This is a genomic window from Plastoroseomonas hellenica (assembly GCF_018129085.1).
In the GTDB taxonomy this organism is placed as follows: Bacteria; Pseudomonadota; Alphaproteobacteria; order Acetobacterales; family Acetobacteraceae; genus Plastoroseomonas; species Plastoroseomonas hellenica.
In genome coordinates this window covers 112,741-162,518 of sequence record NZ_JAAGBB010000012.1, presented here as the reverse complement: position 1 = coordinate 162,518, position 49,778 = coordinate 112,741, and the positions used below count along the sequence as shown (strand labels likewise).

Annotated in this window: 52 protein-coding genes (1 of these 52 running past the window's edge); 19 read left to right on the top strand and 33 right to left on the bottom strand. The window is 70.5% G+C overall.

Annotated features, from left to right (window positions below; all coding sequences use genetic code 11):
• Positions 1-273: 273 nt before the first annotated feature.
• The 4 genes from GXW71_RS12205 to rph all read right to left on the bottom strand — a co-directional run bounded on the left by GXW71_RS12205 (position 274) and on the right by rph (position 3,570).
• Positions 274-1,239 carry a tripartite tricarboxylate transporter substrate binding protein gene (locus GXW71_RS12205; protein WP_211852776.1) on the bottom strand — a complete coding sequence of 322 codons (966 nt, stop codon included), beginning with the start codon at positions 1,237-1,239 and terminating at the stop codon, positions 274-276.
• A gap of 200 nt (positions 1,240-1,439) precedes the next feature.
• Positions 1,440-2,147: an alpha/beta fold hydrolase gene (locus tag GXW71_RS12200; RefSeq protein WP_211852775.1), complete on the bottom strand. Its 708-nt coding sequence runs from the start codon at positions 2,145-2,147 to the stop codon at positions 1,440-1,442.
• 77 nt (positions 2,148-2,224) lie between these two features.
• On the bottom strand, positions 2,225-2,857 hold the full coding sequence (locus GXW71_RS12195) for a non-canonical purine NTP pyrophosphatase (protein WP_211852774.1): 633 nt from the start codon (positions 2,855-2,857) through the stop codon (positions 2,225-2,227).
• Positions 2,854-3,570, bottom strand: a complete 717-nt coding sequence (rph, locus tag GXW71_RS12190) for a ribonuclease PH (RefSeq protein ID WP_211852791.1) — start codon at positions 3,568-3,570, stop codon at positions 2,854-2,856. The genes GXW71_RS12195 and rph overlap by 4 nt, the downstream gene beginning before the upstream one ends.
• Before the next feature lie 68 nt (positions 3,571-3,638).
• Between rph and GXW71_RS12185 the strand changes: the two genes are divergently transcribed.
• The 5 genes from GXW71_RS12185 to GXW71_RS12165 all read left to right on the top strand — a co-directional run bounded on the left by GXW71_RS12185 (position 3,639) and on the right by GXW71_RS12165 (position 8,632).
• Positions 3,639-4,622: a tripartite tricarboxylate transporter substrate-binding protein gene (locus GXW71_RS12185; protein WP_211852773.1), complete on the top strand. Its 984-nt coding sequence runs from the start codon at positions 3,639-3,641 to the stop codon at positions 4,620-4,622.
• 47 nt (positions 4,623-4,669) lie between these two features.
• Complete coding sequence (gene hrcA / locus GXW71_RS12180; protein WP_211852772.1) at positions 4,670-5,761, top strand: heat-inducible transcriptional repressor HrcA; 1,092 nt, start codon at positions 4,670-4,672, stop codon at positions 5,759-5,761.
• Between the two features lie 85 nt (positions 5,762-5,846).
• Positions 5,847-6,881, top strand: coding sequence for a 5-methyltetrahydropteroyltriglutamate--homocysteine methyltransferase (locus tag GXW71_RS12175; protein WP_211852771.1), 1,035 nt, complete (start codon positions 5,847-5,849; stop codon positions 6,879-6,881).
• Between the two features lie 3 nt (positions 6,882-6,884).
• The gene (locus tag GXW71_RS12170; RefSeq protein ID WP_211852770.1) at positions 6,885-7,427 is read left to right on the top strand and encodes an NADPH-dependent FMN reductase; all 543 of its coding nucleotides are present in this window, start codon (positions 6,885-6,887) and stop codon (positions 7,425-7,427) included.
• A 134-nt stretch (positions 7,428-7,561) separates the two neighbouring features.
• A complete protein-coding gene (locus tag GXW71_RS12165) occupies positions 7,562-8,632 on the top strand; it encodes an alginate lyase family protein (RefSeq protein WP_211852769.1) in 1,071 nt (356 codons plus the stop codon).
• A 190-nt stretch (positions 8,633-8,822) separates the two neighbouring features.
• On the opposite strand, the gene GXW71_RS12160 is transcribed toward GXW71_RS12165, so the two are convergent.
• Positions 8,823-11,624 (bottom strand): [protein-PII] uridylyltransferase, encoded by a 2,802-nt coding sequence (locus GXW71_RS12160; protein ID WP_211852768.1) that lies wholly within the window; start codon positions 11,622-11,624, stop codon positions 8,823-8,825.
• 20 nt (positions 11,625-11,644) lie between these two features.
• Positions 11,645-14,260, bottom strand: a complete 2,616-nt coding sequence (gene mutS / locus GXW71_RS12155; protein ID WP_246526512.1) for a DNA mismatch repair protein MutS — start codon at positions 14,258-14,260, stop codon at positions 11,645-11,647.
• A gap of 191 nt (positions 14,261-14,451) precedes the next feature.
• Here mutS and GXW71_RS12150 point away from each other — a divergent pair, with 191 nt between their 5' ends.
• On the top strand, positions 14,452-16,752 hold the full coding sequence (locus GXW71_RS12150) for an NADP-dependent malic enzyme (RefSeq protein WP_211852767.1): 2,301 nt from the start codon (positions 14,452-14,454) through the stop codon (positions 16,750-16,752).
• Positions 16,753-16,759: 7 nt separating this feature from the next.
• Complete coding sequence (locus GXW71_RS12145; RefSeq protein WP_211852766.1) at positions 16,760-17,206, top strand: DUF488 domain-containing protein; 447 nt, start codon at positions 16,760-16,762, stop codon at positions 17,204-17,206.
• 14 nt (positions 17,207-17,220) lie between these two features.
• Here the strand turns inward: GXW71_RS12145 and GXW71_RS12140 are convergent, their stop codons facing one another.
• The 6 genes from GXW71_RS12140 to GXW71_RS12115 all read right to left on the bottom strand — a co-directional run bounded on the left by GXW71_RS12140 (position 17,221) and on the right by GXW71_RS12115 (position 21,477).
• A complete protein-coding gene (locus GXW71_RS12140; protein WP_211852765.1) occupies positions 17,221-17,511 on the bottom strand; it encodes a hypothetical protein in 291 nt (96 codons plus the stop codon).
• Positions 17,512-17,570: 59 nt separating this feature from the next.
• Positions 17,571-18,536: a Bug family tripartite tricarboxylate transporter substrate binding protein gene (locus tag GXW71_RS12135; RefSeq protein ID WP_211852764.1), complete on the bottom strand. Its 966-nt coding sequence runs from the start codon at positions 18,534-18,536 to the stop codon at positions 17,571-17,573.
• 2 nt (positions 18,537-18,538) lie between these two features.
• Positions 18,539-19,462 (bottom strand): AEC family transporter, encoded by a 924-nt coding sequence (locus GXW71_RS12130; RefSeq protein WP_211852763.1) that lies wholly within the window; start codon positions 19,460-19,462, stop codon positions 18,539-18,541.
• Positions 19,463-19,483: 21 nt separating this feature from the next.
• A complete protein-coding gene (locus tag GXW71_RS12125) occupies positions 19,484-19,939 on the bottom strand; it encodes a hypothetical protein (protein ID WP_211852762.1) in 456 nt (151 codons plus the stop codon).
• 51 nt (positions 19,940-19,990) lie between these two features.
• On the bottom strand, positions 19,991-20,623 hold the full coding sequence (locus GXW71_RS12120; protein WP_211852761.1) for a bactofilin family protein: 633 nt from the start codon (positions 20,621-20,623) through the stop codon (positions 19,991-19,993).
• Between the two features lie 167 nt (positions 20,624-20,790).
• Positions 20,791-21,477 (bottom strand): EI24 domain-containing protein, encoded by a 687-nt coding sequence (locus GXW71_RS12115; RefSeq protein WP_211852760.1) that lies wholly within the window; start codon positions 21,475-21,477, stop codon positions 20,791-20,793.
• An 81-nt stretch (positions 21,478-21,558) separates the two neighbouring features.
• Between GXW71_RS12115 and GXW71_RS12110 the strand changes: the two genes are divergently transcribed.
• The 3 genes from GXW71_RS12110 to GXW71_RS12100 all read left to right on the top strand — a co-directional run bounded on the left by GXW71_RS12110 (position 21,559) and on the right by GXW71_RS12100 (position 23,188).
• Positions 21,559-22,542, top strand: a complete 984-nt coding sequence (locus GXW71_RS12110; RefSeq protein WP_211852759.1) for an adenosine kinase — start codon at positions 21,559-21,561, stop codon at positions 22,540-22,542.
• A gap of 93 nt (positions 22,543-22,635) precedes the next feature.
• Positions 22,636-22,881: a type II toxin-antitoxin system ParD family antitoxin gene (locus GXW71_RS12105; protein ID WP_211852758.1), complete on the top strand. Its 246-nt coding sequence runs from the start codon at positions 22,636-22,638 to the stop codon at positions 22,879-22,881.
• The gene (locus GXW71_RS12100) at positions 22,868-23,188 is read left to right on the top strand and encodes a type II toxin-antitoxin system RelE/ParE family toxin (protein ID WP_211852757.1); all 321 of its coding nucleotides are present in this window, start codon (positions 22,868-22,870) and stop codon (positions 23,186-23,188) included. Before GXW71_RS12105 ends, GXW71_RS12100 begins: the two co-directional genes overlap by 14 nt.
• Positions 23,189-23,213: 25 nt before the next feature.
• Here the strand turns inward: GXW71_RS12100 and GXW71_RS12095 are convergent, their stop codons facing one another.
• A complete protein-coding gene (locus GXW71_RS12095) occupies positions 23,214-23,561 on the bottom strand; it encodes a DMT family protein (protein WP_211852756.1) in 348 nt (115 codons plus the stop codon).
• On the bottom strand, positions 23,558-24,829 hold the full coding sequence (locus GXW71_RS12090; RefSeq protein WP_211852755.1) for an AmpG family muropeptide MFS transporter: 1,272 nt from the start codon (positions 24,827-24,829) through the stop codon (positions 23,558-23,560). The genes GXW71_RS12095 and GXW71_RS12090 overlap by 4 nt, the downstream gene beginning before the upstream one ends.
• 36 nt (positions 24,830-24,865) lie before the next feature.
• Between GXW71_RS12090 and GXW71_RS12085 the strand changes: the two genes are divergently transcribed.
• Positions 24,866-25,588 (top strand): Yip1 family protein, encoded by a 723-nt coding sequence (locus GXW71_RS12085; RefSeq protein ID WP_211852754.1) that lies wholly within the window; start codon positions 24,866-24,868, stop codon positions 25,586-25,588.
• 169 nt (positions 25,589-25,757) lie between these two features.
• On the opposite strand, the gene typA is transcribed toward GXW71_RS12085, so the two are convergent.
• From typA to hisB, 14 genes are all read right to left on the bottom strand, one after another.
• Complete coding sequence (gene typA / locus GXW71_RS12080) at positions 25,758-27,587, bottom strand: translational GTPase TypA (RefSeq protein ID WP_211852753.1); 1,830 nt, start codon at positions 27,585-27,587, stop codon at positions 25,758-25,760.
• A gap of 283 nt (positions 27,588-27,870) precedes the next feature.
• Positions 27,871-28,815 (bottom strand): glutathione synthase, encoded by a 945-nt coding sequence (gene gshB, locus GXW71_RS12075; RefSeq protein ID WP_211852752.1) that lies wholly within the window; start codon positions 28,813-28,815, stop codon positions 27,871-27,873.
• A gap of 308 nt (positions 28,816-29,123) precedes the next feature.
• The gene (locus GXW71_RS12070; protein ID WP_211852751.1) at positions 29,124-29,966 is read right to left on the bottom strand and encodes a SirB1 family protein; all 843 of its coding nucleotides are present in this window, start codon (positions 29,964-29,966) and stop codon (positions 29,124-29,126) included.
• Positions 29,967-30,141: 175 nt separating this feature from the next.
• Complete coding sequence (locus GXW71_RS12065) at positions 30,142-30,531, bottom strand: histidine triad nucleotide-binding protein (RefSeq protein ID WP_211852750.1); 390 nt, start codon at positions 30,529-30,531, stop codon at positions 30,142-30,144.
• Positions 30,532-30,618: 87 nt separating this feature from the next.
• On the bottom strand, positions 30,619-31,335 hold the full coding sequence (locus GXW71_RS12060) for a lysophospholipid acyltransferase family protein (protein WP_246526494.1): 717 nt from the start codon (positions 31,333-31,335) through the stop codon (positions 30,619-30,621).
• Positions 31,332-32,330 carry a phosphatidate cytidylyltransferase gene (locus GXW71_RS12055; RefSeq protein WP_246526493.1) on the bottom strand — a complete coding sequence of 333 codons (999 nt, stop codon included), beginning with the start codon at positions 32,328-32,330 and terminating at the stop codon, positions 31,332-31,334. Before GXW71_RS12055 ends, GXW71_RS12060 begins: the two co-directional genes overlap by 4 nt.
• Positions 32,330-32,965 (bottom strand): CDP-alcohol phosphatidyltransferase family protein, encoded by a 636-nt coding sequence (locus tag GXW71_RS12050; protein ID WP_211852749.1) that lies wholly within the window; start codon positions 32,963-32,965, stop codon positions 32,330-32,332. The genes GXW71_RS12055 and GXW71_RS12050 overlap by 1 nt, the downstream gene beginning before the upstream one ends.
• Before the next feature lie 76 nt (positions 32,966-33,041).
• Entirely contained in the window at positions 33,042-33,608 is a 567-nt protein-coding gene (locus GXW71_RS12045) for a phosphoribosyl-ATP diphosphatase (RefSeq protein ID WP_211852748.1), read from the bottom strand.
• A 1-nt stretch (position 33,609) separates the two neighbouring features.
• A complete protein-coding gene (hisF, locus tag GXW71_RS12040; RefSeq protein ID WP_211852747.1) occupies positions 33,610-34,389 on the bottom strand; it encodes an imidazole glycerol phosphate synthase subunit HisF in 780 nt (259 codons plus the stop codon).
• A gap of 161 nt (positions 34,390-34,550) precedes the next feature.
• Positions 34,551-35,279 carry a 1-(5-phosphoribosyl)-5-[(5-phosphoribosylamino)methylideneamino]imidazole-4-carboxamide isomerase gene (gene hisA / locus GXW71_RS12035; RefSeq protein ID WP_211852746.1) on the bottom strand — a complete coding sequence of 243 codons (729 nt, stop codon included), beginning with the start codon at positions 35,277-35,279 and terminating at the stop codon, positions 34,551-34,553.
• 12 nt (positions 35,280-35,291) lie between these two features.
• On the bottom strand, positions 35,292-35,870 hold the full coding sequence (locus tag GXW71_RS12030) for a GNAT family N-acetyltransferase (RefSeq protein WP_211852745.1): 579 nt from the start codon (positions 35,868-35,870) through the stop codon (positions 35,292-35,294).
• Positions 35,870-36,526, bottom strand: coding sequence for an imidazole glycerol phosphate synthase subunit HisH (gene hisH / locus GXW71_RS12025; RefSeq protein WP_367615840.1), 657 nt, complete (start codon positions 36,524-36,526; stop codon positions 35,870-35,872). Before hisH ends, GXW71_RS12030 begins: the two co-directional genes overlap by 1 nt.
• Positions 36,523-36,906: a DUF2628 domain-containing protein gene (locus GXW71_RS12020; RefSeq protein ID WP_211852744.1), complete on the bottom strand. Its 384-nt coding sequence runs from the start codon at positions 36,904-36,906 to the stop codon at positions 36,523-36,525. The genes hisH and GXW71_RS12020 overlap by 4 nt, the downstream gene beginning before the upstream one ends.
• Positions 36,906-37,517 carry an imidazoleglycerol-phosphate dehydratase HisB gene (gene hisB / locus GXW71_RS12015; protein WP_211852743.1) on the bottom strand — a complete coding sequence of 204 codons (612 nt, stop codon included), beginning with the start codon at positions 37,515-37,517 and terminating at the stop codon, positions 36,906-36,908. Before hisB ends, GXW71_RS12020 begins: the two co-directional genes overlap by 1 nt.
• A 158-nt stretch (positions 37,518-37,675) precedes the next feature.
• Between hisB and hslV the strand changes: the two genes are divergently transcribed.
• Entirely contained in the window at positions 37,676-38,227 is a 552-nt protein-coding gene (gene hslV / locus GXW71_RS12010; RefSeq protein ID WP_211852742.1) for an ATP-dependent protease subunit HslV, read from the top strand.
• Between the two features lie 217 nt (positions 38,228-38,444).
• On the opposite strand, the gene GXW71_RS12005 is transcribed toward hslV, so the two are convergent.
• Positions 38,445-39,062 carry a TetR/AcrR family transcriptional regulator gene (locus GXW71_RS12005; protein WP_211852741.1) on the bottom strand — a complete coding sequence of 206 codons (618 nt, stop codon included), beginning with the start codon at positions 39,060-39,062 and terminating at the stop codon, positions 38,445-38,447.
• Positions 39,063-39,166: 104 nt separating this feature from the next.
• Between GXW71_RS12005 and GXW71_RS12000 the strand changes: the two genes are divergently transcribed.
• The 6 genes from GXW71_RS12000 to GXW71_RS11975 all read left to right on the top strand — a co-directional run bounded on the left by GXW71_RS12000 (position 39,167) and on the right by GXW71_RS11975 (position 45,474).
• On the top strand, positions 39,167-39,625 hold the full coding sequence (locus GXW71_RS12000) for a hypothetical protein (RefSeq protein ID WP_211852740.1): 459 nt from the start codon (positions 39,167-39,169) through the stop codon (positions 39,623-39,625).
• Positions 39,626-39,769: 144 nt separating this feature from the next.
• Entirely contained in the window at positions 39,770-41,089 is a 1,320-nt protein-coding gene (gene hslU, locus GXW71_RS11995; protein WP_211852739.1) for an ATP-dependent protease ATPase subunit HslU, read from the top strand.
• A 121-nt stretch (positions 41,090-41,210) separates the two neighbouring features.
• Positions 41,211-42,020, top strand: coding sequence for an EcsC family protein (locus GXW71_RS11990; protein WP_211852738.1), 810 nt, complete (start codon positions 41,211-41,213; stop codon positions 42,018-42,020).
• A 66-nt stretch (positions 42,021-42,086) separates the two neighbouring features.
• The gene (locus GXW71_RS11985; protein ID WP_211852737.1) at positions 42,087-42,629 is read left to right on the top strand and encodes a carboxymuconolactone decarboxylase family protein; all 543 of its coding nucleotides are present in this window, start codon (positions 42,087-42,089) and stop codon (positions 42,627-42,629) included.
• On the top strand, positions 42,629-44,371 hold the full coding sequence (locus GXW71_RS11980) for an ABC transporter transmembrane domain-containing protein (RefSeq protein ID WP_211852736.1): 1,743 nt from the start codon (positions 42,629-42,631) through the stop codon (positions 44,369-44,371). The genes GXW71_RS11985 and GXW71_RS11980 overlap by 1 nt, the downstream gene beginning before the upstream one ends.
• A 122-nt stretch (positions 44,372-44,493) precedes the next feature.
• Entirely contained in the window at positions 44,494-45,474 is a 981-nt protein-coding gene (locus tag GXW71_RS11975) for a Bug family tripartite tricarboxylate transporter substrate binding protein (protein ID WP_211852735.1), read from the top strand.
• On the opposite strand, the gene GXW71_RS11970 is transcribed toward GXW71_RS11975, so the two are convergent.
• The 4 genes from GXW71_RS11970 to GXW71_RS11955 form a co-directional block, all read right to left on the bottom strand.
• The gene (locus GXW71_RS11970; RefSeq protein ID WP_211852734.1) at positions 45,458-46,258 is read right to left on the bottom strand and encodes an ABC transporter permease; all 801 of its coding nucleotides are present in this window, start codon (positions 46,256-46,258) and stop codon (positions 45,458-45,460) included. The genes GXW71_RS11975 and GXW71_RS11970 overlap by 17 nt on opposite strands.
• Positions 46,255-47,043 (bottom strand): ABC transporter ATP-binding protein, encoded by a 789-nt coding sequence (locus tag GXW71_RS11965; RefSeq protein WP_367617290.1) that lies wholly within the window; start codon positions 47,041-47,043, stop codon positions 46,255-46,257. Before GXW71_RS11965 ends, GXW71_RS11970 begins: the two co-directional genes overlap by 4 nt.
• Positions 47,033-48,100, bottom strand: a complete 1,068-nt coding sequence (locus GXW71_RS11960; protein ID WP_211852733.1) for an ABC transporter substrate-binding protein — start codon at positions 48,098-48,100, stop codon at positions 47,033-47,035. Before GXW71_RS11960 ends, GXW71_RS11965 begins: the two co-directional genes overlap by 11 nt.
• A 90-nt stretch (positions 48,101-48,190) precedes the next feature.
• A complete protein-coding gene (locus tag GXW71_RS11955) occupies positions 48,191-49,255 on the bottom strand; it encodes an LLM class flavin-dependent oxidoreductase (protein ID WP_211852732.1) in 1,065 nt (354 codons plus the stop codon).
• 100 nt (positions 49,256-49,355) lie between these two features.
• On the opposite strand from GXW71_RS11955, the gene GXW71_RS11950 reads away from it, so the two are divergent.
• On the top strand, positions 49,356-49,778 hold the beginning of the coding sequence (locus tag GXW71_RS11950; protein ID WP_211852731.1) for a LysR family transcriptional regulator. It continues 519 nt past the right edge of the window; 423 of the gene's 942 nt are visible here — the first part of the coding sequence; its start codon is at positions 49,356-49,358; the stop codon falls past the right edge of the window.

Genomic DNA, 49,778 nt, shown 5'->3' with positions numbered 1-49,778 from the left:
TTTGCGGCGGCCCGACCGGGCCGCCGCAAACGGCAGGAACAAAACAAGGAGACTGTCAGCCATGTCTCCGGTCCAAACTGTCAGTGATGTCCCCGGCTAGACAGGGGCTTTGCCCCTCCCGGACCCACCCCAGCAGGAGCCTACAGGCCCCTGCACCCCGTTTACTTTGACGCCCCTTCGCAATCAGGGCACCAAGTGAAGCAGGTCCAGGAGGCTCTAGCCTCCTGGCGGGTGAGGTCTGGAGAGGGCGGAGCCCTCTCCAGGACGCCGCCTTCACCGCGCGTTCTGCAGCTCCACCCCGGCGGCGCGGGCGGCTTCGCCCCATTTGGTGAGTTCGGCCTGGACAAAGCTGCGGAGGCTATCGGGGTCGGAGGTGACGATGTCGGCGCCGAGGGTGCGGTGGCGTTCGACCACCGTCGGGTTGCGCATCGCCGCGACGCAGTCCGCGTGCAGCTTGGAGAGGACCGGGCCAGGCAGCCCGGCGGGCGCGATCACCATGCCCCAGGTCGAGGCTTCGAAGCCCGGCAGGAGGGATTCCGCCACGGTCGGCACGTCGGGAAGCTGGGCGGAGCGGCGGGCGCCGGTCGTGGCGATCGCCTTCAGCGCGCCGGATTGGATATGCGCCAGCGCCGCCGGCACGGTGTCGAACATGATGTTGACCCGTCCGGCGATCAGGTCCGGGTGGGCCTGGCTGCTGCCGCGGTAGGGCACGTATTCCAGCCGGATGCCGGTGCGCTGGGCGAAGAGGACGGGCGCCAGGCGCACCACGCCGCCGGTGCCGGCGAAGGTGACGCCGGGGTTGCGCTTGGCGTGATCGACCAGCTCCGCCGGGGTGTTCGGTGCGAAGCTGCGTGGCGCGCAGAGCACCAGCGGCGTCGCGGTGGTCTGGGTGACGAAGCTGAAGTCGCGCATGGTGTCGAAGGGCAGGCGGTAGAAGGCGGCGTTCACCGGATGCGCGACGGAGACGAGGCCGAGGGTATGGCCATCCGGCGCTGCCTTCGCGACCACGTCGGTGCCGATCACGCCGTCGGCGCCAGCGCGGTTCTCGACCGGCACGGCCTGTCCCCAGGCGGCGGCGAGGGGCTCGGCCATCAGGCGGGCGGTGATGTCGGAGACCCCGCCCGGCGTATAGGGCACGACCATCCGCACCGGGCGCTGCGGGAAGGCGCCCTGGGCGCCCGCGCGGGCGGCAAGCAGGATGGCGGGCGCAGCCAGCGCGGCGCGGCGTGAGATGGACATGCTTTCCCTCCTTTGCGGTCCCCATTGTCCGTCACGTGGTTCGGGCTTGTCGGCTGAAAGCCTCGAGCCAGCACGCTCCGTGCGGGATCGCTTGCCGCCACTCTGCGGTGCGCAGGGCAGGAAGGTAAAGAGGGGCGGCCTCCTTAGTTCCCGCGCGCAGATTCACGCCTCCGGGCGATTCCGCCCTCCGGCGATCTGCTCTATCCGGGGCAGCGCGCGGCGATGCCGGTGGCGAAAGCCGCCATGCAATCGCCGAAGCGGGCGTCGAAGCCGGGGTCTCCCTGCCCGGCATGGCCCAGCGGGGCGTCCGGCCGGTCGATGATCAGGCGCGGCAGACCGAGCCGGACCGCGGCTTCCCGGAACAGCGCGGCGCGGGCATCCGGATCGGGGTCCCAGGCATCGCCCCGGAACAGCACGAGGCCGAGGCGGCGCGCCGCTTCGGGCCGCGCGGCACGGAGCGCGGCAGCGAAGGCGGCGAGCGCCTGGGGCCTCTGCTCCGGCGCCGTGCCGTGTGCGGCCGGTGCCACCAGCAGCACCGCCTCGGCACCGAGGGGCTGGCGCAGCGCCGTCAGCGCGATGAAGGCGCCGCGGGATTCACCGAGCACGATGACCCGTGCATAGCCGCGTTCGCGGAGCGCGGTCACGCCGGCGACCAGCATCTCGGCGCCGGCATCGAGCGGATCGGCCGGGCCGCCGCGGTCCAGCCGCCACAGATCCCAACCGGCCCCGGTCAGCCGGTGGGACCAGGGCGGCGGATCGGGCGGGGCGCCGTCGCGATCGCTCGGGTGCAGCCAGATCAGCGCGCCCCGGGCGGCGCCGGGCCCGGCCGGCGCGACATGCGGGTCCGGACGCAAGGGGCCGGCGGCTTCCGGCGCCGCTGTCTGGGCCGCCAGCAGCAGGAATGCCATCGAGAGGGCCGCAGCGGATCGCCGGAGGGTGGCATGGCCCGGAAGCGTGAATCCGCTGCGGAGCCGATCCAGGCACGTCATGGCAGGCAGGCCGCCTGGAGCAGCGCGAAGGCGCGCGCCCGATGGCTGATGGCGTGCTTCACCTCCGGCGCCATCTCGCCGAAGGTCTCGGCATGGCCGTCGGGGATGAACATCGGATCGTAGCCGAAGCCCTGGCCGCCGCGCGGTGGGAAGACCCAGCGTCCATGCACCTCGCCCAGGAAGTCCTCGGTGTGGCCATCGGGCCAGGCGAACACCAGGGCACAACTGAACCAGGCGCGCCGGTCCGGGTGGTCGCCGCAGCGCTCGGCGACCAGCGCCATCGCCTTCGCATAGTCGCGGCTGCCGTCCGGCTGCATCGCCCAGTCGGCGGTCAGGACGCCCGGCGCGCCATCGAGTGCCGCGGCCGAGAAGCCGCTGTCATCGGCCAGCGCCGGCAGGCCGGTGGCGCGTGCCGCCGCCAACGCCTTGATGCGGGCATTGCCGATGAAGCTCGTCTCGGTCTCGGTCGGTTCCGGCAGGCCGCGCGCGCCGGCGCTCTCCACCGTCAGCCCGAAAGGCGCCAGCAGCGCCGCGACTTCCCGGAGCTTGCCGGCATTGTGGGTGGCGAGGATCAGCGTCTCCCCGCGCAGGAGGCGCCGCCGGCCGCCGCTTCCGGCCGACGGGCTCATCCGCCGATCGCCTTGCGCTGCGCGGCGAAGAGCTCGCCGGTGCCCTTCTTCGCGAGCTGCATCAGAGCGGTCAGGTCCGCCTCGGTGAAGGGCGCGCCTTCGGCGGTGCCCTGCACCTCCACGATGCCGCCCTGGCCGGTCAGCACGAAGTTGGTATCGGCATCCGCCTTGCTGTCCTCGGCATAGTCGAGGTCGAGCACCGGCGCGCCTTCCCAGATGCCGCAGGAAATCGCGGCGACCTGGTCGCGCAGCGGGTTGGCGGTCATGATGTTGCTGGCGCGGCAATGCTCGAAGGCGAGATGCAGCGCCACCCAGGCGCCGGTGATCGATGCGCAGCGGGTGCCGCCATCGGCGGTCAGCACGTCGCAATCGAGGGTGATGGTCATCTCCCCCATCGCTTTCAGGTCGGTCACGGCGCGGAGCGACCGGCCGATCAGGCGCTGGATCTCCTGGGTGCGGCCGCTCTGCTTGCCGCGCGCGGCTTCGCGGTCGCTGCGGGTATGGGTCGCGCGCGGCAGCATGCCGTATTCGGCAGTCACCCAGCCCTGGCCGGAATTGCGCAGGAAGGGCGGCACCCGCCCCTCCACACTCGCGGTGCAGAGCACCTCGGTCAGCCCCATCCGGATCAGGCAGGATCCTTCGGCATGGCGCGCGACGCCGGGTTCGAGCGAAACGGTGCGGAGCGCGTCGGGGGCGCGGCCGGAAGGGCGCATGGTCAGGATCCTTGGCAGGGTGCGGGCCATGTGGCTCACTCCGGGCAACCAGGCAAGATGAGGAAACCATGCTGAACCGCCGGACCCTGTTCGGGGGCGCCGCCGCCCTCGCCACAACGCGGCTTGCCGCGCCCGCCCTCGCGCAGCAGGGCTTCCCGAGCCGACCGGTCTCGATCGTCGTTCCCTTCGCGGCCGGCGGCCCCACCGATGTCATCAATCGCCTGGTCGCCGAGGGCATGACCAAGGATCTCGGCCAGCCGGTGGTGGTCGAGAACGTGACCGGTGCCGGCGGCACCATCGCGGCGCAGCGCATCGCCCAGTCGCGGCCGGACGGTTACACGCTCCTCGCCCACCATATCGGCCACGCCAGCACCGCGACGCTCTATCGCCGCCTGCCCTACAGCGTGACGGAGAGCTTCGCACCGCTCGGCCTCGTCTCCGACGCCGCGATGACGATCGTGACGCGCCCGGATTTCCCGGCCACGGATCTTGCCTCCCTGATGGCGAAGATCCGCGCCGAGGGCGACAAGCTGAATCTCGCGAATTCCGGCCTCGGCGCTGCCAACCACCTCTGCGGCATGCTGCTGCAGCATGCCGCCGGCACCGCCATGACGCCGGTGGTGTTCCGCGGCAGCGCGCCGGCGATCACGGAGGTGATGGCGAGCCGCATCGACGTGTTCTGCGACCAGGCGACCAACACCTTCGCCTTCCTGCGCGACGGCCGCATCAAGGGCTATGCGGTGACGACCGAGGGCCGGGTGCCGGGGCTCGACCTGCCGACCACCCGGGAAGCCGGCCTGCCCAGCATCGACATGAGCACCTGGCATGGGCTCTACGCGCCCGCCGCCACGCCGGTCGAGGTGCAGGAGCGGCTTTCCGCGGCGATCCGCGCCGCGCTGAAGGAGGCGCGGCTGAAGGAACGCTTCGCCGAAATGGTCACCGAGCCCGCCACCGACGCCAAGGCGACGCGCGACTTCCATGCCCGCTTCCTGGCAGCCGAGGTGGTCCGCTGGCGCCCGATCATCCAGGCGGCAAATGTCTACGCGGATTGATCAACGTGATGGTTGACCTTGCCATGGGCGCTCCCTAGCCTTTCAGGATGGCGGATCAGCGCTTCGGTCGGGGTCTCGGCCCCGATGTCCAGCCCATCCTCGGCGCCATACTGCCGGGGCTCGACACGCGCAGCGCGGCGGTGCTGCGGGAGCTGGTGGAGACTTATGTCGAAACTGGGGAGCCGGTCGGGTCCCGCACCCTCTCCCGCCGGCTGCCGCTGAACCTGTCCCCTGCCACCATCCGCAACGTCATGGCGGATCTGGAGGAGGCGGGGCTGCTCTTCGCCCCCCACACCTCCGCCGGCCGGCTGCCGACCGAGCGCGGCTTGCGGCTCTTTGTCGATGGGTTGCTCGAATTCGGCGACCTCAGCGATGCCGAGCGGGAGGCGATCTCGGTGCGCTGCGCCGCCTCCGGCCGCTCCCTGCAGGAGACGCTGGGCGAAGCGGGGCAGATGCTCTCCGGCCTCGCCGGCGCCGCCGGCATGGTGGTGGCGCCGAAGTCCGAGTCCGCGGTGCGGCACATTGAGTTCGTGGCCTTGGGCCCGGGCCGCGCCCTGGTGGTGCTGGTGCAGGAAGGCGGCCAGGTCGAGAACCGGGTCATCGAGGTGCCGCCTGGCCTGCCGCTCTCGGCGCTCACCCAGGCCAGCAACTACCTGAATTCCCGCCTCGGCGGCCGCACGCTGGAAGAAGCCCGCGGCGTCGTCACGCAGGAGATCGCGGCCAACCGCACCGCGCTCGACGACCTGACGCAGCAGGTGATCGAAGCGGGCCTCGGCACCTGGTCGGGCGGCGGTGGCGGCTCCCTGATCCTGCGCGGCCAGTCGCGGCTGCTGGAGCATCTGGATCAGGCCGCGCATGTCGCCGAGATCAAGCGGCTGTTTGAACGGCTGGAAGCGCAGGAGACGATGCTGCGCCTGCTGGAGCTGGCCCAGCGCGGCCAGGGCGTGCAGATCTTCATCGGCGCGGAAAGCGGGCTGTTCGACAGCACCGGTCTCTCGATGGTGGTGGCGCCGTTCCGCAACGGCCAGGAAAAGATCGTCGGCGCCATCGGCGTGATCGGACCCACCCGCATCAACTACGGGCGCGTGATCCCGGTGGTGGACTACACGGCCCGGGTCATCGGGCGGCTGCTGGGGTAGCGCCTCGGGGAACTGCGCCACCCTCCGCGGTGGACACCGCCAATCTCGGTCCTATGCTCCGCCGGTCTTGTCCCGGGGGAACGCCATGAACCGCCTGCTGCCCACCTCGCTCGTCGGCTCCTATCCGCAGCCGGAATGGCTGATCGACCGGCAGCGGCTGGCCGGCCGCTTTCCGCCGCGCGTGCGCGCGAAGGAGCTGTGGCGCGTAGCGCCGGAGCATCTGGAGCAGGCGCAGCAAGATGCGACGCTGATCGCGATTCGGGATCAGGAACGCGCCGGGCTCGACATCATCACCGATGGCGAGGTGCGGCGCGAAAGCTACTCCAACCGCTTCGCGACAGCGCTGGACGGCGTCGATCTCGACAACCACGGCACCGCGCTCGACCGCAGCGGGCATCCGAACCCGGTGCCGCGCGTCTTCGGGCGCATCAGCCGGCGCCATGCAGTGGAGGCGGAGGATGTGCGCTTCCTGCGCGCCAACACCGACCGGCGGATCAAGATCACGGTGCCCGGGCCCTTCACCATGGCCCAGCAGGCGCAGAATGATTTCTACAAGGACGAGGCGGAGATGGTGATGGACTACGCCGCCGCCGTGAACGCCGAGATCAAGGACCTCTTCGCCGCCGGCGCCGACATCGTGCAGGTGGACGAGCCCTATATGCAGGCGCGGCCGGAAAAGGCGCGGAAATACGGGCTGGCCGCGCTGGATGCGGCGCTGGAGGGCGTCGAGGGCAAGACCGCCGTCCATATCTGCTTCGGCTATGCCGCGATCATCCACGAGCGGCCGGAGGGCTATTCCTTCCTGCCGGAATTCTGCAACTGCCGCGTTAACCAGATCTCGATCGAAACCGCGCAGTCGAAGCTCGACACCAAGGTGCTGGGGACGCTGCGCGGCAAGGAGATCATCCTCGGCGTCATCGACCTGTCGGATATGACTGTCGAAACGCCGGAGACGGTGGCGGCGCGCATCCGCCGCGCGCTGCCCTACGTGGATGCGGAGAAGGTGATCGTGGCACCGGATTGCGGCATGAAGTACCTGCCGCGGGATGTCGCCTTCGGGAAGATGCGGGCGATGGTGGAGGGTGCGGCGATCGTCCGCCGCGAGATCGAAGGGGGCTGAACCGTGCCGAAGCTTCTCGTCGTCTGCGGCAGCCTGCGCCGTGCCTCCTACAACCGCGTCATCGCGCATGCGCTGCCGGCACTGGCGCCGGCGGGCGTCGCGATCGAGATCTTCGAAGGGCTGGGCGATTTCCCGCTCTATGACGGTGACGTCGAAGCGGCGGGGATGCCGGCGCCGGCCACGGCGCTCGCCGCCCGCATCGCGGCGGCGGATGGCGTGATCATCGTGACGCCGGAATACAACTACTCGATGCCGGGCGTGCTGAAGAACGGCATCGACTGGCTCTCACGACTCAAGCCGCAGCCGCTCGCCGGCAAGCCGGTGGCGATCCAGACCGCATCGATGGGCGCCATGGGCGGCGTGCGCTGCCAGCATCACCTGCGGCAGACGCTGGTGGCGCTGGAGGCGCGGGTGCTGAACAAGCCCGAGATCATGGTCGGCCAGGCACAGAACAAGCTCTCGGCGGACGCCATCACCGATGAGCCGACGCGCGGCCTGATCGCGAAGCAGCTCGCCGTCTTCGCGGAATTCGTGCGGAAGGGTTAGCACTACTTGCAGAAGGAGTGGATGGGGATTGAATTTGGATTCTCGGCTCAAATGTGCTGGCGGGCGATCCGCGAGCGAGTTCCCGTTGTCGCCGAGAGGTTCCTCATGCAGCCTGAGCGCGCGCTGCAGATGCCATGAATCGACTTTCCGAGTATGTCACCGCGGGCATGCTGATGCTGTCGATCGGCACCAGCTCGGCCGCGATGGCGGAACCCCTGCGATCGCCGTTCGCGCCGCTGCCATCCCCTACGAGACCGGCCTCCCGCTGCCCGGAAGCGCCGGAACCGATGCTCAATATCGAGGGCGTGGCTTACTACACCGATCCTGCATATAGCCGCGTCGACCCCGCTCGGCTGGAAGCCGATCGCGCCGTGCAAGCAAGGCTGGACGCCCTGGCGAATGTCGTCCAAGCCGCTGTCGAGAGGGCGCGCTCGGGCGAGCAAGGAGCGGCAGCGTGCGCGGTCAGGCTCCTGGATGCGTGGGCGCAGGCGCGGGCGATGCTCGGCGCGGTGAATCTCCAAGGGAGCTATCATCGGGTCTGGGCGTTGGCTGGCGCCGCGCTCGCCTTCCTCCAGGTCCGCGAGGTTCCTGGGCACGATCCCGTGGCGGCTGGACGGGTTGCGACATGGATGCGGGACCTGGCACGGGCGATCCGGCCGTACTACGACCGGGCCAGCCAGGCGGCCATCAGCGACCTTCGAAACAACCATGCCGCCTGGGCTGGTCTCGCAGTCGCGGCCGCGGGAATCGCGAGTGACGACCGATCGCATTTCTATTGGGGCGTCGGGAAGCTGCGCGCGCAGTTGTCGCAGGTCACCCCAGCCGGTGCTCTGCCGCAAGAGCTCGCGCGTGGCGGTCTGGCATTGCGGTACCACCTGTTCGCGCTGGAACCCATCGCGGCCCTCGAGCGGCTCGCGCGCGTCAACGACGTGGCGTTGCCGGGTGCCGAACAGGCTGCGCTTCAGCGACTGACGCGTTTCGCGTTCTCGGCGGCGCGGGACCCGTCAGCCATTGCCAGCCTCGCGGGGACACCGCAGGACGATTCATGGCTCCAAGGTCGCCCGCTGCTCTCGACGGCGGTCGGTCTCGAGATCCGTGCGCAGGCAGAGCCGCAGCCGGACCTGAACGCGGCGCTCCAGGCATCTCGTCCGTACCGGAGCCGTTGGCTCGGAGGTCTGGTGACCGGCAATTGGTCGACGCGCTAGATGCTTGGTCCGTGAACGCGAGCGATCTAGGCGGTATCGACATTCAGCACCGGAAGGCGCCTGGCGAGGGATTTTTCGAGCTGGCCAGGCGCGCGGCGCTGCCGATGCTGGTTGCATCGGCAAGCCGCGCAACGCCGCCAGCGCGGAAAAGACCCGCCGGGCGACCCCGAAGGCTGAATGGCGATCCGCCCTAGGCCCGTGCCGGGACCGGCGCCGGCTGGCTCTCCGGCGTCATCAGGCTTTCAGCCAATGCCTCACGCAGTTGCGCCAGCTTGCGCTCGTTCTCGATCTTCAGGCCGAAGACGTCCTTCACGTAGAAGACGTCGACCGCGCGCACGCCATAGGTGGTGATGTGCGCGGACGCGATCTGCATGCCCTGGGCGCTGATCGCCGCCGTCATGTCGTGCAGCAGCCCGGGGCGGTCGCGGCCGTTCACCTCGATGACGGTGTGGGTGTTGCTCGCATGGTTGTCGATGACGACGCGTGGCGGCACCGTCACCGCGCGGAGCCGCGCCGGCTCCCGCCGCACCTTGCGGATCTCCTCGGCGAGCTTGAGCCGGCCGGAGAGCGACTGCTCGATCAGGACGGAAAGGCGGGCCAGGCGGTGCGGCTGGTCGAAGGCGGCGCCGGAGGCATCCTGGACCCAGAAGGTGTCGAGCGCGGTGCCGTCGGTCATCGTATGGATGCGCGCATCGACGATGGAGGCGCCGGCGACGGCGAGCGCGCCGGCGATCTTGCTGAACAGGCCCGGGTGGTCGGTACAGTAGACCGTCACCTCGGTGACGCTGCGCGCTTCCAGCACCCGGGTGCGGATGGTCAGCGGCGTGCCGCTGGTATCCGCCTCCCGCACCATCATCGCATGGCGCGCATGGGTCTGCGGGTCGAAGCTCAGCCAGTAGCCGGGGTAGCCGAGGGAGAGGAAACGCTCCAGCTCCGGCTTCGGCCGGCCCTTGAGCAGGGATGCTGCCGCTTCCTTGGCGCGGGCCACGCGCACATCCCGCTCCGGCACCGAAAGCCCGCCGGCCAGCACTTCCGCGACGCGCCAGTAGAGCTCCCGCAGCAGCGTCGCCTTCCAGCCATTCCAGACCTTGGGCCCGACCGCGCGCATGTCGGCGACGGTCAGCACGAGCAGCAGGCGCAGCCGCTCCGGCGATTGCACCACCTCGGCGATGTCGAGGATGGTCTTCGGATCCTCGATATCGCGCTTGAAGGCGGTCTGGCTGATCAGCAGGTGGTGCAGCACCAGCCAGGAGACGGTCTCGGTCTCCTCCGGCGTCAGGCCGAGCCGCGGGCAGACCTCCTGCGCCACCTGGGCGCCGAGCTCCGAATGGTCGCCGCCGCGGCCCTTGGCGATATCGTGCAGCAAGGTCGCGACATAGAGCGCGCGGCGCGACTGCAACTGGCCGAGCAGCTCGCTCGCGACCGGCGCGATCTCCGACAGCTCGTTGCGGTCGAGCTGGCCGAGCACGCCGATCGCCTCGACGGTGTGCTCGTCGACGGTGAAGACATGATAGGTGTCGAACTGCATCAGCCCGACGATGCGCGCCCAGTCCGGCAGGAAGCGTGAGAGGAAACCCGCTTCGTTGAGCTGCCGCAGCCAGGCGGCACCGTCGCGACCCGAGAGCAGGTCGAGGAAGATCGCATTCGCCTCCGGATCGCCGCGCAGCTTCACCGCGTGGCGCGACTGCCGGATCAGCGCCCGGAAGGCGAGGGGATGGATCTCGAGCCCACGGTCGCGCGCCAGCTTGACGAGGCGCAGCATCAGCACCGGCTTCTCGCGGAAGTCGAAGCCGGGGGCAGCGATCAGCTTGCCATCGGCCAGCGCGAAGCCGGCATCGGAGAGCGCCCGGTCGGACGCCGGCAGCACCGCTGGCAGCCCGAGCGCCGCGCGCTCGATCCCCGGCTCCAGCATGCGGGTCAGCCGCGCCACGTCACGCACCGTCAGGAAGAGGTGCTTCATAAAGCGCTCTACCCCGTCCTGCTTGCCATGGCGCGTGTAGCCCATGCGGGCGCCGACGACGGGCTGGAAGTCGAAGGTCAGCCGCTCCTCGGCGCGGCCGGCGACCAGGTGCAGGTGGAAGCGGACGGTCCAGAGGAAGTCCCAGGCGCGGCGGATCGCCTTCGCCTCCTCCTCCGTGATCAGGCCGCCGCCAGGGGCGTCGGCGCCCACCAGCTCCGGCATGCGCTGCACGCCGAAGGCGTAGCGCGACAGCCAATAGAGGGTCTGCAGGTCGCGCAGCCCGCCGCGGCCTTCCTTGACATGCGGCTCCACCAGGAAGGGGCTCTCGCCGTAACGGGCATGGCGCGCGGCGCGCTCGGCGCGCTTGGCGGAGAGGAAATGCCCGAAGCCCCAATCCGCCCGCGCCTTGGCGAAAGCCGCGGCGAAGAGGTTGAAGACGGCGCCATCGCCGGCGAGCGGCCGGGCGTCGAGCAGCGCGGTCAGGATCGTGGCGTCGCCCTTCGCATCCTCCAGGCAATCCGTGACGCTGCGGGTCGCGTGCCCGACCTTCAGGCCGAGATCCCACAGCAGATAGAGCATGAACTCGACGTGGCGCTGGCCGCGGGGGCTCATCGGCGCGTCGGTCAGGAACAGCAGGTCTATGTCGGAGAAGGGGGCCAGCACGCCCCGCCCATAGCCCCCGGTCGCCACCAGGCAGAACGGCACCTCCCGCGTCCTGGTGGCCGGCAGGGTCGCATCGGCATAGCTGTGGATCGCAACGATCAGGGTATCGGTCAGCGCCGCCATCCAGCGCGCGGCGGAAAGGCCGGAGAGCTCCCGCGCCTCGAAGGCCTGCTGCACGCGGCTGTGGATGCGCCCCAGATGCCGCCGCAGCACCGCCAGCGCCGCATCCCGCGCAATCGGATGCCCATCCGGCACCAGATGGGCGATCAGGTCGGGCAGGACATCCGGCGGATCGGCAAGCGGCGTAATGGCGCGCGCTCCGCCGCTCGGCGTGATCGCCTGCAATGCGGCGGTCTGACTGGCTTTCATCCCCTTGACACTATCGTGTCCTATGCGGCGGGGCCAAGGGGCCCTTCGCGCTGCAACAATGTTTTCAGGCGATAGAGTGCTTCCTGTGCCTCACGGGGCGACAGCGCGTCGGGGTCGATTGCGGCCAGGGCCTCCAGCACCGGCGGCGGCGCGGCGTCAGGCTGCCGGACAGGGGCGGGGCGGGCGAAGAGCGGCAGCTCGTCCGATAGCGGATCCAGCCCGCGCGCCCGCTCTTCCAAGGCTTTCAGCACGGCCTCGGCCCGCGTCACCACGCCGCGCGGGACACCTGCAAGGCGGGCGACATGCAGCCCCCAGCTCTTCTCCGCCGCCCCCGGCGCGACGCTGTGCTGGAACACCACGGACCCGCGCCATTCGCGCACCTGCATCGTCGCAGGCGCAAGCTCCGGCAGCTTCCCGGCCAGCGCCGTCAGCTCGTGGAAGTGGGTCGCGAAGATCGCGCGGCAGCGGATGCGATCATGCAGCGCCTCCAGCACCGCCCAGGCGATCGCCAGCCCGTCCCAGGTGGCGGTGCCGCGCCCGACCTCGTCCAGCACGACCAGGGAGCGGTCGGTCGCCTGGTTCAGGATCGCCGCCGTCTCCGCCATCTCGACCATGAAGGTCGAGCGACCGCCGGCGAGGTCGTCCGAGGCGCCGACGCGGGAGAAGAGCCGGTCGACGATGCCGAGCACGGCATGCTCGGCCGGTATGAAGAGCCCGGCCTGGGCCAGGATCACCAGCAGCGCGTTTTGCCGCAGATAGGTCGATTTGCCGGCCATGTTCGGCCCGGTCAGCAGGCAGAGCCGCCGCCCGGCCGAGAGGTCGCAGTCATTGGGCACGAAGGCGGGGCCGCGCGCCCGGGCCAGCGCCGCCTCCACCACCGGGTGCCGGGCCGCGGTCACCGCGAATTCGGCGCGGGCGCCGAGCTCCGGCCGGCACCAGGCGCCGGCCGCGGCGATCTCGGCGGCGCCGGCATGCACGTCGCACTCCGCCAGCGCCTGGGCCGAGGCGGCGACCGGCCCCGCCGCGTCCAGGCAGAGCTTCCGCAGATGCTGCGCGATGCGGCGCTCCCGCTGCCGTGCGCGATCCCCGGCTTCCGACAGCTTGCGGTCGAGCTCGGCGAGTGCGGTGCAGGTGAAGCGCATGGCATTCGCCATGGTCTGGCGGTGGATCGGCGCATGCGGCGCGGCGGGTGGCTTGCGCAGCAAGGTCTCGCCGGCTGCCAGCGGCAGCTCCGCCAGGTAGCCGAATTGCTGGTGGTGCTTGATCTTGAGGCTGGCGACGCCCCAGGCCTGCGCCAGCTCCATCTGCAGCGCCGCAATGGCGCCGCGGGCATCGTCGCGGAGCCGCCGCAGCGCATCCAGCTCGCCGTCATAGCCGGGCGCGACCAGGCCGCCATCTTCCAGCCGCGCCGGCAGCGTCTCGGCCAGCGCCCGGGCCAGCTCCGGCTGCGGTCCCTGCCATTCCAGCGCGGACGCCGCTTCCCGCAACAAGGACGGCAGCGGCGGCATGCCGGCAGGATCGGCCAGGGCCGCGGCGATGGCGCCGGCGCGCGCCAGCCCGTCGCGGATCGCCGCCAGGTCGCGCGGCGCGAAGCGGTCGAGGGAGAGGCGCGCCAGGGCGCGGGCCATGTCGGGCGCGCCCTTCAGCGCCGCACGCATGGCGCCGCGCAGCGCCGCGGCATCGATCAGGAAGCCGACCGCGTCATGCCGCGCCGCGATCGCCTCCGCATCGGCGAGCGGCGCCGAAAGCCGCGCCGCCAGCTCGCGCGCGCCGGCGGCCGTCACCGTGCGGTCGACGGCGCCGAGCAGGCAGTCCTTGGCGCCGCCGCGCTCGCCTTTCAGGATCTCCAGGCTGCGGCGCGTCGCCGCGTCCATCTGCAGCAACCCGCGCCCGCCCTGCGGCGCCGGCGGCGATAGCCGCGGCAGCACCCCGGCCTGGGTCGCCCGCACGTAATCGACCGCCATCGTTGCCGCCGCGATCTCGGGGCCGGAAAAGACGCCGAAGCCTTCGAGGGTCGCGACGCCATAGGCATCGGCCAGCCGTGCGCCGGGGTCGGAGGAGGGGGCGGCGACCGCGAGCAGTCCCAGCACGGGCGCCAGCGCGGGGTCGCCGGCCAGCGCTTCCGGTGCCACCACCTCCGCGGGGTCGAGCCGCGCCAGCAGCGCCGGCAGCGCCGCGAGCGGCAGCGCCTCCGTCTGGAAGGCGCCGGTCGAGACGTCGAGCCAGGCGGCGCCGATCCGCGCCCCGTCCGGGGCCAGCGCCAGCAGCCAGGCGGGGCGGGAGGCGTCGAGCAGTGCCTCCTCTGTCACCGTCCCGGGGGTGACGACGCGCACCACCTCGCGCCGGATGGTCGGCGCCTTGCGGCGCTTCGCCTCCTCGGGTGTCTCCATCTGGTCACAGATCGCGACCCGGAAGCCGCGCCGGATCAGCCGCGCCAGGTAGCTGTCGACCGCATGCGCCGGGACGCCGCACATGGCGATCGGCTGGCCGCGATGCTCGCCCCTGTATGTCAGGGCGATGTCGAGCGCTTCCGACGCCGCCTCGGCATCGCTGAAGAACATCTCGAAGAAATCGCCCATCCGGAAGAACACCAGCGCGTCCGGATGCGCGGCCTTGGCCACGAACCATTGCGCCATGGCGGGGGTCGCGCCATCGGCGCGTGGAATCGGGGCGCGGCCTTCGCGCGGCGTATCCTGCGACCTGTTCTGCTCCATCGCATCGAGATAGCCGGTCATGCCGCAATTGCGAAGCGAGGGACTCGCCGGGTTCCGCGGCGCGGCCCATCATCAGCCAACGAATGACCGTATTGCCGGGGGCAGCCGCCGCGATGGACGACACGAAGAACCTGACAACGCCCGACAGCCGCACCGCGCGCATCACCGGGGAGGAGGCCTTGGCGATGCACGCCGAGGGCCGCCCGGGCAAGCTGGAGATCCGGCTGACCAAGCCGCTGACCACCGCCCGCGACCTCAGCCTCGCCTATTCCCCCGGCGTCGCGGAACCCTGCCTGCACATCCATCGCGACCCGACCCTCGCCTATGACTACACGTCGAAGGGCAATTTCGTCGCGGTGATCTCCAACGGCACCGCGGTGCTCGGCCTCGGCAATCTCGGCGCGCTCGCCTCGAAGCCGGTGATGGAAGGCAAGGTCGCCCTGTTCAAGCGCTTCGCCGACGTGGACGGCATCGACCTCTGCCTCGACACGGAGGACGTGGACGCTTTCGTCAATTCGGTGCGCTACCTCGGGCCCTCCTTCGGCGGCATCAACCTCGAGGACATCAAGGCCCCGGAATGCTTCATCATCGAGCAGCGCCTGCGGGAGCTGCTGGATATCCCGGTCTTCCATGACGACCAGCACGGCACCGCGATCGTCGCCGCCGCCGGCCTGATCAACGCGGCGCACCTGACCGGCCGCGACCTCGCGAAGACGAAGCTCGTCATCAACGGCGCCGGCGCTGCCGCCGTCGCCTGCGCCGAGCTCCTGAAGGCAATGGGCATGCGGCCCGAGAACGTCACGATGTGCGACACCAAGGGCGTCGTGTATCGCGGCCGCACCGAGGGGATGAACCAGTGGAAGTCGGCGCATGCCGTCGACACCCCGGCCCGCACGCTGTCGCAGGCGCTGGAAGGGGCGGACGTGTTCTTCGGCCTTTCGGCCAAGGGCGCGCTGACCCAGGACATGGTGCGCGCCATGGCCGATGCCCCGATCATCTTCGCCATGGCCAACCCCGACCCCGAGATCACCCCGGAGGAGGCGAAGGCCGCGCGCCCGGACTGCATCATCGCGACCGGCCGGTCGGACTATCCGAACCAGGTCAACAACGTGCTCGGCTTCCCCTTCATCTTCCGCGGCGCGCTCGACGTGCGGGCCAGCACCATCAACGAGCACATGAAGATCGCCGCCGCCAACGCGCTTGCGCTGCTCGCGCGGGAGGATGTGCCGGAGGAGGTGGCCGGCGCCGGCGCCGGGCTCGCGCTGCGCTTCGGGCCCGAATACATCATCCCGAACGCCTTCGACCCGCGCCTGATGTCGCGCGTGCCGCCGGCCGTCGCCAAGGCGGCGATGGAATCCGGCGTGGCGCGCCGGCCGATCATCGACCTGAATCGCTATTCCCGCGACCTCGCCACCCGGCTCGATGCCACCGCCGGCGCGCTGGAAGCGATCGCGGAGCGGGTGCGCGCCAATCCGAAGCGCGTCGTCTTCGCCGAGGGTGAGGAGGAGAAGGTGATCCGCGCCGCGATCGCCTTCTGCAATGCCGGCTATGGCACCCCGGTGCTGGTCGGGCGGGAGGATCGGGTGAACGCGACGGCGGCCGCCCTCGGCATCCCGCTGCCGGATGGCATCGAGATCCACAATGCGCGGCTGTCGCACTCCAACCGCCGCTATGCGGACTACCTCTATGCCCGCAAGCAGCGCGAGGGCTTCCTGTTCCGCGACTGCCAGCGCCTGGTCAACCAGGACCGCAACGTCTTCGCGGCCTGCATGGTCGCGATGGGTGACGCGGATGCGCTGGTGACCGGCTCGACCCGCAGCTACTCGGCGGCGCTCGAGAACATCACCATGGCGATCGAGCCGATGCCGCGCAGCGTGCTGTTCGGCCTGTCGCTGATCATCGCGCGCCGCTCCGGCACCGTGCTGGTCGCCGACACCGCGATCCATGAACGGCCGGATGCCGCGACGCTGGCCGAGATCGCGCGCCAGTCGGCCGCCGCGGCGCGCCGCCTGGGGCTGGAGCCGCGTGTCGCCTTCCTGTCCTTCTCGACCTTCGGCGACCCGAAGGGCGTGATCCCGGGCAGCGTGCGCGACGCGGTGAAGCTGCTCGATCAGACCGGCGTCGATTTCGAGCATGACGGGGAGATGGCGGCGGATGTGGCGCTCGATCCGGCGCTGCGGTCGCAGCTCTATCCCTTCTGCCGCCTGACCGGCCCGGCGAATGTGCTTGTCATGCCGGGGCTGCACGCCGCCCATATCCTGACCCGCGCAGTGCCGCAGCTCACCAGCGCGACGGTGATCGGCCCGCTGCTCTTCGGGTTGTCGCGCCCGGCGCAGATCGTGCCGATCTCGGCCGGCGTGAACCAGGTGCTGGACATGGCCTGCCTCGCGGCACATGCCGCGATCAGCCGGTAGTCCGGACATGGGTGAACGGGCGGTCGTGCATACCATCGGGTATGAGGACGCGACCCCCGCTGACCTGGTCGCGGTGTTGAAGGATGCGGGCATCGCGACGCTGGTCGATGTCCGCGCGCTGGCCAATAGCCGCAAGCCCGGCTTCGCCAAGCGCGCGCTGTCGGAGGCGGTGGAAGCCGCGGGCATCGCCTATGTGCATGAACGGGCGCTCGGCACCCCCGCCGCCGGCCGCGCAGCCGTGCGCGCCGGCCGTCCGGCCGAGATGCGCCGGATCTTCGGCGCCCATCTGGCGGGCGACGAGCCTCAGCACGCGCTGGCGCGCCTGGCCGCGCGTGCCCGGGACGAGCGGGTCTGCCTGCTCTGCCTGGAAGCCGACCCTGCACATTGCCACCGCACGCTGGTCGCGGAGGCGATCGGTCTGCCCATCACGCATCTGCACCCCGCGGGACACTGAAGCGCCATCACGCTCTAACGCCCGATCCGCTCCGCGCGGTCCCGCGTCCATTCGCCGGCACGCTCCAGCCGGTTGCCGGTCCAGCGTGCCGCGCGCTTGACGGCGCCGCCGGTGGCGCGCGCGGCGCGTCCGACCCCGGATGCGGCGCGGTCCGCCGTGGCGCCGACACGCTCGCCGAAGCTTGCCTCCTGCGTCTGGGGCAGCGACTTGACCGGCGGCGGCAGGCTTCCCGCCGGATCCGACTGCGCCAGGGCGGACCCGGCCACCAGGACAACAAAGGCAAAAGCCGCCAGAGACTTGCGCATGGTTGCATGCTCCTTCCGGGCCATGACAGGTGGTCGCACCATGGCCCGCACGCCAGGGTCTACCTGTCCAGTCGGATTCCCAGTTCATGAATCAGCGGCCGCCAGGTGGCAGCCTCGCGCGCCACGAAAGCCTGGAATTCGGGCGGGCTGAAGGCGGCGCGCTCGATGCCGAGCGCATCCATGCGCGCCACCACCTCCGGCGCCGCGACCGCTGCCGCCAGCGCCGCGTGCAGGCGGGCGACGGCCGGTGCCGGGGTGCCCGCCGGCACGCTCATTCCCTGCCAGCCATAGGCCACTGCCTCCGCATGCCCGAGCGCCCGCAGCGTCGGCACCGCGGGCGCCTCCGCGCTCGGCGCCTCGCTCAGCACCGCCAGCGCGCGGGCCTGGCCGTCGCGCAGGAAGGGCAGGCCGGTCGCGCAATCCATCACCACCAGGTCGACGGCGCCCGACAGCAGGTCCTGCATGGCCGGCGGTCCGCCGCGATAGGGCACGTGCTCGGCAGCAAGCCCGGTGCGCCGCTTCACCATCTCCATCGCCAGGTGGTGGGGGGAGGCGACGCCGGGCGTGCCATAGGTCGGCGCCCGCGCGCGCGACGCCGCGACCAGCCCCGCGAAGTCGCGCACCGCATCCCCGGGCCGCACCAGGATGAACAGCGGAAATCGTCCGATGAAGCCGATGCCCGTGAAATCGTGGTCCGGATCATAGGGGAGGCGCGCATAGAGCGCCGGGTTCGCGACCAGGATGCCGTTGTCGACATGCAGCAGCGTATGGCCGTCGGGTGCTGCCCGCGCCGCGACCTCGCTCGCCAGCACCGCGCCGCCGCCCGGCCGGTTCTCCACCACCACCGGCTGGCCGAGCAGCGGCGCCATCTGGCCGGCGATCAGCCGCGCGAAGACGTCGGAGGCGCCGCCCGGCGGATAGCCCACCAGCCAGCGCAGCGGCCGCTCGGGAAACCCACCCTGCGCCGCAACCCGCCGCGCTGCCAGCATCGCCATGCCCGCCAGAAGTTGCCGTCGCGCGGCCATGCCTACCTCCCGAGCAGCATCAGCCACAGCGGCAGCGTGACCAGCGCCGCCATGTGCTGGGTCGTCGTGATGGCGGCGATCAGGGGCGCGTCGCCGCCCATCGCGCGCGCCATCACGTAGCTGGTGGCGGCCGTCGGGAGCGCCATGAACAGCACCGCGAACAGCGCCGGCAGCCCATCGAGCCCGAGCGCCAGCGCGAAGCCCAAGGTGATCACCGGCATCACCAGCAGCTTCAGGACGCCGGTCGCCGCCTGCACCGGCAGCCGGTCCGTGAAGCTCGACAGCGACAGGGCGGCGCCGACGCAGAGCAGGCCGAGCGCGACCGAGGCGCGGCCGAGGCTGCCGAGCATCGGCTTCACCCCGGGCGGCAGGCCGCCGAGGGCGGCGATGGCGAAGCCCGCCACGCAGGCGATCAGCAGCGGGTTCTTCGCGACCTGGCGCAGCACGCCGAGCGGGCGCACCCGCGCCGCTCCCGCCGGCGCCAGCCCGATGGCGAAGGCGAGGACGACGACGACCTGCACGAAGGGGACGATCAGGCCGGTGGCGACGGCGGCGAGCGCCAGGCCCTCCGCGCCGAAGATGGCGCCGCCGATCGCGAAGCCGATCAGGTTGTTGAAGCGGATGCCGCCCTGCAGGACGGAGGTCATGGCCGCCGGGCCCTGGCCCATCGCGCGTGCCAGGGCGACGCTGATCAGCGCGCCGATCGCGAGCGCCCCCCAGATGCTGGCCGCCATCGGCCCGAGCGGCAGCGTCGCCAGGTCGACCTCCGCCAGGGCAGCGACGATCAGGGACGGCAGCAGCACCCAGAAGACCAGCTTCTCCATCCCGGCCCAGACACGGTCATCCGGCAGCAAGCTCCGCTTCAGCAGCGCGCCGAGTGCCAGCAGCCCGAAGCAGGGGACGAAGGCGTCGAGCCAGGCATTCATGCGAAGGGGGTTCCAGTGCCGTCACGCCCGGCGGCGCGCGATGCCGGCGAGGCATTCCGCCTCGCGGCGCGGTGCGGCGCCTTCCGCACGGGCGCCGGCATGGGCCACGCGCGGCACGCCGCCATCCTCCCCGGGGTAGAACACGATGTCGAGATGGCATTCCGGCCCGGCATAGAGCCAGATCTCAGCATTGCCTTCACTCCGCCGCAGCAGCGGCGTGCCGAAGAGGCCGATCACGGCGTCAGCATCGGCACCGAGCAGCCCCGCGGCGGTGTCCGGCGGGGCATTGCGCGCGGCTCGGGGGGCCGGGGGCGCCGGTGATGGTGGCGGTCGGGCCGGCGCCGCGGCCAGCGGCGCCGGGTCGCGGTGCGCAGGCGAAGCCTCGGCCGCGGCCGGTATGGCGTCGACCGGGCCTTCGCCGCCCACCTGGCAGGCGGCGAGCAACAGCACGGACAGCAGGCGCGATGGCGCCATCATGTGACGCTCCCGGCGCGCCTCCCGCCGAGCCGCGCGGGGGAGGCTTCCCGCTCAGCCCTCCGCGACGTCGACCGGGCGGGGTGCGCCGGCGGGGTAGCTCGGGCGCGACGCATTCTCGCCCAGCATCTCCATGCGGCCGGAGAGCTGGCCGCCCTCCTCGACCGACAGGCGCTTGGTGCGGGCGACGCCCAGCACCTTGCCGGTGGCGCGGATGACCAGGCTGCCATTGGCGGTGATGGTGCCGTCGAAGGTGCCGGCGATCTCCGCCTCCTCCACCTGCACCTCGCCCTTGAACACGCCGGCATGGCTGACGAAGAGCTGCTGCGCCTGGATCATCTGGCTCTCGACGGTGCCCTCGACGACGAGGCGCTCGGCGTCGGAGACGGTGCCCTGCAGGCTGATGCCCTTGCCCACCACCAGGGTGCGGCGCTCGCTGGCTTCCATCCCACCCGGCACGCGGGCGGCCGGCGCGGTCGGTGCACCCGGCACGCCCGGACGTGCCGGCGGCATGGCGGGCGACGCCGGACGCAGCGAGGCGACGGGCGCATTGGCGGTGGGCACGGCGGCCGGACGGAAGGGCGGTACGGCCAGATCGGGATCGCGGGCGGCGGGCACCGTGGTCGGCGCCGGCTCATTGCCCCCGGTCCCGGGGGTGTCGTCACGGCGGCTACGGAAGATGGACATGCGGTTCCCCCAGAGAGAAGGCCGATGGCCGCGCAGCGGCGCATCGGATGCGGATCAGCGAGATCGGCCTGCGACACCGCCCCTGTTCGCGCGTCGCTGCCGGCGGTCTTGGGCTAGCACGTGCTGCGCGAAGCCGACAACGGCCAAAGCCGCGACTCCTGCGGACGTTACGACGGCGCGCGAAGATCCTGTCCCAGCGCGGCCGGCGCCTGGAGGAGATGCACCGCGGCGGCTGTGCCGAGCACCGGCACCAGCAGGTTGATGAACGGCACGGCCGCGATCGCCGCGAGCGCCAGGCCGAGCAGCCACACCTGCCACCGCCGTGCGCGCCGCGCCGCGCGCGCTTCCGCGACACCCATGCGCCGCTGCGCCACGCCTTCGAACAATCCAACGCCGATCGCATGCGCGGCGATCGCCAATGCGATGGCGGCGCCGATCCCCGGCAGGAAGATCACCAGCGGCAGCAGCAGGATCTGCAGCAACAGCATCCCCAGGCCGAACTTCACGGTCCACCAGCCTTGCGCGGCCAGGCTGGCGCCGCGGGCCGGCGACAGGCCGGGGTAGTGCCGCGCTTCCACCGCCGACGCCACGGGATCGACGAAGGCACCGGCGATCGCGATGGCGAGCGGCAGGAACAGCCACCAGGCGAGGCCGAGCGTCAGCAGCCCGCCCAAGGCCTGCAGCAGGGTGGCGACCCAGCTGGGCAGCCCGCCGGCCGCCCAGCCGACGGCGTAGCCCGCGCCGCCGGCAAGCAGCAGCAGCGCCAGCAGCGCCCCGAGCGCGCCGAGGATCACCGGTCGCCGAAATTCCGGGTCGCCGAGCTGGCCGAAGGCCAGCAGGATCGCGCGTGTCATGGTTGCCTTCCTTCCGGTCGCGGCCTATCCCGGCCGAGGCCGATGCGCAACGCCCGGCCCATCCGACAAGGGCAGTACGCCATGGCCACGCCGCTTTCGCTCGACATCCTCGGCATCGGGAATGCCATCGTGGACGTGCTGGCGCGCGCCGACGACGCCTTTCTCGCGGCGCAGGGCATGACCAAGGGCGCGATGGCGCTGATCGACACGGAGCGTGCCGAGCGCATCTACGCGGCGATGGCTCCGGGCGTGGAGAACAGCGGCGGCTCGGTCGCCAATAGCTGCGCGGTCGCGGCGGCCCTTGGCGCCAAGGTCGGTTATCTCGGCAAGGTCGCGGACGACCCGCTGGGCGCGGTGTTCCGCCATGACATCACCGCGATCGGCGCGCATTTCCCGACCGCGCCGCTGGTCGGCGGCGCGCCCACCGCGCGCTGCCTGATCCTGGTCACGCCCGATGGTCAGCGCACCATGAACACCTTCCTCGGCGCCTGCGTGACCTTCGGCGAACAGGACCTGGATCAGGACGCGATCGCGGCCGCCAAGGTGACCTATCTCGAAGGCTATCTTTTCGATCCGCCGGCCGCGCAGGCGGCCTTCCACCGTGCCGCGCGCATCGCCCGCGCCGCCGGGCGCCGCGTCGCGATCAGCCTGTCCGATCCCTTCTGCGTCGGCCGCCACCGCGCCGCCTTTCGCGACTTCGTGCGCAACGAGGCCGATATCCTCTTCGCCAACGAGCACGAGGTCACCGCCCTCTATGAGGTCGCGAGCTTCGAGGAGGCGGTGGAGCTCGCCGCGAAGGATGTGTCCTTCGCGGCGCTGACCCGCAGCGAGAAGGGCAGCGTCGTCGTCGAGAGCGACAAGCGCGTCGCCGTCGCCGCGCAGCCGACCAAGCTGGTGGACAGCACCGGCGCCGGCGATGCCTATGCGGCGGGTTTCCTCGCAGCCCTGACCCGCGGCAAGCCGGTCGAGGAATGCGGCCGCTGGGGTTCAATTGCCGCCGCCGAGGTCATCAGCCATTTCGGCGCGCGCCCGCAGGCCGATCTGAAGGCGCTGATCGGGATCTGAATCTTGCCGCAGGCGGGAACGTTATGGCAATCATTGCCATAATTTCTGGCAATGATTGCCGGCGTGAGTTAGGCTCTTCGAAAGGAGATGCCCATGGCCACGATGAATGTCTCCCTCCCCGAACCGATGAAGTCCTGGGTCGAGCGCCAGGTCGAGGGCGGCTCCTACGGGAATGCGAGCGACTATATCCGCGATCTGATCCGCAAGGATCAGGAACGGAAGGCAGCGATCGCAGCCCTGCAGGCAGCCATCACCGAGGGAGTGGAAAGCGGGGAACCCAAACCCTTCGACGCGGACGCATTCAAGCTCCGGATGCGCAAGCGTCATGTCGTCCGGTAAGCTGGCACGGTATAGACTTACTCCGCGTGCTCTCGCCGATCTTGACGACATCTGGCGGTTCTCGGCGGAAACCTGGTCCGTCGATCAAGCGGACAGGCATATCGACGAGCTGGTGCGGGTCTTCGATTTGATTGCCGCCATGCCGACGCTCGCGCGGGAGCGCAGCGAATTCAAGCCTCCCGTGCGCCTTCATGTGTTTCAAGGCCATCTGATCGCCTACACGATCGCCAAGGATCACATCGCGATTCTGCGCCTGCTGGGCGGCCGACAGGATTGGGTCTCGATCCTGAAGGCGGCTGATCTGTAGGGCCGGCGATCGCGCCGCATTGGCATCAGCGCCCGGGGATGAAGATGAAGCCCACCGCGGCGATCAGGCACAGCCCCGCCGCGACGAAGTTCCAGCGGATTTCCTCGCCGAGGTAGTAGACCGAGAAGACGCCGAACACAGCGAGGGTGATCACCTCCTGCATCACCTTGAGCTGCTGGCCGGAGAAGGCGCCGTAGCCGATGCGGTTCGCAGGCACCGCGAAGCAGTATTCGAAGAAGGCGATCCCCCAGGAGATCAGGATCGCCATCCACATCGGCCAGGTCGGCTGCTTCAGGTGCCCATACCAGGCGAAGGTCATCAGCACGTTGGAGAAAACGAGCAGCAGCGGCGGCCAGAGCAGGGCATGCGTCACGGGATGGCGTGTCCTCGAACGGGGGGCGGCAGGCGCCGCAGCAGGAAGATCATGATCGCCATCGCCGGCAGCGCCGCCGCCGTGGTCAGCAGGAAGAAGTCGGACCAGCCGAGCGCCTCCGCGATCCAGCCGGAGGAGGCGCCGAGGGTGCGCAGCGGCACCGCCGCGAGCGAGGACAGCAGCGCATACTGCGTCGCCGTGAAGCGGATATTGGTCAGCGAGGACAGGTAGGTCACGAAGGCCGCGTCCGCGAGCCCGTCGGTGAAGTTCTCGACGCCCACCTGTGCCCAGAGCATCGGCATCGAATGTCCGGCATGGGCCAGCGCCACATACATCAGGTTGGAGAGCATCTGCGTCAGGCCGGTCAGCACCAGCGCCGGCGCGGTGCCGATGCGGGCCACCAGCCAGCCGCCGGCCAGCGCGCCGCCCAAGGTCGCGCAGAGGCCGAACACGGTCGCGACCGTCGCCACGTCCTCCCGTGTGAAGCCGAGCGAGCGGTAGAAGGGCGTGGTCATGATGCCGGCCAGCGCCTCGCCGAGCTTGAACAGCCCGACGAAGAGCAGGATCGCGAGCCAGAGCGGCCGCCGCGTGAGGTCGGCGAAGGGCTCCACCACCGCCGCCCGCAGCCGTGCCGCGAAGCCGATCGCCGCCATGGTCCGCGCCTCCGGCTCACGCGCCAGCAGGGTCGCGACCATGCCGACCAGCATCAGGAGCGCGGTCGCCGCATAGGCGCCGCCCCAGCCGAGTGGTGCCACCAGGAACAGCGTGCCGGCGCCGGCCGCCAGCAAAGCCAGCCGATAGCCCCAGACATAGGCCGCCAGGCCATAGGCCTGCTCCCGCTCCTCCAGCATCTCGATGCGCAGCGCGTCGATGACGATGTCCTGGCTGGCGGACAGGAAGGCGACCAGCACCGCGATCGCGATGGTCGCGGCCGCGCCGGTCAGCGGATCGGTCAGCCCCACGGCCGCGATCGCTAGCAGCAGCGCCGCCTGGATCGGCAGCAGCCAGCCACGCCGCCGCCCGAGCCGCCCGACCGGCGGCGGCACCGCGTCCAGCGCCGGCGACCAGAGGAACTTGTTGGCGTAGGCCAGCCCGATCAGCGTCGTCATGCCGATGGCGCCGAGCGAGAGGTTCGATTCCGAGAACCATTGCCGCAGAACCTGCCCCGCCACCAGCGGCAGCGGCAGCCCTGCCGAGAAGCCGAGGGCCAGCAGGATGGCGAAGCGGCGGTCGCGCCAGAGGGAGGGCCGGAACGGCGTGTCGGGCATGGTGCGACCCTGCCAGATCGGCGATGGCCCGGCGAGATGGCGCCACATCCGCCGCAGACCGCTATTTTTTTATCTTGCAACGCTTGCGCGGCGCGGAGCGGCCCGGGCAGTGTTGTTCCGATGGCGGCACAGGCCGCCGGCGCCGGCATTCTGTCCGGCGGGGGGCACCGGGCAATCAACGCGAGGGGAATGACGGGGATGGTGGATATCGTTTCGAGGGCGAAGAACCTCATTCTGAAACCGAAGGAGGAATGGCCGGTCATCGCCGCCGAGGTCACCGACGTCAAAAGCCTCTTCACCGGCTATGTGATGATCATGGCAGCGATCCCGGTGATCGCGGCCTTCATCGGCGTCACCTTCTTCGTCCTCGTGCCGCTGCTCGGTGCCGCGGTGATCCCGGGCATGGTGGTCAGCAGCATCGTCAACTACATCCTTGCGCTGGTCGGCGTCTTCATATTGGGCAAGCTGATCGCGGTCATCGCGCCGAAATTCGGCGGCACCGCGGAAGAGTTGCCGGCGATGAAGCTCGCCGCCTACGCGCCGACCGCCTCCTGGCTCGCGGGCATCTTCACGATCATCCCGCTGCTGGCGATCCTCGGCATCCTCGGCCTCTACAGCATCTACCTCTTTTATCTCGGCGCCACCGCGGTGGTGCGCGTGCCGCAGGAGAAGGCGACGGTCTTCACCATCGTGGTCTTCCTGATCGCGATCGTGATCTTCGTGCTGGTCGGCCTGATCGCCGCGCTGTTCCGGTTCTGAAAACGCAAGCGGCCGGGCATCGCTGCCCGGCCGCATCACCATCCCGCTCAGGCTTGGAACATGCGTTCGCAAGCGCTCACGCATCATGTTCCAGCCCTTTGTCTGATCGCGTGATTCAGACTTTTCGGCGATTCCGCCTCAAGTCATCACGCTCTGGCGGCGGCGCGGCTTACGCCGCCTCGCCTTCCGCGCGCCGGGCGTGCTTCTTCCGCTCATGCGGGTCGAGGTAGCGCTTGCGCAGGCGGATCGCCGTCGGCGTCACCTCCACCAGCTCGTCATCCTCGATATAGGCGATCGCCTGCTCCAGGCTCATCCGCCGCGGCGGCGTCAGCAGCAGCGCCTCGTCCTTGCCGGCGGCGCGGATGTTGGTGAGCTTCTTCTCCTTGATGGGGTTCACATCAAGGTCGTTCTCGCGGCTGTGCTCGCCGAGGATCAGGCCCTCATAGACCTTCACGCCGGGATCGACGAAGAGCGTGCCGCGCTCCTGCAGGTAAAACAGCGCATACTGGATCGCCTCGCCATCGGCATTGCTGATCAGCGACCCGTTGCGGCGGCCTTCGATCGCCCCCGCCCAGGGCTGATAGCCGAGGAACAGCCGGTTCATCATGCCGGTGCCGCGCGTGTCGGTCATGAACTCGCCATGGTAGCCGATCAGGCCGCGCGACGGGATGTGGAAGGTCAGGCGCGTCTTGCCGCCGCCGGACGGCCGCATGTCCTGCATCTGACCCTTGCGCAGCGACAGCTTCTCGACGACGACGCCGGAATAGCCTTCGTCGACATCGACCAGCACTTCCTCGAAGGGCTCCTCGCGCTCGCCGGTCTCCTCGTTCAGCCGAGTCAGCACGCGCGGGCGGCCGATGGTCAGCTCGAAGCCTTCGCGGCGCATCTGCTCGATCAGCACGCCGAGCTGCAACTCGCCGCGGCCGGCCACCTCGAAGGCGTCCACCTCCTCGCTGACCTTCACCTTGATCGCGACATTGCCCTCCGTCTCCTTCATCAGGCGGTCGCGGATCTGGCGGGAGGTGACCTTCTTGCCCTCGCGGCCGCCGAGCGGGCCGTCATTGATGCGGAAGGTCATGGCAAGGGTCGGCGGATCGACCGGGATCGCCGGCAGCGGCTCCGTCACGTCGGGTGCTGCGATGGTGTCCGGGATCGTCGCGTCGGACAGGCCCGCGATCGCCACGATGTCGCCCGCCTGCACCTCGTCGACCGGCACCCGGTCGAGGCCGGAGAAGGTCATCAGCTTGGTCAGGCGGCCGGTCTCGACGATGCTCCCGTCCTGGCGCAGCACCCGCACCGGCATGTTGACGCGCGCCGTGCCCTGCTCGATGCGGCCGGTCAGGATGCGGCCCAGGAAGTTGTCGCTCTCGAGAATGCTCGCATTCATCGCGAAAGGCTTGTCGAGCGCCACGGTCGGCGCCGGCACATGGCTCAGGATCAGGTCGAACATCGGCGCCAGGTCCTTGCGCGGACCGTCCATCGACATGTCCGCCCAGCCCTGGCGGCCGGAGGCGAACATGGTGTGGAAGTCGAGCTGCTCATCCGTCGCACCGAGGGCTGCGAACAGGTCGAAGACCTCGTTGTGCACTTCGTCGGCGCGCGCGTCCTGGCGATCCACCTTGTTGATGACGACGATCGGCTTCAGGCCGCGCGCCAGCGCCTTGGTCAGCACAAACTTGGTCTGCGGCAGCGGGCCCTCGGCCGCATCGCAGAGCACGATGGCGCCATCGACCATGGACAGGATCCGCTCCACCTCGCCACCGAAATCGGCGTGGCCGGGGGTGTCCACGATGTTGATCTTCACGCCCTTCCACTCGACCGCGGTCGACTTGGCGAGGATGGTGATGCCCCGCTCCCGCTCCAGGTCGTTGCGGTCCATGGCGCGCTCGGCCACCTGCTGGTTGGCGCGGAAGGCGCCCGCCTGCTTCAGGAGATTGTCGACCAGCGTGGTCTTGCCGTGGTCGACATGCGCGATGATCGCGACGTTGCGGAGTTCCATGGTCGCAAGCTTCCGGGCCTGGCCGGACCCCCTATGGCTCAACGGAGGCCCCCCGTCCCCCGATCGGGAACGGGCCGGCCCCCGTGGGGTGCGGCGATGGTTATGCTGTTGCGGCGCAGCATATAGTCGCTCCCGAGGCAAAAAGCGAGAGCCGTCCCCCCGAAGAGGGCTCCGCCCTCCCCGGACCCCACCCGGCAGGAGCCCTGGGGGCCCTGTACCCCGATCATTCTAGAGCCAAAGTGAGGCAGGTCCGGGATGGGCAAAGCCCCTTCCGGGCGCGCCCTCAGCATTTCGCCTCGATCGCGTCCCAGATCGCCTGTTCCAGCTGCACCCCATCGAAGCGGGCGATCTCCTGCAGCCCGGTCGGGCTGGTGACGTTGATCTCGGTCAGGTAGCCGCCGATCACGTCGATGCCGACGAAGATCATGCCGCGCGCCTTCAGCTCGGGTCCAATGGCGGCGCAGATCTCCTGCTCCCGCGCGGTGAGCGTGGTCTGCGTGGGCGTGCCGCCGACATGCATGTTGCTGCGGGCTTCGCCCTTGGCGGGCACGCGGTTGATGGCCCCCATGGCGATGCCGTCGACCAGGATGATGCGCTTGTCCCCTTCCCGCACCGCCGGGACGTAGCGCTGCACCATCAGCGGCTCCCGCGAGCGTTCGGTGAACATCTCGATCAAGGCCGCCATGTTGGGATCGTCCGGGCGCAGGTGGAAGACGCCGGCCCCGCCATTGCCGAACAGCGGCTTGATGATGATGTCGCCATGCTGCTCCCGGAAGGCCGCGATGCGGCGGCGGTCGGCGGTGACCAGCGTCTCCGGCATCAGCTCGGGGAATTTCAGGACGAAGAGCTTCTCGGGCGCGTTGCGCACGCTCGCCGGGTCGTTCACCACCAGGGTCTTCGGGTGGATGTGCTCCAGCATGTGGGTGGCCGTAATGTAGGCCATGTCGAAGGGCGGGTCCTGGCGCATCAGCACCACGTCCATGGCGCCGAGGTCGAGCTCCTCGTCCGGGCCGAGCGTCGCGTGCCGGCCCTCCTCCCGGCGCACCGTCACCGGCTGGGCGCGCGCGGTCAGGCGGCCGGCGGCGAAGGCCAGGTCCTTCGGATGGTAGTGCCACATGGCGTGGCCGCGGCCCTGTGCCTCCAGCATCAGGGCGAAGGTGCTGTCGGCATTGATGTTGACGCTGTGGATCGGGTCCATCTGGACCGCGACGCGGAGGCTCTTGCCCATCTGGTGCTTGCCCTCTGTGGCTAGAGCGTGATGACTTGAGGCGCGTCCGCCGAAAAGTCTGAATCACGCTATCAACGAAGCTTTCGCTGCTCTGCCACCGCCCCGTCGCCGCGGCCAGGGGGAAATTCGGGGCCTTTCCCCGCTCAGAGACCGTTAGGAAATGGCGGCAGCGGAGGTGTGGCGAGGGATTTTTCGTCCCGGGCCTGGCGGCTGACGCAGCCGATGCTGGTTGCATCGGCGAGGAAGCTGGCGCGCCCCGGGGCGGAAAGACCCGCCAGACCGACCCGCCGCCGTTTCCTAACGGTCTCTCAGTTCAGCCGCTGGCGCAGCTCGGTGATGGCGGCGCGCACCCGGGATGCCACGGCGCCGTCCGGCTGCAATTCCAGGAACCGCTCCAGCGCCGCCAGCGCCGCGCCGATCCGCTCCAGCCGCTGGTTCATCAGCCCGGCCTCCCGCCACAGCAGCGCCTGCTCCGGCGCCAGGCGCAGCATGTCCTCGGCGCAGGTCAGCGCCCCTTCCAGGTCGTCCGCCTGCTGCCGCCGCAGCTTGATGTTGTTCTGCAGCCGCAGCAACACCGCCCGCCGGCCCATGGGCGCCAGGAGGCCGGGGCGCAGCTCCGCCGCCTCGCCCTCGAACCGCTTGATGAGGGCGCGGAGATCGCGCGCCGTCATTGCGGCCCCGCCCGCGAAGACGTCGACCATGAGCTGCCCGCGCGGCCCTTCCAGCGCCACCAGGAAATGGCCGGGGAAATCCACGCCGTGCGCCGGCCAGCCCGCCGCCTCCGCGGCGTGCAGCCAGAGGATGCCGAGCGCCACCGGCAGCCCGCGCCGCCGCTCCAGCACCCGGATCAGGTTGGCATTGGCCAGGTCGTCATAATGTTCGGTGTCGCCGGCGAAGTCGCGCAGCACCTGGGCCAGCACGCCGCGCCGCGCCTCCAGGTCGCCGGCATCGGCCTCCGGCGCTGCGGCCGCGGCTTGGACCGCTTCCCGCGCCAGCACCGACAGGTCCATGGCGGCGCTGCGCCAGTCGAGCTCCGGTGCGTCGATGCGGGCGAATTGCAACGCCACCCCGGCGATGTCGATCTCGTCGTCGGGCAGGATGCCGGCGGCGTCCAGGGCGGCGCGCGCTTCCGCAAGATGGGTCTCGGACATGCACCGAATGTCGGCCCCCGGCGCCGATCCGGCAAGGTATATACACCTGCCCTCAGGCGCCGGGCGCCGGGCGCCGCGCATCCGCGCGGCTTGGCTTCGCCGGACTACCGGCGGCGCCCATGCGGGCGCTCGGCACGCGGGAAGTACGCGTGCCGTTGGTTTCACCTATGTCGGATCAGGGGGCGGCCTCCTTCGCGACCATGCGGCCGAGCCGCTTGCCGCCGAAGATATGGACGTGGAAATGCGGCACTTCCTGGCCACCATCGGGGCCGATGTTGCTCAGGATGCGATAGCCGCCCTCCTCCAGGCCGAGCGCCTTCGCGGTCGCCGCGACGGCGCGCCAGAAGCCGGCGATCTCGGCGTCATTGGCGGTGGCGCCGAAATCCACGGCCGAGACATAGGCACCCTTCGGAATCACGAGCACGTGCACCGGCGCCTGCGGATTGATGTCGTGAAAGGCGAGCGCGAAGCCATCCTCATGCACGCGTTTGCAGGGGATCTCCCCCCGCAGGATGCGGGCGAAGATGTTCTGCGGGTCATAGGGCGGCAGGCCGGTGACGCTCATGGGGCGGGTTCCTTGGCTTTTGGGGTGCAGGATGCCCCGGCGGCGGCGCGGGGCAAGCCCCCCGTCCCTGACCGCCAGCCTGGGAGGCTACGCGCCTGGGGCGAGGTCCCCCACGGCGGCTTCGCAGGCCGTGGCGACTGTCTCCCAGCCCGCGCGGCCGTTTTCCGCAGTCTCGAAGCGGAGCGGCGCGCCGATCCTCAGGCTGAGCGGCCCAGGGCGCGGCAGGCGGCGCTGCGCCGGCCAGGCGGCGAAGGCGCCTTCGATCCAGCAGGGGACGACCGGCACTGCGGTGCCGGCGATCAGCGCGCCGATCCCGGGCTGGAAGCGCGCGATGGCGCCGTCGCGGCTGCGGGTGCCTTCCGGGAACAGGACCAGGACCAGCCGGTCCTCCAGCAGCCGCATCCTGAGCGTCGTGAGGTCGCTGGAGCGGGTGCGGCGCCGCCAGATCGGCAGGGCGTTGATCGCATGCGCCGCGAAGGCGGCCATGGGCAGCGAGGTGAAGAAGGTGTCGCCCGCCGCCAGCACGAAGGCCCGTCGCGCCGCGGCGCCGCGCAGCACGGCGCTCAGCGTCAGCGCGTCCAGATGGCTCGCATGGTTGGCGATCAGCACGAAGGGTGGGGGCGGCAGGTGCTCCACCCCGCTCACCCGCAGCCCATGGAACAGGGCCAGATAGCCGCGCAGCAAGCGGCGCCAGAGGAAGGCGATGGCGGCGGCAGGCAGCCCCGGCTCCCGGCTCAGGCTGCGCAGCCGGTCGCGGCCGCTGAGCCCCAGGTCGCGCGCCGGCTTGAGCTGCCAGTCCATCATCCGCCGGTGATCAGCCGGGTCGGCTGCTGCAGGCCGAAGCCGACGAAGTAGCCGATGAAGTGGAAGGCAGCCGGCGCGACCAGCAGCAGGCTGTTGAAGCGGTCCAGCACGCCGCCATGGCCGGGCAGGGTCACGCCCATGTCCTTGATGCCGATGTCCCGCTTGATGGAGGAGAGCATCAGGTCGCCCGCCTGCGCCGCGATGCCGACGATCAGCCCGAAGCAGACCAGCCAGTGCGGCTTGTCCATGTTGGTGCCTTGGAACACCGCGGCGGCGAGGAAGGCGACCACCGCCGTCGTCGTCGCCAGCGCGCCGAGCGCGCCGGCGACGGATTTGTTCGGGCTGGTCGCCGGCAGCAGCTTGGGGCCGCCGATCAGCTTGCCGAAGGTGAAGGCGGCGACGTCGCTCAGCGCCACCGTCGCCATCAGCATCAGGAGGATCGGGCGGTAACCCGGATCATTCGCCATGTAGCCGAGATGCGCGAGCCCGGCGCCAAACAGCATGTAGCCGAAGACGCCGAGCGCGCTGCGCTGGATGTAGCCGGCCGGCCGGTCGACCGGGATCGATGCGATCGCGATCACGCCGACCGTCAGCGGCCAGAGCGCCACGAAGAACCCGTACCAGTGGTCGAGCACCGCGAAGTTCACCGCCAGCACGCCGAGCAGCACGGCGCCAATGATGACCCAGTCCCGGAACAGCCCGGTCGCGCGCGCGTATTCGCGGAAGCAGAGCAGCCCGAGCGCCGTCACCGCCGCGATCGTCCAGACCCGGCCCGCCAGCACCGGCCCGAACATCAATGGCAGCAGCCAGCACCAGGAGAGCAGGCGCAGCCGCAGCTCCCGCCGCATCGCCGGCGCGGCGGCGCCGGTCAGCGACAGCCCAGCGATCACCAGCGCCGCGCCCGCCACCACCGCGAAGACCGCGGCCAGGATCCAGATGGTGACGGGCGATGCGAGCATGACGCCGATCGGCGCGATGAAGGGCTCGCCGGCCATCAGCGCGCTTCCAGCGCCCGTGCCGCCCCCAGGAGGCGGCGCAGCGCGGTGAGGGTCGCGAGCAGGATGATGGCGATCAGCGCCCAGCGCGGCAGTGCGCCGACCCAGCCCGCCGGCGTCAGCCCGCACCAGAGGGCGATCGCTGTCACCAGCGCCATCCGGTGCTGCTTCGCCATCGGGCCGCGGAAATCGCTCGGCGCACCGGCGGCGCGTCCCACGGCGCGCGCATAGGCGGTCGCCATGGCGGCGAGCGAGGCGCCGAGGCCGAGCGCCCAATCGCCCCCGGCGGCGAGCCCGAGCCCGACCAGGATCGCGGTGTCAGAGATGCGGTCCGGCACCTCGTTGAACAGCTCCCCGCGCGGGGAGGCGATGCCGCGCCCGATCGCCACCATGCCGTCGAGCAGGTTGGCGGCCAGCCGCAACTGCACCAGCAGCGCCGCCAGCAGCCAGAGCGGCCGCGCGGCGCTCGGTGCCAGCCAGACGCCGGCGAGGCAGAGGCCGGCGGCCAGGGCGCAGAGCATGCCGGCGATGGAGATGCCGTCGGCCGAGGCGCCGCGGCGGATCAGCCAGCCGGCGACGGCCTGGGCCGGGCGCGTTCCGCGCGCGGCGATCGGTCGGCGGTCGCTGCCGGACATGGTCCCCCTTTTCCGTGTCGATCGCGACACGTCCCGCAGGAGAACCGGTTTTCTTGCCCGGCGGCAAGCGCCGGCGTCAGGGCAGCTTGCGCGTCCCCGCCGCTCGCATCAGCCCCGCCGGACGGGCCGCCTTTTCGGCGATGCCACTGATCCCCTGGCGCCGCGCCAGTTCCGACCAGATCTCGGCCGGCTGGATACCGGCATCCACCCAGAGGACGATCAGGTGATAGAGCAGGTCGGCCGATTCCAGCACGGTGCCGCGGTGGTTGCCGAGCGTCGCCTCGATGACGCACTCGACCGCTTCCTCGCCGAGCTTCTGCGCCACCTTGGGCGTGCCCCGCGACAGCAGCCGCGCGGAATGCGACTGGGTCACGTCGCCCGCGATGCGGCGGCTTTCGACCGTGGTCCAGAGCGTGTCGAGGATGCCGGCATCGATGCCCGCCGGGGCCTCGATCGGCGTCAGCACCCGCCCTTCCACACGCTTGATGCGCTTCGGCACCGGCGCCGGCGGCAGGCCCAGCGCCGCGGGCAGCGGCACGCTGCGCTTCTTTCCGGCCGGCTTCTTCACCGCCTGCTTCTTGCCATTGGCCTTCTTCGCCGCGGCGAGCTTCGCCGGGTTCTTCTGCTTCACAAGCTTCGCCATGTCACGCGGCCCTCAACCTCGCGGGCAACGGCCGCACCGGCAGGCCGGCGGCGGCCAGCGCCGCCTTGGCATCCGCGATGCGGAGCTCCCCATAGTGAAAAACGCTGGCGGCGAGCAGTCCGGTCGCTCCGGCCTCCGCCCCCGCCACAAAGTGATCGGCACTGCCGACCCCGCCCGAGGCCACCAGCGGCAGCCGCACCACGCGGCGGATCGCGCGCAGCAGGCCGGTGTCGAAGCCCTGCTTGGTCCCGTCGCGGTCCATGGATGTTACCAGCAGCTCCCCGGCGCCGAGGCTTTCCATGCGTTGCGCCCAGGCGACCGCGTCGATCCCGGTCTCCCGCCGCCCGCCATGGGTGAAGACCTCCCAGCGGTCGGGCGCCACGCGCTTGGCATCGATCGCGACCACGATCGCCTGGCTGCCGAAGGCTTCCGCGGCGCGGCCCACCAGCTCCGGCTCGGCGACCGCGGCGGAGTTGATCGACGCCTTGTCGGCGCCGGCCAGCAACAGGCGGCGCACATCCTCGACGCTGCGCACGCCGCCGCCGACGGTCAGCGGGATGAAGACCTGCGCCGCCGTCCGCGACACGACGTCGAGGATGGTGTCGCGGTTCTCGTGGCTGGCTGCGATGTCGAGGAAGGTGATCTCGTCCGCCCCCTCGGCATCATAGGTGCGCGCCTGCTCCACCGGATCGCCGGCGTCGCGGAGTTCCAGGAAGTTCACGCCCTTGACGACGCGGCCATCCTTCACATCGAGGCAGGGGATCACGCGCAGCGCCAGCATGGCGGATGATTTCCCAGGTTGTCGGTGGGCGCGCGGACGCGCGCAAACTTTCTCCGCGATGACGGCGAAGTCTCGCGCGGTCAAGTGTTCATTCGGCGAAACCGTTGTGCCTCGGGCGACCCTGCCGTGCTCCAGGGCGGTGGCCGGAAAAAATCCGGCGATCAGCCGAGCGCCAGGGCCTCGGTTAGGTCGATCCGGCCGTCATAGAGGGCGCGGCCGATGATGACGCCGGCGACCCCCTCGCCCGCCACCGCGCGCAGCGCCCTGAGATCGGCGATCGAGGCGACGCCGCCGGAGGCGATGACCGGTGTGGTCAGGGCGCGGGCCAGTGCCACCGTCGCGTCCAGGTTGACGCCGCCCAGCATGCCGTCGCGGTCGATGTCGGTGTAGATGATGGCCGCCGCCCCGGCATCCTCGAAGCCGAGCGCGAGGTCGCGGGCGGAGACGGTGCTGGTCTCGGCCCAGCCCTCGGTCGCCACCATGCCGCCCCGCGCATCGATGCCGACGGCGATGCGCCCCGGGAAGGCCCGGCAGGCGGCGCGCGCGAAATCCGGGTCCTTCACCGCGGCCGAGCCCAGGATGACCCGCGCCACCCCGGCCGCGAGCCAGGCTTCGACAGTCGCCATGCCGCGGATGCCGCCGCCGAGCTGCACGGGGATCGGCGCGGCGGCCAGGATGGCGCGCACGGCCGCCTCATTCGCGGGCTTGCCGGCGAAGGCGCCGTCGAGATCGACCACATGCACCCAGGCAAAGCCCTGGCGCGCGAAGACGGCCGCCTGGGCGGCGGGGTCCTCCCCATAGACGGTCGCCTGGTCCATGTCGCCGCGCTTCAGGCGCACGACGCGCCCGCCCTTCAGATCGATGGCGGGGTAGAGCGTGAAGGCGGTCATCTCACTGGCTCTTCACTGGCTTTCGGAGATCAGCGCGTCGGTCTTCCGGCCGCGCCCGGGCTCCAGCAGCTTGTAGTAATGGAGCCCTGCGACGGTGCGGCCATCGGCCCGGGCATAGAAGGGATGGGTGCCCCAGTGCCGGTAGCCCACCGCCTCGAACAGCGCGATGGCGGTGGATTGGGTTTCCCGCACGTCGAGGTTCAGCACCCGATGGCCGGCGGCGGCGGCGTATTCCTCGACCCGCTTCATCAGCAGCCGCGCCAGACCGAAGCCGCGCGCGTAAGGGGCGATATAGGCGTGGGTGAGCTGCGCCGCGAAGGCCTGCGCCTCGTTGTTGCGCGGCGGGCGCACGAGCTGGGCGGAACCCACGATGTGCCCGTCCATCCGCGCCACGAAGAGCTCGCGCTCCGGCACCAGCAGCACGCCGCGGAAATGCCGCTCCAGCGGCGCGCGCCCCTGCGGGCCCAGCCAGCCGAAGCCGCCACCCTCGATGATGGCAGCGTCGGTCGCCTCGCAGAGCTCGCCCATCTCGGCGTCGTTCAGCTCCTCGACGCGCTGGACGTCGAGCTGGTGGGCGGCGGCGTGCGCCATCACGGCTCCCAGCGGAGGAAGTTGGCGAGCATGGCGAGGCCGACCTCGCCGCTCTTCTCGACATGGAACTGGGCGGCGACGATGTTGGACCGCGCGATCATGGCGCAGACCGGGCCGCCGTAATCGGTGGTGGCGATGACGTAGTCCTCGTCATGGCCGGTCGCCGCGTAGGAATGGACGAAATAGGCGTGGCTGCCCTTCTCGATGCCGTCCAGCACGGGGTGATGGCCTTCTTCGAAGTCGAGCGCGTTCCAGCCCATCTGCGGCAGCGGCAGCGGGTTGCCGTCCTTGTCCTTCGGGTCCATCGGCGTGACCTGGCCCTGGAACCAGCCAAGGCCGAAGCTGACGCCATGCTCCAACCCGCGCTCGAACAGGATCTGCATGCCGACGCAGATGCCGAAGAAGGGCACGCCCTCGGCCCGCACCCGGATGTCGATCGCGTCCTGCATGCCGTCCAGCGCGTCGAGCCCGCGCTTCACCGCGGCGAAGGCGCCCTGGCCGGGCAGGATGATGCGGTCGGCCGCGCGCACATCGGCGACCGCGGTGGTGACCGCGGCGCGCACCGCGATCTCCGCATTGTCAGCAGCCTTTTCGACCGCCTGGAGCACCGACGCGAGGTTGCCCGAACCGGTGTCCACGATCGCGACCCGCATCATGCCCGTCCCCCCTGCACCGCGCGCGCCGCCTCGGCGCGCAAAGCCTCGTCCTGGGACAAGGCACGCAGCAAGGCCGCGTCCTCGTCCATGCCGAAGATCACAGCGCGGACATCGCGCCCCCGGCGCGCCAGCTTGGCGCGCAGCAGATCCCGCGCCTCGAACCCCGCCAGCAGATGCAGCGCCAGGAGGCCGAGGCTGCGCCAGCCCGGCGGCGCGGCAAGCGCGATCGCCGCGAAGCCCGCGACATAGGCCAGCAGGCCGAGCCAGAGCCCATGGCGTAGCAGCCAGAAGGGCGCGAAGACGAAGGCGCCCCAGGAGAAGCCTTCCGGGATCAGCAGTGGCTGATGTCCGGGGGCGGCATGCAGGGTGAAGGCGCGCATCACGCCTCCAGCACACCCTTGGTGGAGGGGATGGCCACGCCGGCGCGCGGATCGGGCTCCACCGCGGCGCGGAGCGCGCGGGCGAGCGCCTTGAAGGCGGCTTCCGCGATGTGGTGCGCGTTGCTGCCGGCCTTCTGGATCACATGCAGGGTGATCCCGGCATTGGTCGCGAAGGCGCGGAAGAACTCCTCGAACAGCTCGGTGTCCATCTCGCCGATCTTGTCGCGCGCGAAGGTCACGTTCCAGGCGAGGAAGGGGCGGCCGGAGATGTCGATCGCGGCTTCCACCAGCGCCTCGTCCATCGGCACAACGGCATGGCCGTAGCGGCGGATGCCTCGCTTCTCGCCGAGTGCCTTGCGCACCGCTTGGCCGAGCACGATGCCGACATCCTCGGTGGTGTGGTGGAAGTCGATATGCAGGTCGCCCTGCGCCTCGACCGTCAGGTCCAGCATGCCATGCCGGGCAAGGGCCGTGAGCATGTGGTCGAGGAAGCCGATCCCGGTCGCGATCTCGCTCGCGCCCGACCCGTCGAGGTCGAGCGTCGCGCGGATGCGCGTTTCGCTGGTCGCCCGGGCGATCTCGGCCCGGCGGGGGGTCAGGGTGCCGTCCATGGGCGCCTCTCTACGCCGGGCCCGGGCGTGCCACAACCGGGCGCGGCGGGGCAGTCTCGGCTGCCGCGGCCGGGCTTGTCCACGGCGAAGGTTGCGGCATCGGCATGGCAGCCCTACCCCCGTTGTCGGGCGCCAGTCGCGATGCCATCTGCGCGATCATGCAATCCTCACATGATCCTCTCGGCTGGCACGGCACCACCATCCTCTGCGTCCGCAAGGATGGCCAGGTGGCGATGGCCGGCGACGGCCAGGTCTCGATCGGCCAGACCGTGGTGAAGGGCAATGCGCGGAAGGTCCGCCGCATCGCCAATGGCCGGGTCCTCGCCGGTTTCGCCGGCGCTACCGCCGATGCTTTCACCCTGCTCGAGCGGCTGGAAGCCAAGCTCGAGCGCTTCCCCGACCAGCTCGAGCGCGCCGCGGTCGAGCTCGCCAAGGATTGGCGCACCGACCGCTACCTGCGCCGCCTCGAAGCCCTGCTGGCGGTCGCCGACAAGGATCGCTCGCTGCTCATCACCGGCCAGGGCGATGTGCTGGAGCCCGAGGATTCCGTGATCGGCATCGGGTCGGGCGGCAATTACGCTCTGTCCGCCGCGCGTGCGCTGCTGCCGGTGGAGGGCGTCGATGCGGCCGAGATCTGCCGGCGCTCGATGAAGATCGCAGCCGATATCTGCGTCTACACCAACGGCAACATGATTTTGGAGACGCTTTAACAGGCCTTGCGCCGGCGCCGCCTCCGGCGGCTTGGCTTGCGCGCTGTCGGGTGCGCACCCGGCGCGGCTGATGGTCGCGCGCGGGCCGCATTCGCGGCCTCGGTCTGCATCGGCTGTCGCCTCGCAGCCCGGCCTTTCTGATGGCGGCCTTCGGCCGCGCGGCCCTCGCCCTCCGAAGCCTCGGCGAAGGGGGGTGGCCGCGTGGCGTTTGTTGGTCTCAGGGCCGGACGGTGACCAGGGCGAGGTAGCGGTCGATCGCGGCGATCGCGACCTGCTCCGCGGCTGCGGGGTCGAGGCCCCAGCTCGGGAACTGGCCATCCAGATGCATGCGCGCCAGGCCATAGGCCAGGGCGCGGCCGGTGATCAGCACCTGCTCCGGCGCGTCCCCCAGCATGCCCTGCGCGGCGGCCTCGGCGAGCTGGTCGGCCATCATCGCGCGCAGCGCGTCATTGGCGCGGCGCAGCCCCGAACCCTCGAAATCGATCAGCCCGCGGGCCGAGATCACCTGGAAATGCGCGGGGTTGCGGATCGCCCAGCGCAGGAAGCCATGCCCCGTGGCGCGGAAGCGCTCGAGCGGCGCGGAGACGCCTTCCAGCGCCGCCGCGATCTCGGCCTGCAGCCGCTCCATCGCCTCCTCCGCCACCAGGGTCAGCAGGGCCATGCGGCTCGGCACGTGGCGGAAGGGCGCGCCGGAAGAGACGCCCAGCCGGCGTGCCACCTCGCGCAGCGTCACCTTCTCCAGCCCCTCGGCCTCGATCAGCCGGATCGTCTCGGCAATCATCGCCCGACGCAGGTCGCCATGGTGGTAGGTGCCGCGCGGGGTGCTGGTCGTCATCGGTGGGTTCCGGGCCGGGCTAATGTAAGCGTCGCTTATTTTTCACTGGCGGGCAAAGGCCGCTTCGATGTAAGCGTCGGTTACATCAGTGTTGGAACCCACCCATGCCGCGCCTCGCGATCCCTGCCGTGCTGGCCGCCCTCCTCAGCATCTCCGCCGCCGCCCCCGCGACGGAGCCGCCGCGCCTCAGCATCCTTTCCCCGGCCGAAGGTGCGGAGGTGGTGCTGGCCCCGGGGCCGGAGGGTAGCGTCGCCGTGCGGGTCAGCGTGCCGGGTTTCCTGCTGCGCGCTGCCGGTGCCTGCGGCGGCGCGCCGAATTGCGGGCATCTCCACCTCAAGGTCGATTTCGAGGGCGATAGCTGCAATGCCCCGGGCCGCCCCTACAACAGCCGCAACAGCGACACCGGGGGCGATACCATCCTGGCCCATCTCGGCCATTGCCCGGTGCCGACCGGGCGCCACAGCATCGGCATCCTGCTGGCCAATGACGACCACTCGACGGTGCTGGTGGATGGCAGGCCGGTGATCGCGACGGTCACCGTGGTCGCCCGTCGGGCGCCGTAGACCGTCGCCCGCCGGGCGCCGTAGACCAGGGTGGCGCCAGTTGCGTCCCTGCTCCCCTTGGGTCACCGGTTGATTCCGTCGCACCGCGTCCCGATTTTCGGTTCCATCTCTCAGCGGCCACCGAGGCCGCCCCCAGGAACCGGAATGGACACCGTCAATCTCTCTCCGCGCGAGATCGTCTCCGAACTCGACCGCCACATCGTCGGCCAGCAGGACGCCAAGCGCGCCGTGGCCATCGCGCTGCGCAACCGTTGGCGCCGCCAGCAGCTTCCCCCCGGCCTGCGGGAGGAGGTGGTGCCGAAGAATATCCTGATGATAGGGCCGACCGGCTGCGGCAAGACCGAGATCGCGCGCCGCCTCGCCAAGCTCGCCAATGCGCCCTTCCTCAAGATCGAGGCGACCAAGTTCACCGAGGTCGGCTATGTCGGCCGCGACGTGGACAGCATCGTCCGCGACCTGGTCGACACCTCCATCACCATGCTGCGGGAGCAGGCGCGCCACGGCGTGCAGGCGAAGGCGGAGCTGGCGGCGGAGGAACGGCTGGTCACCGCGCTGGTCGGCGAAGGCGCCTCCGGCGAGACCCGCATGAAGTTCCGCCGCATGCTGCGCGAAGGCAGCATCGAGGCGCGGGAGGTGGAGGTCGCGGTCGCCGATACCGGCGGTACGCCGATCGGCATGATCGACCTGCCGGGCGCCCAGGGCCTCCAGATGCAGAACATGCAGGATATGCTCGGCAAGATGTTCGGCGGTCGCACCAAGCCCCGGAAGATGACGGTCGCCGAGGCCCGCATCGCCCTGACGCGGGAGGAAGCGGACAAGCTTGTCGATACGGAGACGCTGACCCGCGACGCCGTCGCCTATGCGGAGGCCAACGGCATCGTCTTCATCGACGAGATCGACAAGGTCTGCGCACGCACCAGCGAAGGCGGCTTCCGCGGCGGCGACGTCTCCCGCGAGGGCGTGCAGCGCGACCTGCTGCCGCTGATCGAGGGCACCACGGTCAACACCAAGCATGGGCCGGTGAAGACGGACCACATTCTCTTCATCGCCTCCGGCGCCTTCCACCTGGCCAAGCCCTCCGACCTGCTGCCGGAGCTGCAGGGCCGTCTGCCGATCCGGGTGGAGCTGTCGGCGCTGACGCGGGACGATTTCCGCCGCATCCTGACCGAGCCCGAGCACAGCCTGATTAAGCAGTATGTGGCGCTGCTGGGCACCGAGGGCCTGACGCTCGAGGTCGGGGCGGATGCGGTGGATGCGATCGCCGACCTCGCCGCCGAGATCAACGCGAGCGTCGAGAATATCGGCGCCCGCCGTCTGGCGACGGTGCTGGAGCGGCTGCTGGAGGAGGTGTCCTTCACCGCTTCCGACCGCCGCGGCGACAGCGTGGCGGTGGATGGGGCCATGGTCCGCGCCAAAGTTGCGCCGCTCGCCGCCAGCGCCGACCTGTCGCGCTACATCCTGTAGTGCCGACTGAGGCCTCCGTGCCGCGCGTGCCAGGGCGCGGAGGCCGAGCGGGTCCTGTGGAGAGATCACAGCAGGCGCCCATGGGGCTGACACCGGATCGGCTCATCGCCATCTTCCCCGCATGAGCGACCTCGCCGCCCCTCTCGAACCCGCCCTGCTGCCCGATGCCGCGCATGCCGAACTCACCGCGGCTTTCAGCGTGCTGGAAGGCACCTCCTTCGCCGCCCGCCTCGCGGCGCTGGCCGGCACGCCGGTGGAGGCGCTGCGCGCCGCGCTGCCGAAATTCGTGCAGTCGCGCCTGGACGGCGCGGTGCGCGGCGCGCTGACCACCGCGATGTCGGTGGCGCTGCGCAGCGGCCCGGCGAGCACGCCGCTGCCGATCGGGCAGAGCTGGTTCCATCGCGGCCTCGCCGTCGCCTCCGGCGTCGCCGGCGGTGCCTTCGGCCTGCCCGGCACGCTGATGGAGTTGCCGATCTCCACCACCTTGCTGCTGCGCCAGATCGCGGCCGAAGCCGCCGGCCAGGGCGAGGACCTCGATGCGCCCGGTGCCGCGGCGGAATGCCTGCAGGTCTTCGCGCTCGGCGGCCGCGCGCCTTCCGACGACGCGGCCGAGAGCGGCTATTTCGCCGTGCGGTTGGGGCTGGCGCAGACCCTGAAGGGTGCGATCGGCGTCAACCTGGTGCCCGGCTTCATCGGCGCCATCGCCGCGCGCTTCGGCGGGCCGGTCGCATTGAAGCTCGGCGCCCAGGCCGCGCCGGTGCTGGGTGCCGCGGCGGGTGCCGCCGTCAACCTCGCCTTCCTCGAGCATTTTCGCGGCATTGCGCGGGCGCATTTCACCCTGCGCCGCCTGGAGCGCGACCATGGCGAAGCGCTCGTGCGCCAAGCCTATGAGGCGGTGGCGGCAACGCGGGATGCGCGTTTCGTGGGCTGAAGCGGCGTGGCTTGTCCCGCGCCGCCGGCGGCGCGACCCTGAGTGCAAGCCGAACCGGAGGAACCCATGGCCCGCATCCCCTACCGCACCGTCGAAGACCTGGCGCCCGAGAACAAGGACCTGCTGAAGCGCGGAATCGCGCTGCACCGCGCGCTGGTCAACAGCCCCGGCGGCGCCCGCGCCTTCCAGGGCCTCGGCCAATACATCCGCTACGGCAGCAAGCTCGATCCGCGGCTCCGCGAAATCGCGATCCTGCAAGTCGGCTGGCTGGCGCAGAGCGCTTATGAATGGTCGCACCACGTCAAGATCGGCATGGATTTCGGCGTCACCGAAAGCGACATCCGTGCGATCATGGCCGGCGACGATGCGGCGCTCGAACCCCGCGCCCAGCTCGTGCTGCGTGCCGCGCGGGAGATGGTGGCCGGCCCCGGCACCAGCCAAGCGACGCATGATGCGCTGGCCGCCGAGTTCGACACCGAACACCTGACCGACCTTATTCTCGTCATCGGCTTCTACTGCGCCGTGGTGCGAGTCCTCGCCTCCCTCGCGATCGATGTCGAACCCGATTACCAGCCCTATCTCGATCGCTTCCCCCTGAAGGACAAATAATGCGCCGCATCGCCTCGCTTGCGCTGTTGCTGCCCTATCTGCGCGCGCATGCGGGGCGGGTGGCGCTCGCCGCCAGCGCGCTGCTGCTCGCCGCCGGCATGGTGCTCGCCCTGGGCCAGGGCCTGCGCCACCTGATCGACGAAGGCTTCGGCGCCGGCAGCGTGGTGCGGCTGGACCAGACCGCGCTCGCGGTCTTCGGGTTGATCGCGGCCCTCGCGGTCGCGACCGGCACCCGCTACTACTTCGTCACCTGGCTCGGGGAGCGGGTCGCTGCCGATATCCGGCGCGATGCCTATGCCCGCGTGCTGTCGCTCTCGCCCGCCTATTTCGAGACGGCGCGGGCGGGCGACATCCTGTCCCGCCTGACCGCTGATATCGCGCTGCTGCAGTCGCTGATCGGATCCGCGATCTCGGTCGGCATCCGCAACGTGCTCATGTGCATCGGCGCCTTTGGCCTGCTGGTCCTGACCAGCGCCAAGCTGGCGCTGCTGATGGCACTGGTGGTGCCACCGGTGCTGTTGCCGATGATCCTGTTCGGCCGGCGGGAGCGGCAGCTCTCGCGCAGCACGCAGGAACGGGTGGCCGATCTCGGCCATCAGGTCGAGGAGACCATCGCCGGCATCCGCACCGTGCAGGCCTTCACGCGGGAGCCCGCCGAGCGGGCCCGCTTCGATGTCGCGGCGGAGGCCTCCGTTACCGCGGCACTCCGGCGCATCCGCATCCGCGCCATGCTGATCGTGGTGGTGATCCTGCTCGGCTTCGGGGCGGTCACCTTCAGCCTCTGGGTCGGCGGCCGGGATGTCGTGGCCGGGCAGATGACCGGCGGGCAGCTCTCCGCCTTCGTGCTCTACGCCGTGCTGATGGCGACCTCCGGCGCCGCGCTCGCCGAGGTCTGGGGCGAGGTGCAGCGCGCCGCCGGCGCTGCCGAGCGATTGCAGGAAGTGCTGGACGCACCGCCCGCCATCACCGCGCCCGCCGCGCCCACGATCCTGCCCAGCCCCGTTCTCGGTCGCATCGCATTCGAGGACGTGACCTTCCACTACCCGACGCGCCCGGCGCAGCCGGCGCTCGATCGCTTCTCGCTGGTGGTGGAACCGGGGGAGACGGTGGCGCTGGTCGGCCCATCGGGCGCCGGCAAGACGACGGTGCTGCAATTGCTGCTGCGCTTCTATGATCCGCAATCGGGTGTGGTGCGGCTGGACGGCGTCGATATCGCGCAGCTCGATCCCGCGGCGCTGCGCGGACAGCTCGGCCTGGTGCCGCAGGATCCCATCATCTTCAGCGCCGACGCTGCGGAGAACATCCGCTTCGGCCGCCCCGGCGCCACCGATGCGGAGGTCCGTGCCGCGGCCGAGGCCGCCGCCGCGACATCCTTCCTCGACGCGCTGCCGCAGGGCTTCGCGACCCATCTCGGCGCCAAGGGCGTGATGCTGTCGGGCGGCCAGCGCCAGCGCGTCGCGATCGCGCGGGCCATCCTGCGCGACCCGCGCGTGCTGCTGCTGGACGAAGCGACCAGCGCGCTGGATGCGGAAAGCGAACAGGCGGTGCAGCGCGCGCTGGCCACCCTGTCGCGCGGCCGCACCACCTTGGTGGTCGCGCATCGTCTGGCGACGGTGCGCCGCGCCGACCGCATCGTGGTCATGGAGGCTGGCCGCATCGTGGCGGCCGGCACGCATGAGAGCCTACTGCGTGACGGCGGATTGTACGGGCGCTTCGCGGCGCTGCAGTTCGCCGAGGCCTGACGCAGGGTTGCCGCCGGGTCCGACATCGCCGATAGCGGGCATTCGGTCATTTCGCCTCCAGCCATCGCGGCCTAGGCTGTTCGGGCGCCGCGATCCGGCGGCAAAGATCGCTGGAGGTGACGATGCCCAACCTGGTTCCGTCGCGACGCGCCGTCCTGTCGGGCCTCGCCTGCGCCGCCCTGGCCGGCGTGGCGGCCGCCCAGCCCGCCCGCTGGCCCAACCGCACCATCCGCTTCATCGTGCCCTTCGCGCCGGGCGGACCGGTCGAGGTTCCCGCCCGCTTCATCGCCGATCATCTGGCACCGCGTCTCGGCCAGCCGGTCATCGTCGAGGCGCGGCCGGGCGCGGGTGGCGCGCTCGGCATCCAGCTCGTCGCGCAATCCACCGATCAGCACAGCCTGGTCTTCACGACCGGCTCCGTCGCCATCCTGCCGTCCCTGCAGAAGAATCCGGGCTACGATCCGTTCCGCGATCTCACGCCGGTATCGGTGATCTCGGAATCGGCCATGGCGATCAATGTGCGCCGGGAATCCCCGATCCGTGACCTCGACGACCTGCTGGCACGCGCCCGGGCGGCGCCGGGCCGTATCACCTATGGGTCCAGCGGCGTCGGCACCACGACGCATCTGCTCGGCGAGCTGTTGAAGGTAAGGGCGCAGATCGACTTGCTGCACGTCCCGTTCCGGGGCACCGGGCAAGGGCTGGGCGCGCTCTATGCCGGCGACGTCGACCTGCTGCTGACCGATGCCAGCGTGCCGATCCCGCATATCCGCGACGGCCGCATGCGCAGCCTGGCGGTGTCGAGCGCCGAGCCGACCGCCGCCCTGCCGGGGGTGCCAGCTGTCGCATCCGCGGTGCCGGGCTTCTCGATGGTGCTCTGGTTCGCCCTGCTCGGTCCGGCGAACCTGCCGCGGGAAGCCGTGGAGCGCCTGACCCGGGAGATGGCGCCGCTGCGCGACGGCAGCGCGCTGGCACAGCGGTTGGAAGCGGCCGGCGGCAAGCTGCTGCTGACCGGCCCCGAGGAACTCGCCGACCGCTTGCGGCGGGAGGTGCCGCTATGGCGTCAGGTGGCGGAGGCCGCGGGCATCAGGCCGGAGGAGTAGCGCCCGGCCCTGCCTCCACCGTCCGGTTCCAGAACAGCGCCCGGCGTTGGATCGACTGCAGGACGGAATGCAGCGCCACTCCCATGACCGAGAGCACCACGAAGAGTGCGAAGGTCGCCGCGATGTCGAGTGCGAAATTCGCCTGCAGGATCAGAAAGCCGATGCCCCGATTCGAGCCGACGAATTCGCCGACAATCGCCCCGATCACCGCGAAGACGATGGCCGTGTTCAGCCCGGCGAACAGGAAGGGCAGCGCATTGGGGAAGCGGAGGTGGCGCAGGATCTGCCACCGGCTGGCGGAGAGCGAGGCCAACAGGTCCAGCCTGTCCTGATCCACCGCCTTCAGCCCCGCCATCATGTTCACCAGCACCGGGAACAGCGACACCAGGGCGACGACGATGATCTTCGATTCCATGCCGAAGCCGAACCACACCACAATCAGCGGCGCGATCGCAACCTTCGGCACCGTCTGCAGGGCGACGATGTAGGGGTAGACGATCCGCTCCAGCGCCGGAAACACCACCACCAGCACGGCGATGGCGATGCCGAGCGCGCTGCCCAGCAGGAAGCCGCTGACCGCCTGGAAGGCGGTGACCCCGGCATGGCCGAGATAATTGCCCTGCGCGAAGCCGCGCAGCAGCGCGACGATAACGGCGGAGGGGGCCGGCACCAGGAAGCTCTCCACAGCGAAGCCGCGGATGATCGCCTCCCAGCCACCGATGAACAGGATGAAGACCAGAAGTGGCACAGCCTGGCGGCGCATCCATCGCAGCAAGGCGCTCACAGCTCCGCTCCCTTGCCACCGAGCAGGCTGCGGACATGGCGCACCTGGTCGGCGAAGTCCGGTACCAGCATGTCGTCGAGGCTCCGGAGCCGCGGCATGGGGTTCACGATGACTTCCAGGATCCGACCGGGCCGCGGCGACATCACGACGACGCGGTCGGCGAGGAATACCGCCTCGGCGATGGAGTGGGTGATGAAGACGACCGTCTTGCGCTGCGCCTGCCAGATGCGCTGCAGCTCCAGGTTCATCTGCTCCCGTGTCATGGCGTCGAGCGCGCCGAAGGGCTCGTCCATGATCAGCACCGGTGCGTCCTGCACCAGCGCGCGCGCAATCGAGGCGCGCTGCTGCATGCCGCCAGACAGCTCCGCCGGGTAATGCGCCGCGAAGCGTTCTAGCCCGACCAGCTCCAGCAGCTCCATCGCCCGGTCGCGATAGCGTGCCTTCGGCAGTTTCAGCACCTCGATCGGCAGCAGCACATTGTCGAGCACGGTCCGCCAGGGGAAGAGGACAGGACTCTGGAAGACGATGCCGACGTCACTGCGCGGGCCTTCCACCCGCCGCCCCTGCAGCAGGATATTCCCACGGGAGGGACGTCGCAGACCGGTGACGAGCTTCAGCAAGGTGCTCTTGCCGCAGCCGCTGGGACCGACCACGGCGACGAACTCACCCGCGGCGATGTCGAGGGTGATGCCGGACAGCGCTTCCACCGCGCCCGCCCCGGCGCCGTAGACCATGCCGACGTCGCGGATCGAAAGCGCCGCGGCGCCGCAGTCCTCAGGCGCCACGCGCGCGCCGCTCGATTGCCGCGGCATCCAGCTGGTTCACCGCCGGGATCAGCTCCGTGCTGAAGAGCGTCGCGCTGTCGATCACCCGCTCCGTGAGCTGCTGCTGCACCATGAAGGCCTGCAGCCGGTCCCACATGCCGGCATCCATCGCGCCCCAGGGCGTCGCCGCATCGTCCCAGCGGCGCCAGAGCTCGGCGGAGCGCGAGAGCACGTGCCGCGCGCGGCTCATGGCCTCCTCCTCGCTCAGGCCGGTGGGGCGGCCGAACATCGTCCAGTGCTGCCGCACCGTCGCCTCCGGCGCGAGCTGCGCGAAGATCGAACCGGCGGCGATGCCGCGTAGCGCCCCGGTCACGGCGGCGGGGTTCTGCCGCAGGAAGGTGCTGTTGGCGATGACCACTGCGCTCGGCTGCTCCCGCTGGAAGTAGCGGAGGCTGATGCCGAGCGTCTCGATCAGCGCATGCTGCGCGCGGAAGAGCGAGAGCGCCTGCACACGCCCGCCCCGAAGCGCCGTCGCCGCGGCCGCGCCGTTGCCCACCGGCACCAGGCTGACATCATTCGCTGGGTTCAGCCCCGCCTCGGCCAGCATGGCGCGCAGCGAGGGGATGGCGCCGCTCGCGAGATTGGCGACGCCGATGGTCTTGCCCTTGAGATCGGCGACGCTGCGGATCGCGCTGTCCTCAGGCACCACCAGCTCATAGATATTGCCGCGGTCCTGCAGATAGACGGCGGTAACGGGCAGGGTCGGATTGCGTGCTTTGGCGAGCGCGACGACCTCCATGCCGACATAGCCGAGCTGCACCTGGCCTGCGGCGACGAGCTGCAGCGTCGCCGAGGATCCGGCCGCGGTGCCGAATTCCACCTCCACGCCCTGCTCCCGATAGAAGCCGAGCGGGATGCCGAGGAAGAGGAAGCCGTGATAGGCCTCGACGGTGGCCGAGGCACCCCAGACCTTCAGCTTCGGCAGCGTCTGCGCCGCCACGGGGCGCGCCAGTACCCCTTGGCCGGCCGCAACGAGTGCGCCAGCCCCTGCCATGCGGCCGAAGCCGCGTCGTGTCATGCCCATCGCCCTACCCCCAATCTGTCCGCCCGTCTTTGCCGATCTGGTGCGGACGGCCTGCGACATGCCGTGCCGGTATCCTTGTCAGTGTCACTTCGCGAAGCGTGGGATCACCTTCTCCCCGATCAGGTCGATGGAGCGCAGGACCTCGTCGTGCGTGGCATGGCCAGCCTGCAGGAAGAAGATCATCTGGTCGATGCCGACCGAGGCCCAGCGCTCGACCTGACGGCAGACCGTATCAGGATTGCCGCCGATCGCCATGGCATCCTCGATCAGCTCGTCATTGCTGCGCCGGCCGATCTTGTCGTTGATTCTGCCGACGCCGCCATCGGTCTGGAAGCGCACCTTGTTCAGCTCGGCGTCGTTGTCGCCATAGTACCAGCGGGCGGCGGCGCAGGCCCTGTCGCGGCCGATGCGGTCATCCTGATGCACGGCGCCGATGGCGAAGACGCCAGTCTGCTCGTTCACCACACGGGCGACGCGCTGCGCCGGATCGGGGGCGCGGATCGCCTCGCGATAGGCGGCGATGCTCGCCGCCGTCTCGGCCGGCGTGTTGCGGGTGACGCCGATGCAGCCGAAGCCCTGGTGGCCGGCGCGCGACCAGGTCTCGAGCGTCGAGGCCGCGACCCAGACCGGTGGATGCGGCCGCTGCAGCACGCGCGGCACCACATGGCGGCTCGGCAGGTCGTAATGCTCGCCCTGGAAGCCCGGGAAAACCTCGTTCTCCATCATGCGGAGCACCGCCTCGATCGATTCCTTCGACTGGCCGCGCCCCTTCTCCGTATCGCCGCCGAGACCTTCCACCACGTAGCGCGAGGTGCCGCGGCCGATGCCGAATTCGGCGCGCCCGTCGCTCAGCACGTCGAGCGTGCCGACGCGCTCGGCGACGTTGAACGGGTTGTGCAGCGGCAGCAGGACGACCGAGAAGCCGAGTCGGATGCGGCTGGTGCGCTGCGCGATCGCGGCGAGCACCATCTCGGGGCAGGAGCAGTGCCCGATCTCGATGAAGAAGTGCTGCTCGGTGATCCAGAAATGATCGAAGCCCGCGGCCTCCGCCGCCACCGCCTGAGTGATGCAGTTGTGGAAGCCGTCGCGCTCGGTGCGCTCCGTCCAGGGCCGCGGCATCTGGATCTGCGTCATCAGCCCGAACTTCATCCCCGCCCCCGTCCTGCCGGGGTCGAGATTGGAATGGCCGCGACAGGTCGTCCAAGGCATAATCCGTATGGGTTACATAACCGGATCGTTGAATCGTGGCATGATGGACATCCGCGCCCTGCATTATTTCCGCACCGTCGCGGAGTTCGGCTCCTACAGCCGCGGCGCGGAGTTCCTGCGCATCTCCCAGCCCGCCGTCAGCCGCCAGATCCGCAAGCTGGAGGAGGATCTCGGCCGTCCGCTCTTCCGCCGCACCGGCCATGGCGTGGCGCTGACCGAAGCGGGCGAGATGCTGCGGGAACGCGCCCAGACCTTGTTCCGCGGCCTCGAACAAGCGCGCGCCGAGATCCGCTCGGGCCGCCGCGGCCTGTCGGGCACCATCGCCCTCGCCATTCCCTCCGGCGCCGGGCAGTGGCTGCTGCCGCCACTCGTCGCACGCTTCCGCGCCCTGCACCCGGAGGTGTCGCTGCGCGTGTTCGGCGGCTTCTCCGGCACCCTACACGAATGGCTGGTGCGCGGACGG

Coding starts and splice junctions, on each gene's coding strand:
- GXW71_RS12135 (WP_211852764.1), bottom strand. CDS start 18,536: ATGGCCGCGCGACGGCAACTTCTGGCGGGCATGGCGATGCTGGCAGCG.
- hslV (WP_211852742.1), top strand. CDS start 37,676: ATGCAATCCTCACATGATCCTCTCGGCTGGCACGGCACCACCATCCTC.
- gshB (WP_211852752.1), bottom strand. CDS start 28,815: ATGGGCAAGAGCCTCCGCGTCGCGGTCCAGATGGACCCGATCCACAGC.
- hisB (WP_211852743.1), bottom strand. CDS start 37,517: ATGGACGGCACCCTGACCCCCCGCCGGGCCGAGATCGCCCGGGCGACC.
- GXW71_RS11980 (WP_211852736.1), top strand. CDS start 42,629: ATGCGCCGCATCGCCTCGCTTGCGCTGTTGCTGCCCTATCTGCGCGCG.
- GXW71_RS11955 (WP_211852732.1), bottom strand. CDS start 49,255: ATGAAGTTCGGGCTGATGACGCAGATCCAGATGCCGCGGCCCTGGACG.
- GXW71_RS12050 (WP_211852749.1), bottom strand. CDS start 32,965: ATGTCCGGCAGCGACCGCCGACCGATCGCCGCGCGCGGAACGCGCCCG.
- GXW71_RS12105 (WP_211852758.1), top strand. CDS start 22,636: ATGGCCACGATGAATGTCTCCCTCCCCGAACCGATGAAGTCCTGGGTC.
- GXW71_RS12130 (WP_211852763.1), bottom strand. CDS start 19,462: ATGAATGCCTGGCTCGACGCCTTCGTCCCCTGCTTCGGGCTGCTGGCA.
- GXW71_RS12140 (WP_211852765.1), bottom strand. CDS start 17,511: ATGCGCAAGTCTCTGGCGGCTTTTGCCTTTGTTGTCCTGGTGGCCGGG.
- GXW71_RS12200 (WP_211852775.1), bottom strand. CDS start 2,147: ATGGCATTCCTGCTGCTGGCGGCCCAGACAGCGGCGCCGGAAGCCGCC.
- GXW71_RS12185 (WP_211852773.1), top strand. CDS start 3,639: ATGCTGAACCGCCGGACCCTGTTCGGGGGCGCCGCCGCCCTCGCCACA.
- GXW71_RS11960 (WP_211852733.1), bottom strand. CDS start 48,100: ATGACACGACGCGGCTTCGGCCGCATGGCAGGGGCTGGCGCACTCGTT.
- GXW71_RS12165 (WP_211852769.1), top strand. CDS start 7,562: ATGAATCGACTTTCCGAGTATGTCACCGCGGGCATGCTGATGCTGTCG.
- GXW71_RS12175 (WP_211852771.1), top strand. CDS start 5,847: ATGAACCGCCTGCTGCCCACCTCGCTCGTCGGCTCCTATCCGCAGCCG.
- GXW71_RS11990 (WP_211852738.1), top strand. CDS start 41,211: ATGAGCGACCTCGCCGCCCCTCTCGAACCCGCCCTGCTGCCCGATGCC.
- GXW71_RS12045 (WP_211852748.1), bottom strand. CDS start 33,608: ATGGCGAAGCTTGTGAAGCAGAAGAACCCGGCGAAGCTCGCCGCGGCG.
- GXW71_RS12055 (WP_246526493.1), bottom strand. CDS start 32,330: ATGGCCGGCGAGCCCTTCATCGCGCCGATCGGCGTCATGCTCGCATCG.
- GXW71_RS12065 (WP_211852750.1), bottom strand. CDS start 30,531: ATGAGCGTCACCGGCCTGCCGCCCTATGACCCGCAGAACATCTTCGCC.
- GXW71_RS11975 (WP_211852735.1), top strand. CDS start 44,494: ATGCCCAACCTGGTTCCGTCGCGACGCGCCGTCCTGTCGGGCCTCGCC.
- hisH (WP_367615840.1), bottom strand. CDS start 36,526: ATGATGCGGGTCGCGATCGTGGACACCGGTTCGGGCAACCTCGCGTCG.
- hslU (WP_211852739.1), top strand. CDS start 39,770: ATGGACACCGTCAATCTCTCTCCGCGCGAGATCGTCTCCGAACTCGAC.
- GXW71_RS12100 (WP_211852757.1), top strand. CDS start 22,868: ATGTCGTCCGGTAAGCTGGCACGGTATAGACTTACTCCGCGTGCTCTC.
- GXW71_RS11985 (WP_211852737.1), top strand. CDS start 42,087: ATGGCCCGCATCCCCTACCGCACCGTCGAAGACCTGGCGCCCGAGAAC.
- GXW71_RS12115 (WP_211852760.1), bottom strand. CDS start 21,477: ATGACACGCGCGATCCTGCTGGCCTTCGGCCAGCTCGGCGACCCGGAA.
- hisA (WP_211852746.1), bottom strand. CDS start 35,279: ATGACCGCCTTCACGCTCTACCCCGCCATCGATCTGAAGGGCGGGCGC.
- GXW71_RS12060 (WP_246526494.1), bottom strand. CDS start 31,335: ATGATGGACTGGCAGCTCAAGCCGGCGCGCGACCTGGGGCTCAGCGGC.
- GXW71_RS12160 (WP_211852768.1), bottom strand. CDS start 11,624: ATGAAAGCCAGTCAGACCGCCGCATTGCAGGCGATCACGCCGAGCGGC.
- GXW71_RS12150 (WP_211852767.1), top strand. CDS start 14,452: ATGGACGACACGAAGAACCTGACAACGCCCGACAGCCGCACCGCGCGC.
- GXW71_RS12090 (WP_211852755.1), bottom strand. CDS start 24,829: ATGCCCGACACGCCGTTCCGGCCCTCCCTCTGGCGCGACCGCCGCTTC.
- GXW71_RS12030 (WP_211852745.1), bottom strand. CDS start 35,870: ATGGCGCACGCCGCCGCCCACCAGCTCGACGTCCAGCGCGTCGAGGAG.
- GXW71_RS12195 (WP_211852774.1), bottom strand. CDS start 2,857: ATGAGCCCGTCGGCCGGAAGCGGCGGCCGGCGGCGCCTCCTGCGCGGG.
- GXW71_RS12085 (WP_211852754.1), top strand. CDS start 24,866: ATGGCGCCACATCCGCCGCAGACCGCTATTTTTTTATCTTGCAACGCT.
- GXW71_RS12005 (WP_211852741.1), bottom strand. CDS start 39,062: ATGACGACCAGCACCCCGCGCGGCACCTACCACCATGGCGACCTGCGT.
- hisF (WP_211852747.1), bottom strand. CDS start 34,389: ATGCTGGCGCTGCGCGTGATCCCCTGCCTCGATGTGAAGGATGGCCGC.
- GXW71_RS12070 (WP_211852751.1), bottom strand. CDS start 29,966: ATGTCCGAGACCCATCTTGCGGAAGCGCGCGCCGCCCTGGACGCCGCC.
- GXW71_RS12120 (WP_211852761.1), bottom strand. CDS start 20,623: ATGTCCATCTTCCGTAGCCGCCGTGACGACACCCCCGGGACCGGGGGC.
- GXW71_RS12110 (WP_211852759.1), top strand. CDS start 21,559: ATGGCCACGCCGCTTTCGCTCGACATCCTCGGCATCGGGAATGCCATC.
- mutS (WP_246526512.1), bottom strand. CDS start 14,260: ATGGCGCAATGGTTCGTGGCCAAGGCCGCGCATCCGGACGCGCTGGTG.
- GXW71_RS12145 (WP_211852766.1), top strand. CDS start 16,760: ATGGGTGAACGGGCGGTCGTGCATACCATCGGGTATGAGGACGCGACC.
- GXW71_RS12205 (WP_211852776.1), bottom strand. CDS start 1,239: ATGTCCATCTCACGCCGCGCCGCGCTGGCTGCGCCCGCCATCCTGCTT.
- typA (WP_211852753.1), bottom strand. CDS start 27,587: ATGGAACTCCGCAACGTCGCGATCATCGCGCATGTCGACCACGGCAAG.
- GXW71_RS12020 (WP_211852744.1), bottom strand. CDS start 36,906: ATGCGCGCCTTCACCCTGCATGCCGCCCCCGGACATCAGCCACTGCTG.
- GXW71_RS12125 (WP_211852762.1), bottom strand. CDS start 19,939: ATGATGGCGCCATCGCGCCTGCTGTCCGTGCTGTTGCTCGCCGCCTGC.
- GXW71_RS12000 (WP_211852740.1), top strand. CDS start 39,167: ATGCCGCGCCTCGCGATCCCTGCCGTGCTGGCCGCCCTCCTCAGCATC.
- rph (WP_211852791.1), bottom strand. CDS start 3,570: ATGCGCCCTTCCGGCCGCGCCCCCGACGCGCTCCGCACCGTTTCGCTC.
- hrcA (WP_211852772.1), top strand. CDS start 4,670: ATGGCGGATCAGCGCTTCGGTCGGGGTCTCGGCCCCGATGTCCAGCCC.